Consider the following 57,436-nt stretch of genomic DNA (forward strand, 5'->3'; position numbering starts at 1 on the left):
CCTGGGGGTTGCTGATCTTCCTTGGTGTCCTGGTCGCGGCCGTGGTCCTGGTGTTCGTCCTGAGACGGCGGCGTCGCCGGCTGCTGGCGGAGATCGCTGGCGGCGACGGAGGTGTTCCGGACCCGGCGGGCGGAGACCCGACGCCGCTGGCCGCCGGACGACCGGCGTGAGCGGATAGATCGTTGCCGCCGGAGGCGGTCGACCGCCACGCGGGAGCTCCCCTGGCGCCGTCGCGCCGCAGTTGTCACCCAGGATTGAGAGAGACGTTGTGATGAGTAGGACCCGGATCTGCCGTCGCCCGGCGGCGGTCGCCTCGGTGGCCGGCGTGATGATCGCTCTCTGGGCGACGGGCGCCCGGGCCGCAGTCGATCGGCCGCCGAACGCGGCTGCGGCGACCGTGGTCGCGATGACGTCCACGTCACAGCCGGGTCCATCGTCGCAGGGTCAGGGAGGCGAGCAGGGAGGGAGCATGCAGATCACCGTCTCGATCGCCCCCAGGCCGACCCCCTCGGGCACGACCGGCCCGACCGCCTCGCCCACGGCGACGGGCGCCCCGTCGCCCACCCGGACGTCGCCCGGGGGCACCTTGCCGCGTACGGGTGTCGCGATCGGTGCCCTGGTGATCGCCGGAACGGCACTGGTCGGCGGCGGCGCCGTACTGCGGATGTCGGCGCGGCGGCGACGGGACCTCCGGTCTCGCTGAGCCAACCGGGCCGGGCGCGGGCGTTTCGTCCCGGGTGAGAGGTCTCGCGCGCCGCCTGGGCTCGGCGTACGCCGTTCGCCGTCGCCACGTTGGCTCGCGTACCCTCGTACCGTCATGAGTGAGCAGCAGAGCACCTTCCCCCGGCGGGACGCCGAGGGGCGCATCCGCACCCTGGGCGACCTGCTCGGGGTGAGTCTCGCCGGCCTGGTGATCGGAGTGCTGGCGCTGGTGCTCTTCGAGTGGGCGTTCGCCACGATGGGGGCCGGCGCTTTCGGGCGTACCAATGGCTGGCTGGCGGTGATCCTGCCGGTGTGGCTGTTCTGGGACGACTTCCGGGCCTGGGAGTTCGGCGCCGCCCGGGTGGTGGCGGCGCTGGCCGGCGTCGCGGTCGGGATCTTCGCGGGTCTGTTGGCGGCCGGCCTGGCCGCGGGGCTGCCGCCGCTGGTCTCCGGCGGGCTGGCCGCGGCGGTGTTCACCGTGGTCTACGCGGTGATCTGGTTTCCTGGTGTGCACTGGCTGGCCCGGCGTACGAGCTGAGCCCGCGCCAGCGGTGACGGAGAACGGAGTACGAGGGTGAGCGCGGCGGTCAAGTACACGCTGGGCCGGATCGGGCTGTTCGTCGGCGTGCTGGCGGCCCTCTGGTTCGTCGAGATGAGCATGTTCCTGCGGCTGATGCTGGCACTGATCTCCTCCGCCGCGCTCTCGTTCTTCCTGCTGCGCGGCTGGCGGGACGAGATGGCCGGGGAGATGGCCGAGGCGTCGGACCGGCGCCGCGCCGAGAAGGAGCGGCTGCGCTCCGCGCTCGCCGGGGACGACCAGCCCGAGCCGGCGGACCAGCGCCGCGAGGAGTAGTCCGGGCGGCCCGGCACCGACGGTCCGGGCCCTGGCCGCGCTCCGGGAAAGCCGGCGGCCAGGAGAGAGCCGGTCGCCACGAGAAAACGGGGCAGCGCGGGCGGCCGGGTGCCGCTAGGGTCGGCCGCCGTGAGTTTCCTGAACACGATCAACGGATGGCGGACGAAGGCGTTCGTCTGGATCGGTCTGCCGGTCATCGCCGTCGCCGGACTGATGGCGGGTGCCACCGATCTCGTTCCCGCCTGGCAGGCGAAGAGCGGTGGCGGCACGCTGGGCACCTTCACCGCCGTGCACGAGGAGTGCGGCCGGCGCAACTGTGAATGGCGCGGTACCTTCGTCGCCGACGAGGGCGACGCCCGGCGCGTCGACGTGATCCTCTACGACGCGCCCGACGGGGTGACCCCGGGCGCGACCGCCCCGGCCCGCGACACGGGCGCCCGCGCGGGTGTCTTCTCCACCGCCGGCGGGTCGACGTACCTGCTGGTGACCGGGCTCACCCTGGCCGGCGTGGCGGCCGTGGTGGCCTGGGTGGTGATCATCGTGCGGGCGATCCGGCGCCGCCGTGAGGTGGCCCGACCGGCGACCCCGCCCGCCTCGTTCGCCCCGTCGGCGTAACCGCCCGGGCCGGGGGACAAACCGCCCGGCCGGGGTGACCGCCTCGGTCGGCTTCGGCAGCGCGACGGCCGACCACCGGGCCGACAAACGGGCCCGGCACCGTCCCGAGAGGGGACCGTGCCGGGCCCGTTCCGTCACCAGTTGGTCGAGCCGGGCACGACCGGCCAGGCGTGGTTCGTCGGCTTGATCAGGTACGCGATGCCGCCCGAGCCGCCGGCCACCGTGCCGTTCGCCCGGTACCGCTTGGTCCGCAGCCAGATCTGCTCGAACTGCTCCCGCTTGTAGACGTTGCGCACGGCGGCGTCGGACGACGAGGCGGGGTCGTTGATGATCACGTCACCGTCGGCGGTGAAGCCGACCACCACGAACAGGTGGCCGGAGGTGCCGTAGTTCGCCCCGTCCAGCTCGCTGGCGAGGAAGGACTGCGAGGTGACGACCGGGATGCCGGCCTTGATGAAGCGCTCCACCTCGTCGAGCGAGTGCATCCGGGTGACCCGCGCGTCCAGGCCGGGGAAGGTGGCCGCGTACGCGGTGTTGAACGGCCAGTTGCCGGCGCCCTCGTACTCGTAGTCGTAGGTCATTCGGGCCGCGTGGTCGACGGTGGGGTCGGCGTAGCTCGGGTCGACCCAGGCGGTGTCCTCGGCCGACGGCTTGCGGCCCCAGTACTCGACCACCATCTCGGTGGAGGTCGGCGAGCACCACGCCTCGCCGCCGCCGTCGTACTCGGGGTACTCCCCGATGTGGATGTTCTGCGAGTAGCGCGGGACGGGCAGCTCGATGCCCCAGGCGATCCCGCCCCTGCTCGGCGTGACGGTGAAGCGGTCCGGCACGTTCGAACTCATCGCGCCCAGCATCCAGACCCGCGGCGCGGCGGCCTGTCCCGGCGCCCGGTAGAGGGTCAGCCGGAGCTGGTACGACCGCAGCAGCACGCCCTTCGCGGCGTTGTCGATGGAGAAGGTGTCGGTCCAGATGGTCGACCAGGGGTCGCCCTGGCCGTCCAGGGTGGCCCGCTTGATGTCCTGGTCCCCGGAGGCCCAGCGGCCCATCACGTACCAGGGGGTCTGCTGGCCGGTGTTGTACGTGCCGTGCAGCTCGACCTGGATCCAGGTGCCGGCCGGGGTCTCCGCGTTCCACGAGGCGACCAGTTCGGTGGCGTCGAAGCCGACGGCCCGCTCCGGGGAGGTCCAGCTGGCGTACTCCCAGGTGCGGGTGGTGCCGCCGTGCTTGTCGGTGAACTCGGTGGTGCCGACCGCCTGGTCGATGGTGATCCCGGTGCGGTGCCCTGGGATGGCCCGCGTCCCCTGGTGGGTGCCGGTACGCCAGTCGGGGTACTTCGACCACTCCTGGAAGGTGATCTGTTCGTCGTGCGGACCGGCGGGAAGGTTGTTGCCCGCGTGGGCGGGCGTGGTGGTGCCGAGGAGGGCGAGCGCGGTCACGCCGGCGAGGGCGACCGCGCGCAACGGTTTCGTGATCATGGCAGCTCCCACGAGAGAACGGCATCGTTGCCGTTCACTGTCGCGCCTGGCGGGAACTTTCGCCAGAGGTCGACGCATGGAAAATCTTTGCCGGCGAGAGGATCCGGTCGGGATGGCGGTACATAGTGACGGATGTTGATATGACCATGTGACTCCTGGTGAAGTGTGCGGACGCGGGATCTCCCCGTACCCCGAGGAGGTTGTCCATGGCCCTCCGCACCTCACCGCTCCGCCGCCGGCTGGCGCTCGCCGCCGCCGTCGGCCTGACCCTCGTCACCGCCCTGACCGGGCCGGCCTCCGCACGGCCGGCCCCGGACCGGTCCGCCGAGCCCGCCGCCGTCGGCTACCGGGTGCTCGGCCCGCGCACGCTCGCCGACCGGAACGCGGTCGCCCGCACCGGCGCGGCGATCGACTACTCCGAGCACGGTGTCCTGTACGTCACCGCCACCCGGACCGAAGCCGCCGCGATCAGCCGGCTCGGCTTCCGGCTGGAGGAAGACGTCACCCCGGCCCCCGCCGGCGACTTCGGCAGCTACGGCTTCCCGTCCGCCGACTCCGACTACCACGACTACGCCGAGCTGACCGCGGTGGTGAACAAGGTGGTCGCCGACCATCCGGCCATCGCCCGCAAGCTCAGCATCGGCACCTCGTACCAGGGGCGGGACCTGATGGCGATCAAGATCTCCGACAACGTCGGCACCGACGAGAACGAACCGGAGATCCTCTTCAACGCCCAGCAGCACGCCCGCGAGCACCTGACCGTCGAGATGGCGATCTACCTGCTGAACCTCTTCACCGACAACTACGGCACCGACTCCCGGATCACCAACATCGTCAACTCCCGGGAGATCTGGATCATCCCCACGGTCAACCCGGACGGCAGCGAGTACGACATCGCCACCGGCTCGTACCGCTCCTGGCGGAAGAACCGGCAGCCCAACAGCGGCTCGTCCAACGTGGGCACCGACCTGAACCGCAACTGGGGCTACCAGTGGGGCTGCTGCGGCGGCTCGTCCGGCTCCACCTCGTCGGAGACCTACCGTGGCCCGTCCGCGTTCTCCGCCCCCGAGACGCAGGCGCTGCGCAACTTCGTCAACAGCCGGGTCGTCGGCGGGGTGCAGCAGATCAAGGCCAACATCGACTTCCACACCTACTCCCAGCTGGTGCTCTGGCCGTTCGGATACACCACGGCGGACACCCCCAGCGGGATGAGCGCCGACCAGTACAACACCTTCGCCACCATCGGCCGGCAGATGGCAGCCACCAACGGCTACACCCCGGAGCAGTCCAGCGACCTCTACATCGCCGACGGCACCAGCATCGACTGGATGTGGGGCAGCCACCGCATCTGGGCGTACACCTTCGAGATGTACCCGGGGTCGGCGTCCGGTGGCGGCTTCTACCCGCCGGACGAGGTGATCCCCGCGCAGACCGCCCGCAACAAGGAGGCGGTCCTGCTGCTCTCCGAGTACGCCGACTGCCCGTACCGGGCGATCGGCAAGCAGAGCACGTACTGCTGACCGCACCGTCGTGATTCCCGGGTGGGGCCCCGATCCACCCCCGCGGGGCCCCACCCACCCCTCCCGTCCGGACGATCTCCGCTGGTCGTGCGCTACCGTGCTACCGACCAGCCCGCAGCGAAGCCGGTGCGAAACCGGTGCTGTCCCGCAACTGTGATGCCCCGAACCGGCGTCGGCCCACCGCCGCTGCCGATCGGGGACGAGCCAGGTCGCCTGCGGCACGGTCGCGACACGCGCTCTCGAGGAAGGGCGCCTCGCGGACGGGTACGCCAGGCGTTCCCTGTCGGCGAAGCACCACGCTCCTCGACCGACAGGAGGACTGATGTCCAGACGTACCCCCCGGCTCTTCGCCGCCGCCCTCGCGGTCGGCGCTCTCCTCCTCGGTGGCTGCGCCGAGAAGACCTCGACCGACAGCCCCGCCGCCGGCACCAGCTCCGCCGCGGCCTTCCCGGTCACCGTCGGCAAGCTGACCCTCGACAAGCGCCCGGAGAAGATCGTCTCGCTGTCGCCGACCGCGACCGAGATGCTCTTCGCGATCGGCGCCGGCAAGCAGGTCACCGCCGTCGACGACCAGTCGAACTACCCGCCGGAGGCGCCGAAGAGCGACCTCTCCGGTTTCCAGCCGAACGCCGAGGCGATCGCCGGCAAGAGCCCCGACCTGGTGGTGCTCGCCAACGACCTCAACAAGATCGTCGACCAGCTCACCACGCTGAAGATCCCGGTGCTGCTCGCCCCGGCCGCGGCCACGATCGACGACACGTACCAGCAGATCACCGACCTGGGCGCGCTGACCGGCCACCCGGGCGAGGCGGCCGACCTCACCAGGAAGATGAAGGACGACGTCGCCACGCTCACCGGCAGCCTGCCGAAGCGGGCGGAGAAGCTCACCTACTACCACGAGCTGGGCCCGGAGCTGTACACCGCGACCAGCAAGACGTTCATCGGCTCGATCTACGCCCTCGCCGGCCTGGAGAACATCGCCGACCCGTCGGACGCCGACGGCAAGAACGGCGGCTACCCGCAGCTCTCCCAGGAGGTCATCGTCAAGGCGAACCCGGACTTCGTCTTCCTCTCCGACACCAAGTGCTGCCAGCAGACGGCCGAGACGGTCAAGGCCCGCAGCGGGTGGGCCGGCGTCACCGCGGTGAAGAACAACCAGATCGTCGCCCTCGACGACGACATCGCCTCGCGTTGGGGCCCGCGCGTGGTCGACCTGCTCCGGACGATCGTCGACGCCACCGCCAAGGTCCCGGCGTGACCTGCCGGTGAGCGTGCGACCAGCGGAACCCGCCGGCCCGGCCGGGACGCCCCACGCGTCCCGGCCGGCCGGCCCGCCCGCGTCCCGATCCGCGAGCGGCCCCTCCCGGGCCACGGGCTCGGGGCCGGCCGGCGCCGGCCGCCCCGGAACGCCCCGGGCGGGACGCGTGGGCACCGGCGTCGGGCGGCGGGGTACGCCGGCCCGGCCGGCCGGGCTACGGAAGCGCTGGCTGATCGCCGGGATCGGTGCCGTGCTGGTCGCCCTGGTCGCCGGGGTGTCCCTCGGCCCGGTCAGCCTGCCGCCCGGCAGCGTCGCCGCCGAGCTGCTCAACCTGCTGCCCGGAGTGCACCTGGACAGCGGGCTGAGCGAGCGGGAGATCGCCATCGTCACCGAGCTGCGGCTGCCCCGGGTCGTGCTCGGCCTGCTCGTCGGCGGGCTGCTCGCCCTGGCCGGCGGCTGCTACCAGGGCGTCTTCCGCAACCCGCTGGCCGACCCGTACCTGCTGGGCGTGGCGGCCGGCGCGGGGCTCGCGGTGACCGCCGCGATCGCGCTCGGAGTCGGGACGGGCGGTGCGGTGAGCGGCATGCCGCTGACCATCCCGCTCGCCGCGTTCGGCGGATCCCTCGGCGCGGTCGCCCTGACGTACCTGCTCGGTGCGGCCGGCGGACGCGACCGGTCCCCCGCCACGCTGATCCTGGCCGGGGTGGCGGTCTCGGCGTTCCTCGCCGCCGGGCAGACGTACCTGATGCAACAGCACGCCGAAAGCCTCCAGCAGGTCTACTCCTGGCTGCTCGGCCGGCTGGCCACCGCCGGCTGGCACGACGTCCGGCTGGTCCTGCCGTACTTCCTGCTCACCGCGGTCGTGGTGCTGCTGCACCGGCGCGAGCTGGACGTGCTCAGCGTCGGCGACGACGAGGCCACCAGCCTCGGGCTGCACCCGCAGCGCTCCCGCTACCTGCTGATCGCCGCCGCCTCGCTGGGCACCGCCGCCGCGGTCTCCGCCTCGGGCCTGATCGGCTTCGTCGGCATCATCGTGCCGCACACCGTACGGATGCTCGCCGGGTCCAGCTACCGGGTGATCCTGCCGCTGTCGATGCTCTTCGGCGGGGCGTTCCTGGCGCTGACCGACGTGGTCGCCCGGACCGCGGCGGCCCCCGCCGAGATCCCGATCGGTGTGGTCACGGCGCTGCTCGGCGGCCCGTTCTTCGTCCTGGTCCTGCGCACCGCCCGCCGGGTTTTCACGTGAGCGCGAGGAGTGAGCCGGCGGTGGAGGTTCGGGGTCTGCGCGTCGAGCTGGGCGGCGCGTCGATCCTGGCCGGCGTGGACCTGACCGTCGCCGTCGGCGAGTGGGTCACCGTGATCGGCCCGAACGGCGCCGGCAAGTCGACGCTGCTGCGCGCCGTCGGCGGGCTGCTGGCCGCGCCGGGCGCGGTCTCCCTCTTCGGTACGCCGATCCAGGCGTTCCGCCGCCGCGACCGGGCCCGGGTCGTCGCCACCGTCGCCCAGTCCCCGGTGATACCGGCCGGCATGTCGGTGTTCGACTACGTGCTGCTCGGGCGTACCCCGTACGTCCCGGCGTTGGGCCGGGAGTCGGCCGCCGACCTGGCCGCCGTGCACGAGGTGCTGGACCGGCTCGACCTCGGCGCGTTCGGGCACCGGGAGCTGGCCACCCTCTCCGGTGGGGAGCGGCAGCGGGTGTTCCTGGCCCGTGCCCTGGCCCAGGGCGCCACCCTGCTGCTGCTCGACGAGCCGACCAGCGCGCTGGACATCGGCCACCAGCAGGAGGTGCTGGAACTGGTCGACCAGCTCCGCCGCGAGCACGACCTGACCGTGCTCGCCACCATGCACGACCTCTCCATCGCCGGCGAGTACGCCGACCGCCTGGTGCTGCTCGCCGACGGCCGGGTGGCCGCCGCCGGCCCCGCGCGCGAGGTGCTCACCGAGGACCTGCTCGCCACCCACTACCGCGCCCACGTCCGGGTCATCCACACCGACCACGGCCCCCTCATAGTCCCCGTCCGCCCCGGTGAAAGGTCCTGACGCCTCCCGTGGCGGGCCGACCCCCTGGCAACCGTGCGCTAGGCGGTGGCCCGGCGGACGGGGCGGGGGGCGAGGGTGGAGAAGAGGGCGCCCTGGGGATCGCGGAGGGCGGTGAGCCGGCCCTTCGGGGTGTCCCGGGGCGGGACCAGGACGGTGGCGCCCAGCTCGGCGGCGCGAGTCGCGGTGGCGTCCGCGTCCGCCACCGCGAACCACACCGTCCAGTACGCGGGCAGATCGGCCGGCAGCTCCGCCAGCGGCGGCGTCATCCCGCCGACGATCAGCGCGCCGCACCGCCATCCGGTGTACGGGCCCGGCTCACCCGGCTGCTCCTCCGCGTGCCAGCCGAAGACCAACGCGTAGAAGTCCCGGGCCCGCTCGGGGTCCGGGGTGACCAGCTCGTTCCAGCACATCGACCCGGGCGCGTTGAACAGCTCCGCGCCGCGCATCGCCATCGGCTGCCAGACGCTGAACACCGCCCCGGCCGGGTCGGAGAGGACCGCCATCCGGCCCTGGTCGAAGACCTCGAACGGGGGCACCACCACCTGACCGCCGGCCGCCTCGACCCGGGTGGCCACCAGGTCGGCGTCGTCGGTCGCCACGTACGTCGACCAGATCGGCACCTGGTCCGGGGCGGCCGGCGGGCCCACTCCGGCCACGGCCCTGCCGTCCTTCTGGAAGACGGTGTAGCCGCCGGCCGCGGGCTCCGGGGAGACCCGCCCGGTCCAGCCGAACAGTTCCGCGTAGAACCGTTTCGCGTCGTCCAGCCCCGGGGTCGCCAGGTCGGTCCAGCAGGGCGTACCGGGCTCCACGACGCTCACGGTGACCCCCTCTCGCCGGGGGCGGCCCCGCTGGCACGCCCTGCCGGCATCGTGGCACCGTCGGGTCCCCCACCGGGCCGGAATCGGGCAAGACGTCAGGTGAAGCGGCGTCCCTCGTCCCGCCGGTACGCCCACGCGGCGACCGCCGCCAGCACCACGACCCAGACGCCGAGCATGACCATGGAGACCGGGTCGGGCCGCCAGTCGGTGGTGGCCGCCCACACCACCTCCACCGCGCCCCGGGTGGGCAGGTAGGGGGCGATCGCCTTGATGAAGCCGGGCGCGTTGTCGGGGCCGCCGGAGAGCAGGCCACCGCCGAAGGCGAGCGGGAAGAAGACGAGCTGGGCGACCACGATCGCCGCCTTGCTCGGCAGCGAATAGCCGATGGCCAGCCCGAGCAGCGTGAACGGCACCGCGATCACCGCGATCGCGCCGGCGCCGAGCAGGAACTGCATCGGGGTCACCCGGGCGGCGGTGGCCACCGCGGCGATCACCACCACCGGGATCATGGACAGGTAGGTGAGCGCCAGGCCGGCCAGGATCCGGCCGGCGAGCCGGGGCGCCGGCCCCGCGGGCAGGGTCCGGGTGTACGGGTCCCAGGGCTTGTCGCGGTCCTCGGCGACGCCGATGCCGTACTGGAAGATGTTGGCGCTCATCACGGCGAAGGTGACCATGGCGGCGGTGGCGTAGGTGGCGCCGGCCGCGTCGTGCCCGGCGAAGGGCACCACGAAGAAGAGCATCGCGGCGGCCGGGAAGAACGCGCTGCCGAAGATCGCGACCGGGATCCGGACGGTCTCCAGCAGTTGGTAGCGGGCGTGGACCAGGGCGAGCGGCACGAGGTCTCCTAGACGGCGGCGGCGGTGGGCCGGTCGGGGGCGGTGATGGCGAGGAACGCCTCCTCCAGCGAGGTGGGCCGGACCTCCAGGTCCCGGAACGCCACCCCGGCGATGACCAGGTCGCGGACGAGCTGGTCGGCGTCCGTGGTGAGCAGGTGGGTACGCCCCTCGGCGTGCTCGGTGGCGACCACCCCGGGCAGCGGCGGCAGGTCGTCGGCGACCAGGCTGACCCGGCGTACGCCGACGATGCCCCGGATCGCCTCGACGGTGTCGTCGGCGAGCACCCGCCCGTGCCCCAGCACCACCACCCGCTGGGCGAGGGCCTCCACCTCCTCCAGGTAGTGGCTGCTCAGCAGCACGGTCCCGCCGTCGGCGTGGAAGCCGCGGATCGCCTCCCAGAGCGCGTGCCGCGCCTCGACGTCCAGCCCGGTGGTCGGCTCGTCGAGGACGACCAGCCGGGGCCGGCCGACGAAGGCGAGGGCCACCGCGAGCCGGCGGCGCTGCCCGCCGGAGAGGCCACCGGTCTGGCGTTTGACCTGGTCGCCGAGGCCGAACCGGTCGAGCAGCTCGCCCGCGGGGATCGGGTCGGGAAAGTGCCGGGAGACGAAATCGATCACCTCGCCGACCCGGAGCGTGGCGGGCAGGCCGGTCTCCTGCGGGGTGACCCCGAGCTGCCGCCGGCTGGCCGGGTCGCGCGGGTCGCCGCCGAACAGCTCCACCCGGCCGGCGGTGGGACGGCGTACCCCGACCAGCAGGTTGATCAGTGTGCTCTTGCCGGCGCCGTTGGGGCCGAGCAGGCCGACCAGTTCCCCGGTGCGCACGGTCAGGTCGACCCCGTCCAGGGCCAGCACCTCGCCGTAGCGGCGGCTGACCTGGTCGGCGCGGGCCAGGTTCATCGGGTCTCCTTCGCGGGTCGCGGTCCCGGGCGGGTCTGTCGTCACCCTGTCTATCGTGCCCGTGCCAATCCGCCGTCTCACCGACTGACACCCGCCGCCGCAGCGTGCGCGGTGGGGGAAAAGGGGCGGACTCAGCCGGCCAGGGGGCCGGGCAGCGGATCCCGGTGCAGCACCGAGAGCCGGGAGACCGCCCGGGTCAGGACCACGTAGAGGCGGTGCAGGCCGCGCGGCTCGGCGGCCACGATCGCGGCCGGCTCGACGACCACCACGTGGTCGTACTCCAGGCCCTTGACCAGGGTCGCCGGGACGACGGTGACGCGTGCCGCGGCCTCGACGTCGTCGGCGGTCGCGGTCTCGACGCCGGCGGCGTCGAGCGCCGCGCGGAGCCGGTCGACCGCGTCGTCGGCGGCGATCACGCCGACCGAGCCGTCGTGCGCGAGCGCCGCGCGCACCTCGGCCACCGTCGCCGCCGTCAACTCCTCGACGGTACGCACGTCCAGCGTCCCGTCGCGGCGCAGCGACTCGGCCGGGGGTACGTCGACGGCGAGTGCGGGCAGCAGCCGGTTGGCGAACGCGACCACCGCCGCGGGCACCCGGAAGCCGACGCTCAGCGGCACCACGGTCGCGCCCGGCTTGCCCAGGTGGGCCAGGGACTCCCGCCAGTCGGTGGCCGCCCACGGCGCGGTGCCCTGGGCCAGGTCGCCGAGCAGGGTGATCGAGCCGTGCTCGCTGCGGCGGGCGATGGCCCGGCACTGCATCGGGGAGAGGTCCTGCGCCTCGTCGACCACCACGTGCCCGAAGCCGCCGGGCCGCTCGATCAGCCCGGCCGCCTCGTCGATCAGCACGGCGTCCGCGGCGGTCCACCGCGTCGCCTTCGGGGTACGCCCCACCTTGCCCGAGCGCAGCAGCTCCTGCTCCTCGGTGGTGAGCAGCCCGTCGGCGGCGCCGGCGAGCGCGTCGGCGTCGGTGAGCAGCGTGTGCAGCAGCCCTTCCGGGGTGAGCGCCGGCCAGACCGCGTCGAGGAAGGCGGTGACCGGCTTGGCCTTGCCCATCCGGCGCAGCCAGGCGTCACTGGGCGACTCCGCCCGGCGGGCCTCGGACTGTCGTTGCAGCAGCCCCACCGCCCGGGCCCGGACGCGCTCCCGGCCGGTGGCGTACGGCAGCCCCTCGCGGCGGGTCTCGTCGACCACCCGGTGCAGCGGATCGAGGCCGATCCGCCAGCGGAACGAGCCGTCCGACACCATGATCGGCTCGGTGGGCGTACCGATGTGGGCGTCGACGGCGCGGCGCAGCACCTCGGCCATCCGGACGTCGTGCTTCAGGGCGGCGACGGCCGAGTCTTCGGCCGCGCGTACCGGCACCCGGGCGACCAGGTCCTCCACCGTGGCCTGCTCGACCTCGACCTCACCGAGCGCCGGCAGCACCGCGGCGATGTACGACAGGAACGCCCGGTTCGGTCCGACGATCAGCACCCCCGACCGGCGCAGCCGTTCCCGGTGCAGGTAGAGCAGGTACGCGGCGCGGTGCAGCCCGACCGCGGTCTTGCCGGTGCCTGGCGCGCCCTGCACGCAGATCGAGTCGGCCAGGTCGGCCCGGACCAGCTCGTCCTGTTCGGGCTGGATGGTGGCGACGATGTCCCGCATCGGGCCGACGCGGGGGCGCTCGATCTCGGCGGTGAGGATCCGGCTGGCCGTGCCCAGTTCCTCGCCCCGGTCCAGGTGCTCGTCCTCGAAGCTGGTCAGCAGGCCGGAGCTGAACCCGAACCGGCGCCGGACGGCGACCCCCTGCGGGTCGCGGGCGCTGGCCCGGTAGAACGACCGGGAGACCGGGGCCCGCCAGTCCAGCACCAGCGGCTCGCCGAGGTCGTCGGTGACGTGCCGGCGCCCGACGTGGTATTCGCGCCCGGCGTGATCCGGATCGGCCTCCCCGAAGTCGAGCCGGCCGAAGAAGAGCGGGGTGGTCGGGTCGTCGGCCAGTTCCTTGACCCGCCGGGCCATGTGCCGGCCCAGCTGTTCGGCGGTGTACGCGTCACCGGCGACCTTGTCGCCGGTGGCGAAGAGTGCCTCGGCGCGCTCGCGCATCCGGCGCAGCGCGGCACGGGAGGTGTCCAGGTGCGCGCGCTCGGCGGCGAGCGCGGCGTCCAGGGTCTGTTCTTGGGCGTGCAGGGTCATCCACGTACTCCTCGTCACGGGGAAAAACGCTGCCGCTCGCGTTTCCGACGTCGGTCGGCGCGGGGACGTCCTGTGCGGTGCTACTCACCACGGCCGTCGGGCGGGACAGAGCAGCCTACTCCGGCCGGTACGAAGAGCAACCGGTTTTCCCCGGGCCGGGTGGCCCTCGTCGCTGGTCCAGCCCGGTCGCGGGGCGGGATCATGGGGGCATGACCGAGGAGCGTCCCGAGCCGCGCCGGGTGACCATCAGCGACCCGCAGGTGATGCGGGCGCTGGCCCACCCGGCCCGACTAGCGATCATGGAACATCTCAGCGGGCTGGAGGGTGGCGCGACCGCCACCGAGTGCGCCGAGATCGCCGGCCTCTCGCCGAGCGCGACCAGCTACCACCTGCGGGCGCTGGCGAGGTACGGGCTGATCGAGGAGGCCCCGAGCCGGGGTGACGCCCGGGAGCGGGTCTGGCAGGCGTTCAGCCCGTCGTACTACGTCGAGTCGGGGCAGGACGCCGATTCCGACGCGCGGGCCGCCGAGTTGGCGCTGGTCGAGGCGCACCTGGCCCGGGACAACCAGCGCACCCGGGACTGGATCCGCAGGGCGCCGGAGCAGCCGGCCGAGTGGTATCACGCCGCCTGGTTCAGCGACACCATGCTGCTGCTCACCGCCGAGGAGTTGGCCGGCCTCAACGAGGCGATCCAGCAGTTGATGAGCCCCTACCTGCGCCGATACCGGAGGACCGATCCGCCGGAGGGCGCCCGGTCCGTCGCCGTGCAGTACCGGGCGATGCCCCTGGACTGAATTCGGGGTTGAGCGTACCAGGTGTGAAGGATTATTTTCGAAGTATGTCCTTCACACCTGGTACGTCGCGCTGGTCGGACGTCTGGCTCGCCACCGCCGCCCGGGGCGTCTCCAGCTGCGGGGACTTCCTCGCCGCGAGCGCCCTGACGCTGGCCCTGCAGTCCGCCGGGGCGGGCGGTCTCGCCGTCTCCGGGCTGCTGCTCGCCGCCACCCTGCCGCTGGTGGTGCTCGCCCCGCTGACCGGCCGGCTCGCCGACCGGGTGGACAGCCGGCTGCTGCTGGTGGTCGCCGGGTTCGCCCAGGCCGGGATCTGCCTCGCCCTCGCGTACGCCGGGCATCCGGCGCTGGTCATCGCCCTGGTGGCGCTGCTCGCGGCCGGGCTCGCGCTGACCCAGCCGGTGCTCTCCGCGCTGGTGCCGGTCATGGTCCGGGCCGAGGACCTGCCCCGGGCGGGCGCGCTCGTCCAGACCGCCGGCACCCTCGGCGCGCTCGCCGGCCCGGCGCTGGCCGGGCTGCTGGTCGGGGGATTCGGTGCCCGGGTGCCGCTGCTCGTCGACGCCGCCAGCTATCTCGCGCTGGTCGCGGCCGGGCTGCTCATCCGTACCCGCCGAGGTGGCCGGCGGTCCGGGCCGGCGGCCGGCGGCGCGGCCACCCCGCCGCCGACCTGGCGGCTGCGACGCGACCCGCTGCTGGTCGTCATGGTCGGCAGCCTCGCCGCGGTGATCGCCGCGGTCGGCGCGATCAACGTGATCGAGGTCTTCTTCATCCGGGAGACCCTGGGCAGCTCCACCACGGTGTACGGCCTGGTGACCGGCTCCTGGACGCTGGGCATCGTGATCGGCGGCTGGATCTTCGCCCGGATGGCCCGGCGCCTCGCCGACGACGGCGCGCTGCTCGGGGCCGGGCTGGCCCTGCTCGGCGGCTGCTGCCTGGCCGTCCTGGCCTCGGCGGCGGTGCCGGCCGCCTGGCTGCTCGTGCCGATCTGGCTGGCCGGCGGGGTGGGCAACGGCGGTGACAACGTCTTCAACAACCTGCTGCTGGCCCGGCGGGTCCCCGACGCGGCCCGGGGCCGGGCCTTCGCGGTCTTCGGGGCCGCGGTCCAGGGCGCCGGGATGGCCGGCTACCTGGCCGGTGGCCTGCTGCTGGAGGTGGCCGCGCCGCGACCGCTGGTCGCCGGCTGCGGGGTGGTCGGGGTGCTGGTGGTGATCGCGGTGGCACTGCCGGTCCGCCGGGCGGTACGCGCCGAGCGCGCGACGGCGGCTCTCCCCGTGCCGGCGGGCCCGGTGGGCGGGGGCGGCGGACCCGAGCCGGCCACCTCCGGTCGGGACCGGGTAGCCGCGGAGCGCGGTGCGGAGTTGGCCACTCAACTGCCCACCCGGTGAGCCGGCCCGGCGGCGCGGGGTTAACGTCGGGTCATGGCCGACCGTATCGCCCGCCCCCGGGTGGGGCACATCCAGTTCCTCAACTGCCTGCCGATCTACTGGGGGCTGATGCGGTCCGGCGCGCTGATCGACGTCGACCTGCACAAGGACTCGCCGGACCGGCTGAGCGCCGCGCTGGTCGCCGGTGACCTGGACATCGGCCCGATCTCGCACGTGGAGTACCTGCGGCACGCCGACGAGCTGCTGCTCCTGCCGGACCTGGCGGTCGGCAGCGACGGCCCGGTGCTCTCGGTCAACGTGGTCTCCACCAAGCCCCTCGCCGAGCTGGACGGGGGTCGGGTCGCGCTCGGCTCGACCTCGCGTACCGGGGTGCTCCTGGCCCGGATGCTGCTCGGCGAGCGGTACGGCGTGCGGCCGGAGTACTTCCGCTGCCCGCCGGAGCTGACCCAGATGCTGCTGGAGGCCGAGGCCGGCGTGCTGATCGGCGACGTGGCGCTGCGGGCGCTCTACGAGGCGCCCCGCAAGGGCCTCCAGGTGACCGACCTCGGGCAGGCCTGGCGGGACTGGACCGGGCTGCCGATGGTCTTCGCCGTCTGGGCGGTACGCCGGGACTTCGCCGCCGCCCACCCCGGCCTGGTCAAGGAGGTGCACGAGGCGTTCCTGCGTTCGCGCGACCTCTGCCTGGCCGAGCTGGACCAGGTGGCCGAGGCGGCGGCCCGCTGGGAGCCGTTCGACGCGGCGACGCTGGCGACGTACTTCCGTACCCTCGACTTCTCGCTCGGCGAGCGGCAGGTGGCCGGGCTGCGCGAGTTCGCGCGGCGGGCCGCCGCGATGGGCGAGGCGCCCGCGCTGCCCGCGAACGGGCCGGAGCTCTTCGCCAGCTGATTCGCCTCGACTCGGCCGCTTGGCTACTGCCGGGTTACCTGCCGCACGGTGGCAACGCTGCCGAAAAGCCGACAGGTTTCCCAGTTCTCCTGTTTGCGACCATTTGTCAACCCCGCCCGTAGCATGGCTGCGGCTAAGCTGAACCCAGCGAAGATCCCCGATGTGATGCTTGCTGAGATCTGAATGAGGGGTGACCACGGGGGATGTTGAAAGGTGCACATTTTCGGGTGCTTGGCGCCACACAGGTGGTTGGCCCGAATGGTGCGGCGAGAAGGCCACCCGGGGCGATGGTCCGTGAGCTGCTTCGCGCGCTCGTGATCAACGTGGGTCGGACGGTACCTCTGGACCATCTCATTGACCTGCTTTGGAGCGCGCCGCCAAGCTCCGCTAGGGCCAACTTGAGAAGTTACGCCACATCGCTGCGCAGGTTCGTTTCGTCAGTTGACAAAGGTCTGGCCGGAGGGCTGGTGAGCAGTCATCGCGGCGCTGCTGGCTATGGCCTGATGGCGCCGGTGGAAAAACTGGACTTGCTTTCCTTTAGGCGAGCGGCCCGGGAGGGGCGTGTTCAGTTGCGGCTTGGCGCAATTCAGCAGGCGGCAGCTGCCTTCTCTGGTGCTCTCGACCTCTGGCCCGGGTCCGCGACCCTGGAGCCGGGTCTACCTGGTGGTCGCCTCGTCGCCGCGTTAGCCGATCTTGAGGACCAGCGCGCGGCGGTCGTGGAAGACCTGGCTCGGGTACGGCTGGCACTCGGCGAAGCGGGATGCGTGGTGGTGGACATGGCGGAGCACACGCTGTGGCACCCGCTGCGGGAGCCTGGATGGGAAGTCCTCATGCAGGCGCGTTATCTCTGCAACGACACCCCGGGCGCGCTGGCTGCATTCGAGCGATTGCGGCGGATCCTTCGTGCCGAGTTGGGCATCGACCCTCATCCGTCGGTACAGCGGCTGCGCCTGGCGATCCTTCGCGGCGAGTCGATCTCGTCGTTTGTCACGTCCAGCTCGGGTTCGATCGCCCGGCCCCCTGACGTCGCTACCGAAGGTCGCGATATGCGGACCACATGCGGGCTCGATGGAGGCTGAAAGCCATGCTCGGTGGATGCGGCGGACGGGCCGCAGCCACCGGTCTCACCCGCTACGAAGGAGGGCATGTGAGAGCGACATCAATGGTACACAGAATTCTGCGCGTCTCGGCGGTGACCACGTTCGCCGCAGTGGTTGTCATCGGGCTGCATGTGCCGGCGCAGGCGGCCCATAGCGGTTCGGCTGCTGCGGCCCCGGACTCTCTCTCCGGCGAGGCCCTGGCAGAGCTGCGGGCCGCGCTCGACACCGAGCCGACACCGCCCCCACTGTCGGGCAAGGCTGCCGCAGATCTGGCCGCCAAGGACCGAGCGGCGCGTGCGAGCTGGAACGAGATGCAGCAGAAGCGCGACGGCGGGACCATGGGGACTCTGTGCATCCCTGAGCTCTGTGGTGTGCCGGCAAACGGAAGCGTGAGTAACGTCTTGCAATATCCGCAGGAGCGGGGCTACTGGTGTGGTCCGTCCGCATTGCGGACGGCCCTGCGGGTGCGAATCGCGTCCCCGGCCACCCAGACCACGCTTGCCAGCAAGTTGGGCACCACCACGGACGGTACCGCATGGTACGACGGAACATATCCGATGGAGAACGCGCTTGACTCCTACCTTGGGGCCTACGGGGCCAACTACGCCTCGGTCGCCCTGTCTGGCAGCCCGTCCACTACGGACAAGTCGAACTACAAGATTCGGATCTACAACAACACCAAGAACAACTGGGCCACGGTAGGCGATGCCTACGAGGTGACCGGCGGTCCTCATCTGGTTGGCCACCCGAACAGCAACATTTTCCACTGGTTCACGATTTACGGCTACAGCAACTACGGCGACGGCACCAACTATGCGGACCCCGCGTCCGGCTCGTCCTCGGTGAGCTGGGGCAGTCAGGTGCCGAAGTACTCCAACATGTCCTCGGATACGATTGTGGTGATCATGGGTGGGCGTGGTTACGTCTGGTAGACGTGCCGTCCTCATGAGCGCGCTCGCGCTGGCGAGCACCATCGGGTGCTCGCCAGCACGGCCCTCCGGCGATGGGCACACTTCTTCTGCCGCTGCGACCAGTGGCAAAGCACCGTCTACTGCCGACGCGGGGGAGAACGGGCAGTTAGCATCCCGGTTCTGCCCGGTCAAGCTGCCGGCGAACTGGCAGCAGGCCTTCGACCAGGGCCGGGTGGTCGGACGGCCGGGGGAGCAACTGCAGCTGGCGAGCGGCAGTGCGGACGGCCGACTGCTCTACGCCTTCGCCGTCGAGCCCAAGCGCCGGCGGGAACTGATTGAGCTGGCTGGCCCAGAGCGCCGCCGGACCGTCATCCAGAGCTTTCCGGCCGAGGGTGAAGCGCAGGTCGGTGAGTTCGCCGCCTTCGATGGTCGGTATCTCGCGTACGTCGTCACCTGGTCCTACCGCGACTTCAACAAGTGGAGCATCTACCTCTGGGACTCACAAACCCGACGAGCTCCCGTCAAGATTGGCCAATCCGTGAGCATGCCGGACGGCGCGAGCGCCCCCGGACCGTTCAATTACCTGGTCGCGCATCGCGGCAGGGTCGCCTGGGTGCAGGGGACCGGGCAGAAAGATGCGGCCCTCCACCTCTACTCGGCGGTTGAAAAACGGGACAGGGTCATCTCTCGAGGGCAGTACAGCTACCCCGTCCGTTTTGGCGATTTGCTGGTCTGGCCGGAATCGCTGACCGAGGGTGCGCCGACCCGGCTCCGTGCGGTCTCGTTCGATACGGGCAAGCCGGTCGACCTGCCCGCGCCGCTGCGCGACATCAGCGCGCCAGATGTGATGTACGGCGACGACGAGACGTTTGTATGGAGCAGTGAGAGCTGGACCCGACTCAAGGTGTGGCGTCGAGGTTGGGCCGCGCCGGTCGAGTTGCTTACCTCTCCCCAGGGCCTCGCACTCCAGCGGGCGCACGTCTCCGGTGACATCGTCAGCTGGGACAACTCTGAGGCGCAGTACGCGCTTGACCTGCGCACCGGCGGCTATGCCCAGATCACCCAGCAGTACGGCTCGAACAACACCTGGGGCAAGGTGCTCCAGGTCGGGCTGGCGCCAGCCGGGCGTGGACAGGGCTCGCCGCAGATCGTGGTCCGTGCCGACATGCTACCTCGGCTGCCGGGGTGCGCCCAGCCCTGACCGTCCTCCCTCTGCCGATGGTATGCGGGTGAGGCTGAGGCTGAGTACCAGCGTCTCTTCCGGAACATCTGTTGCTCGGCTAGGAGGCTGTAATGCTTTCCCGTCCTAATGGCAACGGTGGCAGCCCGATCTACGGGTTAGTTGTGTACTGATCGACGTCGGTTGCGGGGCTGGTGACCTTGTCCGGTGCCCGCGCCGGTCTTTAACCGATGGAGAAGGTGGCGATGGCAATGACCAACAACAGGATCCGGCGGCGCGTGGGTGGGTTTGCGCTGAGTACGCTGGTCGGGGCCGTCTCGGCGGCCGTCCTTCCGGCCGCTCCTGCGCTCGCTGCTACCTGTTATGGCGGTGCGGTGAGCTGGAGTGCCGGGCTAATGGGGCTGAATAGCGCGGCGACTCTCGGCCCCTACTACGCAAGCTCGCGATGTGCGGACATCAACATCAAGCAAACCAGCCAATCCACCGCTAACTCGGCCTGCGTCCGGTTTGGTTCGGCCACCAATCCGTGTAACTACCAGACTGTGGTGGCGGACGGTTCTTGGCATGTGATCGCAACGAACGTAAAGGACGGCACGAAGTTCTACGTCTCGCTTTTCAACGGAGACGGTGGCAGTCCGTCTGGACTACTGGCGTACTAAGAAGATCAAGCGCGAGGCGAATTTCGCGTCCTGACAGACATGGGAACAAGGAGGAGCGGCTCAATGAGGTTTTCCACGAAGGCGATTGCGGCCCTCGGTACGATGCTTGTCGGACTCGCGTCGTCCCTAGTCTTGGCGACTACCCCAGCGTCTGCCGCGACCTCATGTTACGACGGCGCTGTGTCGGTCTCCTACAACCAGGCTGATGCGGACGATTGGCGTGGGACGCGCGGGCCCTACACCACCTCGTCTCGCTGTGCCGACATCAACTTTAAGTTGACCGGCGTCCAGTACTCTCGCCAGTATTCGGTGGGCGTATGCGTCATGTTCAACTCGAGCTCTAATCCATGCAACTACTACACGTGGTTCTCCTCGACGGGTACGTGGAAGACCATCGCCACCAACGTTTATGACGGCACGAAGTTCTATATCTACATTCAAGGCCAAGCGGGGGGTCTGATCACCGGGCAACTCGCATATTGATGACCCTGCGCGGCGTCGCCGAGCCGGCAGCCGGTTCGGTGACGCCGCGTGGCACCACAGCAAGAGGCACCCCGAACTCAGGTCCCGTCCTCCGCGTCCTGGTCAGCTGGCCGGGCGCAGCAGCGCCTCGGTGATCCGCTCGCAGTTCTTCATGCCGTACTCCCACCCGATGTTGACCGGGTAGCGGACCATCACGCCCATCGTCCAGGTGTCGCCGATGGCCAGGCAGTTGATGTGCATCTCCCGCTCGCGGTCCCGGTTGATCCACCCGTTCTTGATGGCGATGGTCTTCTGCTCGGCGGCCGGGAACGCCTTGCGGATGCCGAAGTCGCCGGTGCCGCGGACCAGCCGCATCTCGTTGATCAGCCACTTGGTCCACTTCGGCCCGGCGGCGCGGCCGTCGTCGATGCAGAGGCCGAGCCGGGCGGTGTCCCGTGGGGACAGGTTGGTCCGGCTCCAGCCGCCGTCGCTGGCGACCTTGCTGTCGGTCAGCCCACACGTCTTGATCAGCCGCTTGATCGACTCGGCCCGGCCCACGCTGTTGTAGAACTGCTCGGCGAGGGTGTTGTCGCTGTCCCGGATGATCTTCGTGGCTTCGGCCAGCTTGACGTCGCTCGGGGTCTTCCCCGCCGCGGCGCTCAGGCGGAGGTAGTCGGCGACCACCCAGGCCTTGATCAGCGAGGCGGTGGTGCTGGTCTCGGCCATGTTCTTCGAGCCGATGACCTTCCCGGTGCGCTTGTCCAGCACGGCCCAGGAGTACCAGCCCTTGATGTCGAGGCTGTCGAGGTCCTGCGCGGTGAACGGCAGCGGCTCCAGCGACGGCGACGGGGAGGGCGTCGGCTGGGCGCGGGAGCTGCGGTCGGTGGGCGTACCCGTGGACCGGCCACTCGCGACGGCCTGGTGCGAGGTGGTGGTGGGGTGCAGCGGGGAGCCGGGCATCAGCCGGAGCGAGACGAGCACCAGCCCGACCAGGGTGATCGCGATGGCGCTGAACATCACCGGGCCGTGATGGCTGCCCGGCCGGCGTCGCTTGCCGCTCATCAGAGCTTCCCGATCGGCTGCTGCGGCACCTTGAGCGCGGCGCCGGGCTGCGGGGTCACCAACTGGGTGGCCACGCTGGCACAGACCTTCGCGCCGTACTCGAGGCCGCTGCCATCTGGGTAGCGCATCATCACCGCCAGGCTCCACTTGTCGGTGACGGCCAGGCAATTGACATGCCAGTTCCCGTCGTAGATGAGCGACGTCCACCCGTTCTTGATGCTCACCGGGCCCTGCGCCTTGATCTCGGCCGGCAGGCCGTCAATGATGCCCCACTTGCCGCCGCCGGACTTGCGCTGCTGAGTTTTGACGCTGCCGCGGACCTTGCTCATCTCGTCGAGGACCCACTTGGTCCACGTCGGGCCAGCGGCCTTTCCGTCGGCGATGCAGTCACCGAGTCGGACCGCGTCCTCGGGGGACATCTGGGTGAAGCTCCACCAACCCTCGTACCCGGGCACGTTGCCGCGCTTGGTGTCGGTGAGGCCGCAGATCTTGATGGCCCGCTGGATGACCGGGTCCGGCTTGCCGCCCGGCTGCACCTTGTAGGACCCTCCGGCCGCCGCGTAGACCTTGTTGGCGGCGTCGTCGTTGCTGTCTCGGATGGCGAGGCTCGCCGCCTGCTTCAGCGCCGTGGTCGGCTCTTTGTCGGGCCCGAGCTGGCGCAGATAGTCGGAGACGATCCAGGTCTTGAGCATCGACTCGGTAGAGCTGGTCTTGCCCATGTTCTTGGCGCCGCTGATCTCGCCGGTCTTCCGGTCCATCAGGGCCCAGGAGAAGAACTCTCCCTTGAAGTCGACCGAGACCGGGCCGGCGGCCAGGGTGGGCGGGGGCGGCGGCGTGGGCGCGGGGGCGGGCACCTTCTCCCCGCCGCCGATGCCGCCGATGCTGGCGAGGGTGTCGCCGCCGGAGAGGCGGGCGTACGCGGCGGGCACCAGCATGACGCCACCGAGGAGGACGGTCACGATGGCGAGCACCATGATCACGCGATGTCGCATGAGTGGGTGAACTCCAGATGTCTGGCCGGGGGGACCGGCTTTTCCGAATTGGTTCGGCCTGATCGCCGAGGCCGGGGGAGGCCTGGAGTCGGTGGCGATCGTCAGCAGCCGATCGGTGTGCCGGGGGAAGTCTACTTCCGGACAGGCCGGACACCAGAACTTGGCACCTGGCAACTCGCCGTGATGGCGGGGTAATCGACTGTTGTGCCGCCCTTGAGAGGATTCGCGGCCGATAAGTGGCCGACGTCACAGCGACGCGCTGGTCGTGGCTTATCACTGGAAGCGGTCATCAGGTGACGGAAGGTGGCATCGGAAACCTGTTACACCCTCTGGTGTCATTGGGCGGGAGCTGTAACACTGGCCTCATGTATGGCAACGACTTCGCCCCGCCGGAGGACGGTCCGGGCGGTGGCCTGCTCGGCGAGGTGGAGGCGGCGGAGGCGGCCCTGCGCGAGGCGGCCGCCCGCGCCCGGCACGGCGGGCCCGCCCCGGACGACGACCTCGACGCTTACTTCACGGACGTGATCGCCGCCGATCAGAAGATCGAACCGCGCGACTGGATGCCGGAGGCGTACCGGAAGACACTGATCCGGCAGATCGCCCAGCACGCGCACTCCGAGATCATCGGCATGCAGCCGGAGGGGAACTGGATCAGCCGGGCGCCCTCCCTCAAGCGCAAGGCGATCCTGTTGGCCAAGGTGCAGGACGAGGCCGGCCACGGCCTCTACCTCTACGCCGCGGCCGAGACGCTGGGCGTCAGCCGGGACGAGCTGGTGGAGCTGCTGCTGAACGGCCGGCAGAAGTACAGCTCGATCTTCAATTACCCGACCCTGACCTGGGCGGACGTGGGCGCGATCGGCTGGCTGGTCGACGGCGCGGCGATCGTCAACCAGGTGCCGCTGTGCCGCTGCTCCTACGGCCCCTACGCCCGGGCGATGATCCGGGTCTGCAAGGAGGAGTCGTTCCACCAGCGCCAGGGCTACGAGATCCTGCACACCCTGGCTCACGGCACCCCGGCGCAGAAGGCGATGGCCCAGGACGCGCTGGACCGCTGGTGGTACCCGTCGCTGGCGATGTTCGGCCCGCCGGACGGGGACTCGACCCACTCCACCCAGTCGATGGCCTGGAAGATCAAGCGGTTCTCCAACGACGAACTGCGCCAGCGCTTCGTCGACATGTGCGTGCAGCAGGCCGAGATCCTCGGGCTCACCCTGCCCGACCCCGACCTGCGCTGGAACGAAGAGCGGCAGGCGTACGACTACACCCAGCCGGACTACGACGAGCTGATGCGGGTGATCAAGGGCAACGGGCCGTGCAACCGGGAGCGGATGGCACACCGGCGCCGCGCCCACGACGAGGGCGCCTGGGTACGCGAGGCCGCCGCGGCGTACGCCGCGAAGCGGGCGGAGAAGCAGAAGGAGAAGGTGGCGGCGTGAGCGAACGTAGCGAGCGAACCGATCGGCTCAGCGCGAGCGATCCATCGCCACGGCTCAGCGCGGGCGATCCATCGCCTCGGATCGGCGCGGGCGATCCTTTGCCTCGGATCGGCGCGAGCGATCCTTCGCCTCTGTGGGAGGTCTTCGTGCGGGCCCGGCGCGGGTTGTCGCACACCCACGTCGGCAGCCTGCACGCCCCCGACGCCGAGCTGGCCCTGCGTAACGCCCGGGACCTCTACACCCGCCGCCAGGAGGGCGTCTCCATCTGGGTGGTGCCGACGAGCGCGATCACCGCGTCCAGCCCGGACGAGAAGGACGCCTTCTTCGACCCGGCCGCCGACAAGGTCTACCGCCACCCCACCTTCTACCCGGTGCCGGACGGGGTGGCCCACCTGTGACCAGCCTCTTCGACTACACCCTCGGCCTCGGCGACGACGCGCTGGTCGCGGCGCAGCGGCTCGGCGAGTGGACCTCACACGCGCCGGAGATGGAGGAGGACATCGCGCTGGCGAACATCGCCCTCGACCAGCTCGGCGCGGCCCGCCTCCTGCTCACGTACGCGGGCGAACTGGAGGGCGCCGGCCGGGACGAGGACGCGCTGGCGTACCTCCGCGACGACCGGGAGTTCCGCAACTGTCTCCTGGTCGAGCTGCCCAACGGCGACTTCGCGGTCACCATGGCGAAGCTGTTCTTCCTGGCCGCGTACCAGCTTCCGCTCTACACCGCGCTGGCCGGGTGCGGCGACGAGCGGCTCGCCGCGATCGGCGCGAAGGCCCGCAAGGAGTCCGCGTACCACCTGGACCACGCGTCGCTCTGGGTGAAGCGGCTCGGCGACGGCACCGAGGAGTCGCACCGCCGGATGCAGGCCGCGGTCGAGCAGGTGTGGCCGTACACCCATGAGCTGTTCGCGGCGGCCCCGGCGGCGCCGGTCGACCCGGCCACCCTGCGGGCCGACTTCGACACCTGCGTCGACGCCGTGCTGGCCGAGGCGACGCTGACCAGGCCGGCGGACGGCTGGACGCCGGGTGGCGGCCGGGACGGCGTGCACACCGAGCACCTCTCGTACCTGCTGGCCGAGATGCAGGTCCTGCACCGCGCCCACCCGGGAGCGCGCTGGTGAGCGCGAGGAGTGCAGCGAAGCGGAGCCCCGCAGTCGCGAACGAAAGGTGGCGCTGGTGAGCGCGAGGAGTGCAGCGAAGCGGAGCCCCGCAGTCGCGAACGAAAGGTGGCGCTGGTGAGTGACCCGAGGGAGGCCGTGGCGGCGGTGGTGGACCCGGAGATCCGGGTCATCACCATCGACGAGCTGGGCATCCTCCGCTCGGTCGACGAGGACCCGGCGACCGGCCGGGTGCTCGTCACCATCACCCCCACCTACACCGGCTGCCCGGCGATGGACGTGATCCGCGCCGACATCCGCCGGGCGCTGGCCGCCGCCGGTCACCCGGACGCCGAGATCCGTACGGTGCACGCCCCGGCCTGGAGCACGGACTGGATCTCGGAGCGCGGCCGGGCCAAGCTCGCCGCCGCCGGGATCGCCCCGCCCGCTCCGACCCGGGCGGGCAACGTCGTGTCGCTGACCCTCGCCGTCCGCTGCCCACGCTGTGGCTCCCCGGACACCGAACAGGTCAGCCGCTTCGGCTCCACCGCGTGCAAGGCGCTGTGGCGCTGCCGCTCCTGCTCCGAACCCTTCGACCACCTGAAGGCGCTGTGACTGTCACCATCACCCGACCGGTCCGTCGCCGGCCGGCCTTCCACCCGCTGCCCGTCGTCGCCGTCGACCGGCTCACCGACGACGCCGTGGCGATCACCTTCGGCGTACCGGAGGAACTGCGGGAGACCTTCGCGTTCTCCGCCGGCCAGCACCTCACGGTCCGGCGTCCCGCCGGAGGCGGGCTCACCGGCTCCGCCGGTCCCGGCGGGGAGGACGTGCGGCGGTCGTACTCGATCTGCTCGACCCCGGAGGAGCTGGCCCGGCACGGCCGGCTGCGGATCGGGGTGCGGGAGATCCCCGGGGGCGCCTTCTCCGCGTACGCCTGCGGTGCGCTGCGCGACGGCGACACCGTCGAGGTGCTGCCCCCGCTCGGGCACTTCACCACGGCGTTCGCGCCGGACCGGGTCCGGCACTACGGCGCGGTGGTCGCCGGCTCCGGGATCACCCCGGTGCTCTCGCTGGTCGCGACCGCGCTGGCCGTCGAGCCGGCCAGCACCTTCACCCTGGTGTACGGCAACCGCACCGCGAACTCGGTGATGTTCGCCGAGGAGCTGGCCGACCTGAAGGACCGGTATCCGACCCGGCTGCACCTGGTGCACGTGCTCTCCCGCGAGCAGGGCGAGTCGCCGCTGCTCTCCGGGCGGATCGACACCGAGCGGCTGACCCGGCTGCTGGACACCGTCGTCCCCGGCGACGCCATCGAGGAGTGGTTCCTCTGCGGCCCGTACGGGATGGTGGTGGACGCCAAGGCGCTGCTCACCGCCCGGGGCCTGCCGGATTCGGCGGTGCGCACCGAACTGTTCCACGTCGACGCCCCGCCGGAGCCGGTCCGTCGTCCGACCGCCGAGCCGGGCGCCGGCGCCGAGGTGACGATCGTGCTCGACGGGCGTTCGTCCAGCTTCACGATGGGGCGGGACGAGCGGGTGCTGGACGCGGCGCTGAAGGTCCGCGGCGAGCTGCCGTACGCCTGCAAGGGCGGGGTCTGCTCGACCTGCAAGGCGAAGGTGGTCTCCGGCGAGGTGACCATGGCCCGCAACTACGCCCTGGAGCCGGACGAGTTGGCCGCCGGATACGTCCTCACCTGCCAGTCGAGCCCGGTGACGGACACGCTCACCGTCGACTACGACGCGTGACTGCCGCGAGGATCAGCTCCGGGGAGCAGGACACCCGCGCGAACCGGGAGTTCGTGGGCCGGTTCGCCGGACCGAGCGGTCGGGCAGGGGGATCGCATTGTCTTGTCCGGAAGCTCCGGACAGGGGTAGCCTGCAATGGCCAGGGGCAGTAGCTCCATGGAAGTGGACCCGGCAGCCTTCCGGACGGTGGGTGAGCCGGGTCTCGCGCTGTCTCAGCCCATCAGACCTGCCGCGACTCACTGACCATGCGACGTATGGAATCCTTCCATCGCCCGCCTTTGGCCCAGCACCAGGCCAGCGCGTCGGGTATGGCCAGTAGGCACTCTTCGTGAGCGCGTAGCTGGTCGTAACGGAGTGTGCCGTCCGCCCCACACTTCCTGACCTGCTCGAAGAGTAGGCGCTGATCGGCCCGGAAGGTCGAGTCGTCGCGTTCCAGGACGAGACGAGACGCGCCAATCTTCGCTGCGTGCTCCACGAGCTCGATGAGGCATGCTTCGCGAGCTGCCCTGGCGTGTCGGTGATCTTTGGCGTCGAAGATGACGGCGTGGGCGGACAGGGCGAGAACGGCGTCGATGATCTGGCGGCGCCGGTCGTCCCTCTCCTTGTGAAAGTGGATGCGGCGTTGGCCGGGCAGGATTAGATCGCGAATCGATCGGCGCGCAGCGGTCAGGTCACCCGGGAGCACGACCACGGCGGCGATGAGAAGTCCCCGCTCTTTGGTCTCGTCCACGAAGACGTGCGCAGTCACGGAGCGGCGGACCTTACCTGTTGCGGCCGAGGGACTCGGGTCAGGCGTCGACGATTTCTTTGATTCGATCGAGCCTCTGCTGAGGGGTCAGTGCAGCCAGGTTTTTGGTGCCGATGACGTCGAGTTCCGCTCGGACGTCGCAGTCGTCGGGCTGGAGCACGGCGTCGATCACTCGTGCCCGGGAGCCGCCGTCCCGGGCGTAGATCCAGACCGTCTGCCACTGGCGTGGCTCGGTGTTCAGTTCGGCGTTGAGCCGGTGCGAAGGGAAGAAGCCGAGGCCGGTCGCCTTGAGTGTTTCGGCGATCTCCGCCAGGACCCAGCGGCCGAGCTTTCGGTAACCCAACTCGTCCCGTAACTCACCGAGGGTCGCTTCCGTTAGGCCGCCGTCGGCTCGGCACCGGGCGGCAATGCCCGGAGCGGTGTCCATCTCGCTCACGTCCCGCCTCCACTGGCATCGATGGATGTTCCAGCAAGATAGTGACGTCCGTTCGCACATCTTGTCAATCGGGCGCTAATTATTTATTTTGATCTTGCGGATATGTCCGAACGCGGCTGTGGGTCACATCGGTAGGCCCGGCACGGCGACGTGCGCCCTAGGCGACGTAGGCTCGGGGCGTGACGGTGAGCCGGGAGATCGACGACATCCTGCAGCGCGGCGCGGACGGCGGGCGGATCGCGCCCGAGGAGGCCCTGCTGCTCTACACCGAGGCGCCCTTCCACCCGCTGGGCGAGGCGGCGGACGCGGTGCGCCGACGGCGCTACCCGGACAACATCGTCACGTACCTGATCGACCGCAACATCAACTACACGAACGTCTGCGTGACGGCGTGCAAGTTCTGCGCCTTCTACCGCGCGCCCAAGCACAAGGAGGGCTGGACCCACCCCACCGAGGAGATCCTGCGCCGCTGCGGCGAGGCGGTGGAACTGGGCGCGACCCAGGTGATGCTCCAGGGCGGCCACCACCCGGACTACGGGGTGGAGTACTACGAGGAGCTGTTCTCGGCGGTCAAGAAGGCGTACCCGCAGCTCGCCATCCACTCGATCGGGCCGAGCGAGATCCTGCACATGGCCAAGGTCTCCGGGGTGAGCCTGGACGAGGCCATCGCCCGGATCAAGACCGCCGGGCTGGACTCGATCGCCGGCGCCGGCGCCGAGATGCTGCCGGACCGGCCGCGCCAGGCGATCGCCCCGCTGAAGGAGTCGGGCGCACGCTGGCTGGAGGTCATGGAGCTGGCGCACCGGCAGGGTCTCGAATCGACCGCGACCATGATGATGGGCACCGGCGAGACCAACGCCGAGCGGATCGAGCACCTGCGGATGATCCGTGACGTGCAGGAGCGCACCGGTGGCTTCCGGGCGTTCATCCCGTGGACGTACCAGCCGGAGAACAACCACCTCAAGGGCCGTACCCAGGCGACCACCATGGAATACCTGCGGCTGGTCGCGGTGGCCCGGCTGTTCTTCGAGACGGTGCCGCACCTCCAGGCGTCCTGGCTGACCACCGGTAAGGACGTCGGCCAGCTCGCGCTGCACATGGGCGTGGACGACCTCGGCTCGATCATGCTGGAGGAGAACGTCATCTCCTCGGCCGGCGCCCGGCACCGGTCCAACCTGCACGAGCTGATCGGCATGATCCGTTCCGCCGACCGGATCCCGGCGCAGCGGGACACCCTCTACAACCGGCTCGCGGTGCACCGGACGCCGGCCGACGACCCGACCGACGAGCGGGTGGTCTCGCACTTCTCCTCGATCGCCCTGCCCGGTGGCGGGGCCGGGAAGTCGCTGCCGCTCGTCGAGGTCAACTGAGTCGCTTCGTCGCTCCCCGCGACGCCCGCCGTACGTCTGGTGACCGGCCGGCTCGGCGATCCCGGTCGGCCGAACGGCCACTACGCGATCGTCGCGGGGCTGGTTTCCGGTGCCCGTTCACGGGAGCGTGGCCCGGTGCTCGCCACAACAAGAGGCATCAATTCGGGCAATCCCCGGGTGGTGCTCAGCCGCGCAGGTGGTGAAGCGCCGGCGCGTGGGGTGGCGTGGGTGATCGTGGGCCGCTAACGTGCCCGCTCGTCCCCGTTTCGTTCCTCGTACGGGGTGAACCGCCACCATGATCTTGCGGGACCGGCGGGTCCGCCGGTCGTCCTCCATCGGCTCGTGAGGGCCGTTCACATAACGCACGGCAGTCGAGGGCGGGATGGGTCACCATCCCGCCCTCGCTGTCTCCGCTCCGTTGAGGACGGACGAAATGCGGCGACGCGGTTCTGGCGTGGCGTTACGTCGCTCCGGTAGCGTCCCTTCGTACCGCAACCGTCGTACCTCCCTATCCCGGGGGATCCATGACCTTCTACCACCGCCCGGCGCTGGCGCGCGCCGGCGCCGCGGCGCTGCTCGCGGTCGGCGGACTGACCGCGGTCGGCACGCCGGCCCAGGCGGCCGACCTGCCCGACCTCGTCCTCGTCCCGATCAGCACCAGCCTCGCCAGGGGCGTCGAGGCGGCCCAGGCCAAGCCGTTCAAGTTCACCGTCACCAACGTCGGCACGGCCACGGCGAAGGATGTCAGCGTCCGGGTGAAGGTCGACCAGCTCAAGCCGAAGCGCGTCGGCTTCCTGGTGCCGGACGGCTGCCGGGTCGTGTCCAGCCAGTTCTACGACTGCCGCCTGGGCGACCTCCCCGCCGGCACCAGCGAGGACTTCGGCGTCCCGTTGTTCAGCATGGGCGGCAGGGGCGACGGCGGCGTGCTGACCGTCGGCGTCGGCACCGTCACCCCCCAGCCGAACACCGCCGACGAGATCGTCGACGTGCCGATCCAGGTGACCCGGCCCGGCTACGACCTCACCGCCTGGGTGCAGGACATCCAGGACAACGTGGTGGTCGACGGCGCCCGGCAGGACGAGCCCGACCTGAAGCCGGTCCGGCGCGGCGTGACGGTGCCACTGGACTGGGCGGTCTACAACGCCGGCAGCCGCCCGGCCACCGGCGTCTTCTACGGGCTCACCCTGCCGGCCGGGGTCAGCTTCGTGGACCTGCCGGAGAGTTGCGTGCGGCAGGAGATCCTCGGCAAGGCGCAGGCGCTCTGCGAGGACGACGGCGTGGTGCTCCAGCCGGGCCAGTACTACACCGCCGACGTCAAGGTCCGGGTCGGCACCGAGGTCACCGAGCCGGTGCTGCACGAGGGCGACCTCTTCGCGTACGGGTTGGACCGCGTCGTGGGCCAGCCGGAGGTGGAGCCCCGGGTGGCCGGCAAGGCGCAACGGAAGGCCTTCGCGGAGGTCGACGAGCTGGACAACCACACCACCTTCGAGGCTTCGTCGACCTGTCGGCCGAGCCCAGCCCGGACCCGAGCGGCACGCCGACGCCCACGCCGACCCCGACCGGTACGGCGCAGCCGAGCCCGAGCGGCCAGCCGAGCGTGACCCCGACCCCGGGCACCGGGGGCGGCGACGGTGGCTCCGGCGGTGGCCTGCCGGTGACCGGTGTGCAGGTCGGGCTGATCGCCGGGATCGGCGCGGCCGTGCTGCTGGCCGGCGGGGCGCTGCTGTTCCTGTCGCGCCGACGCCGGGTGGTGCTGGTGCCGCCGGCCGACGCGACGTCCGAGGACTGATCGTGGGACGGACGAGGAGCGGGGTGGGCGACCGGCCCGCCCTCGCCGTACCCGAGGGCCGTCGGTCGGCGAGCGGCTGGCAGAGTGGAGGGGTGAGCCGTACCCCGCAGGGCCAGCGCGCCAGCCTGGACAAGCAGCCGCACGAGGTCGCCGCGATGTTCGACGGCGTGGCCGCCCGTTACGACCTGACCAACACCGTTCTCTCTTTCGGGCAGGACCGGTTCTGGCGGCGGGCCACCCGCGAGGCGCTCGGGCTGCGACCCGGCGAGCGGGTGCTGGACGTGGGCGCGGGCACCGGCGTCTCGACCGAGGAACTGGCCCACTCCGGGGCGTACGCGGTGGGCGCCGACCTGTCGCTGGGCATGCTGCACGCCGGCAAGCGCACCCGGCCGGAGGTGCCGCTGCTGGCCGGTGACGCCCTGCGGCTGCCCTTCGCCGACGCCAGCTTCGACGCGGTCACCATCTCCTTCGCCCTGCGCAACGTGAACGACACCGACGCGGCGCTGCGCGAGCTGGCCCGGGTGACGAGGCCGGGCGGCCGGCTGGTGGTGTGCGAGTTCAGCACTCCGGTCAACCCCGCGTTCCGCACGGTCTACCTGTCGTACCTGATGCGCTCGCTGCCGGCGGTGGCGCGGGCGGTCTCCAGCAACCCGGACGCGTACGTCTACCTGGCCGAGTCGATCCGGGCCTGGCCGGACCAGGCGGCCCTCGCCGCGCGGATCGGCGCGGCGGGGTGGGCCCGGGCGGGCTGGCGCAACCTCACCGGGGGCGTTGTCGCGCTGCACCGGGCGGTCCGGGACTGACGACCGGGACGGGCGCGGGGATCACCGGTCCAAACCACCCGTTTTCGTGAATATCCGTTTTTGTTCCATTTAGTCCCGTAGGCTCGCCCGCATGACGGGACCACAGCAGGCGGCCACGGACGACGATGCCGCGGAACTCATCGCGCAGCTCAAGGAGCTGGCCGGCGCGGATCCCGCAGACGTCCGTCAGGTGGTCGCCGAGGTGCTCGCCGCGCTCGATCGGGCGGCCGGTGGCGCGCTGCGCGAGCACCTGCCCGAGACCATCCGCCTCGACGCCGGCCTCGGACCAGCCGCGTCGGCCCGTCCGTGACGCTGAAGTGGACTCCTACCGGCATGTTTCCGCGAGGTTAGGTACCCCTCACCGGTTACCGGTGTAACCCCGGTCATAGACTCCAACCCGATCGGCTTGTGAAGCATTTCACGAGCATGCGGGAGGAGGCGCAGATGACCGCGGTGGAGAACGACGCCGACGTGATCGTCGTGGGCGCCGGTCCCGGAGGATCGGCAACCGCGTACCACCTGGCGCGGCACGGCGTACGCGTGCTGCTGCTGGAGAAGACCGAGTTCCCCCGGGAGAAGGTCTGCGGCGACGGGCTCACCCCCCGCGCCGTGCGGCAGCTCGTGCGGATGGGCGTGGACACCTCGCCCGAGGCGGGCTGGCTGCACAACAAGGGCCTCCGGGTGATCGGCGGCGGGGTGCGCCTGGAACTGGACTGGCCCGACCTGGCCAGCTTCCCCAACTACGGCCTGGTCCGGACCCGGCTCGACTTCGACGACCTGCTCGCCCGGCAGGCCGTCGCCGCCGGAGCGAAGCTGCAGACCAGCGTGAACGTGATCGGGCCGGTGCTCGACGCCGACGACCGGGTGATCGGCGTGCAGGCCGAGGTGGGGCCGGACAAGGAGCCGGCCGCCTTCCACGCCCCGCTGGTGGTCGCCGCGGACGGCGTCTCCGGCCGCTTCCCGCTCGCCCTCGGCCTGGCCAAGCGGGAGGATCGGCCGATCGGCGTCGCGGTCCGCCGCTACTACCGCTCGCCCGCCAAGCACGACGACGACTACCTCGAGTCGTGGCTGGAGCTGCGGGCCAAGGGCAACGACGCGCTGCTCCCCGGCTACGGCTGGATCTTCGGCCTCGGCGACGGCCGGGTGAACGTCGGCCTGGGCGTGCTCAACTCCTCCGCCGCCTTCGGCAAGACCAACTACCGGCGGCTGCTCACCGACTGGCTGGCCAACACCCCCGAGGAGTGGGGGATGACCGACGAGACCAACGCGGAGGGGCCGATCCTCGGCGCCGCGCTGCCGATGGGTTTCAACCGGGTGCCGCACTACACGCGCGGAGTGCTGCTGGTCGGCGACTCCGGCGGCATGGTCAACCCGTTCAACGGCGAGGGCATCGCGTACGCGATGGAGTCCGGCGAGCTGGCCGCCGAGGTGGCGGTGCAGGCGCTCGCCCGGTCCACCGGCGCCGAGCGGGAGCGGGCGCTGCAGGCGTACCCGCAGGAGTTGAAGGCCCGCTTCGGCGGCTACTACCGGCTCGGCGGGATCTTCGTGAAGCTGATCGGCCGTCCGGAGATCATGCGGCTCGCCACCAAGCACGGCATGCCGCACCCGATGCTGATGCGCTTCGTGCTCAAGCTGCTGGCCAACCTGACCGACCCCCGGGGCGGGGACGCGATGGACCGGGTCATCAACGCGATGACGAAGGTGGCACCAGCCGTGTAGACCCCCGTTCCACGGGGCGCCGTCGCCCCGCGGAACGGACAAAGATCGACCCCGCCGACCGAGGTCACGAGGGACGTGAATAGTGTGATTTTCGCCAACGACCGAGGTCAGGGAAGGACGAGCAGGAGACAACGATGACGCTCTCGCCTTACGCACCCATCATCGGGCTGTTCGCCCTCGCCGCGGGATTCGCGCTGTTCTCCGTGGCCTCCGCCCGACTCGCCGGCCCCCGGCGGCTGAACAAGGCCAAGCTCGAGGCGTACGAGTGCGGCATCGAGCCGAGCCCGCAGCCGGTCGGCGGCGGCCGGTTCCCGATCAAGTTCTACCTGACGGCGATGCTCTTCATCGTCTTCGACATCGAGATCATCTTCCTCTACCCCTGGGCGGTCTCCTTCGACGCCCTGCCGATCTTCGGCTTCGTGGAGATGGTCCTGTTCATCGTCGCGGTCTTCGTCGCCTACGCCTACGTCTGGCGGCGCGGCGGCCTGGACTGGGACTGAGGGAGGTACGCAGATGGGCATCGAGGAGAAGCTTCCCTCCGGCGTCCTGCTCACCACCGTCGAGAAGCTGGTCAACTGGTCGCGGAAGTCGTCCGTCTGGGGCGCCACCTTCGGCCTGGCCTGCTGCGCCATCGAGATGATGGCGGCCGGTGGCCCGCACTACGACATGGGCCGCTGGGGCATGGAGGTCTTCCGGGCCTCGCCCCGGCAGGCGGACCTGATGATCGTGGCCGGCCGGGTGAGCCAGAAGATGGCCCCGGTCCTGCGCCAGATCTACGACCAGATGGCCGAGCCCCGCTGGGTGCTCTCGATGGGTGTCTGCGCCAGCAGCGGCGGCATGTTCAACAACTACGCCATCGTGCAGGGCGTCGACCACGTCGTCCCGGTCGACATGTACCTCCCGGGCTGCCCGCCCCGGCCCGAGATGCTCATCGACGCGGTCCTCAAGCTCCGCGAGAAGATCATGTACGAGCCGCTGGGCCCGAACGGCCGCAAGATGCTGGAGGCCCGCAAGGAGCGCGGTGACGTGCCTGTGGTGCCGTACGGCTCGATGCCGTCGTCGTACCGCAACGACAAGGCCCGGCGCGCCGAGTGGACCAGGGCGGTCCGCGAGGGGCGCGAGGAGCAGTTGCGGATCGAGAACTGGATGAAGGCCCAGAACCACCTCCACCCGCACGGGGGCCCGAAGTGAGCGCGACTGACGACAGGACCAACAACGGGGGCGTGCCGGTTCCGGTCACCCCGGCCGGGGCCACCGGCGGCGCGCCCGCCGAGCACCCGCCGGCCAGCCCCGCCGGCCGCGGCATGTTCGGCGTGCAGGGCAGCGGCGACGTCTCCGGCTACGGCGGACTGGTCCGCCCGCGCAAGCCGATCGAGGAGAGCCCCCGGCCGTACGGCGGCTACTTCGACGAGGTCCGGGACGCGCTGGAGGAGGCGTACCCCGAGTTCGGCGACGCGATCGAGAAGGTCGTGATCGACCGGGGTGAGCTGACCCTGCACGTCCGTCCGGAGCGGATCGCCGAGGTCTGCCAGGTGATGCGTGACGACCTGGCGCTCCGCTTCGAGCTCTGCTCCTCGGTGTCCGGCGTGGACTACCTGGGCGCGGAGGAGCGCCGGCTGCACGTCGTCTACCAGCTCACCTCGATGACCTACCGGCGTCGGGTCCGGCTGGAGGCCGCGGTCTCCGCCGAGGACCCGCACCTGCCGAGCGTCACCGGCGTCTACCCGACCGCCGACTGGCAGGAGCGGGAGACGTACGACATGTTCGGCATCGTCTTCGACGGCCACCCCAACCTGACCCGGATCCTCATGCCGGACGACTGGGAGGGGCACCCGCAGCGCAAGGACTACCCCCTGGGTGGCGTCCCGGTCGAGTACAAGGGCGCCGAAATTCCGCCGCCGGACCGGAGGAGGTCCTACCAGTGACGACGTCGAACTACGCGACCGAGCGCGAGACCACCGAGGGCAAGGTCTTCACCGTCACCGGTGGGGACTGGGACCAGGTCGTCTCCGGTACGGACCCGATCAACGACGAGCGGATCGTCGTCAACATGGGTCCGCAGCACCCGTCGACGCACGGCGTGCTCCGGCTGATCCTGGAGCTGGAGGGCGAGACGGTCCGCGAGGCCCGCTCGGTCATCGGTTACCTGCACACCGGCATCGAGAAGAACCTCGAATACCGCAACTGGGTCCAGGGCTCGACCTTCGTGACCCGGATGGACTACCTCGCCCCGCTGTTCAACGAGACGGCGTACGCGCTGGCGGTCGAGAAGCTGCTCGGCATCACCGACGACATCACCGAGCGGGCCAACACCATCCGGGTACTGATGATGGAGCTCAACCGGATCTCCTCGCACCTGGTCTGGCTGGCCACGACCGGCATGGAGCTGGGCGCGATCTCCATCATGCTGTACGGCTTCCGCGAGCGGGAGTACATCCTCGACATCTTCGAGACCATCACCGGCCTGCGCATGAACCACGCGTACGTGCGGCCGGGCGGGGTGGCGCAGGACGTGCCGGACGACGCGATCGTCAAGATCCGGAACTTCCTCAAGATGATGCCGAAGAAGCTCAAGGAGTACGAGGACCTCCTCTCCGGGCAGCCGATCTGGACCGAGCGCACCAAGAACGTGGCGGTGCTCGACGTGACCGCCTGTGTCGCGCTCGGCGTCACCGGCCCGGTGCTCCGCTCCGCCGGTCTCGCCTGGGACCTGCGCAAGACCATGCCGTACTGCGGCTACGAAACGTACGAGTTCGACGTCCCGACCCACACCGACGGCGACGTCTGGGGCCGCTACCAGGTCCGGCTCGCCGAGATCCGTGAGTCGCTGAAGCTGGTCGAGCAGGCGGTGGACCGGCTCGCCAAGCGCGGCCCGGTGATGGTCTCCGACAAGAAGATCGCCTGGCCGGCGCAGCTCGCCATCGGCGTCGACGGCATGGGCAACTCGCTGGAGCACGTCGCCAAGATCATGGGTCAGTCGATGGAGTCGCTGATCCACCACTTCAAGCTCGTCACCGAGGGCTTCCGGGTCCCGCCGGGCCAGGTGTACGTCGGCATCGAGTCGCCCCGCGGCGAACTGGGCGTGCACGCGGTCTCCGACGGCGGCACCCGGCCGTACCGGGTGCACTACCGGGAGCCGAGCTTCGTCAACCTCCAGGCGCTCCCGGCGATGGCCGAGGGCGGTCTGATCGCCGACGTGATCGCCGGTGGCGCCTCGCTGGACCCCGTGATGGGTGGTTGTGACCGGTGAGCGCGAGGAGTGAGCTTGCGAGCCCCGCAGTCGCGAACGGAAGGCGGCTCTGATGAGTGTCTTTACGGAAGAAACCCGGGCCCGGGCGCGGGAGATCATCGCCCGGTACCCGGCGGACCGGTCCCGCTCGGCGCTGCTGCCGCTGCTGCACCTGGTCCAGTCCGAGGAGGGGTACGTCTCCCCGGCCGGGGTCGAGTTCTGCGCCGAGGTGCTCGGCCTGAACAAGGCCCAGGTCGGCGCGGTCGCCACCTTCTACACCATGTACAAGCGCAAGCCGACCGGTGACTACCTGGTCAGCGTCTGCACCAACACGATGTGCAACGTGCTGGGCGGGCAGGAGGTCTACGACACCCTGGCCGAGCACCTGGGCGTCGGGCACGACGAGACCACCGGGGACGGGAAGATCACCCTGGAGCACGCCGAGTGCCTGGCGGCGTGCGACTACGGCCCGGTGATGACGGTCAACTACGACTTCTTCGACAACGTCGACCCGCAGGGCGCGCTCGGCGTGGTCGAGGAGCTGCGCGCCGGTGGCCGGCCGATGCCGACCCGGGGCGCGCGGCTCTGCACCCTGAAGGAGATGGCCGTCCAGCTCGCCGGCTTCGCCGACGAGCGGGAGGGCGCCGTCGCCGACGGCGGGCCGGGCGAGCCGACCCTGCGCGGCGTGCGGCTGGCCGAGCAGCACGGCATCTCGGTGCCGGGGTTCGACCCGAACACCCCGATCCGCAGCAAGGAAGCGGAGGCTCAGAAGTGACGACGCCTCGGCCGGAGACGCTGGCCAAGCTCACGCCGGTGCTGACCAAGCGCTGGCTGTCGCCGGACGCCTGGCGCGTCGGCACCTACGAGAAGCTGGACGGCTACGCCGCCCTGCGCAAGGCGCTCAAGGCGCACCCGGACGACCTGATCCAGCTGATCAAGGACTCCGGGCTGCGCGGGCGCGGCGGCGCGGGCTTCCCGACCGGTCTCAAGTGGGGGTTCATCCCGCAGGGCGACGGCAAGCCGCATTACCTGGTGGTGAACGCCGACGAGGGCGAGCCGGGCACCTGCAAGGACCTGCCGCTGATGGCCCACGACCCGCACTCGCTGGTCGAGGGCGTGATCATCGCGTCGTACGCGATCCGGGCCAACCGCGCGTACATCTACATCCGCGGTGAGGCGGTGCACGCCGCCCGTCGGCTGCGCAACGCCGTGCAGGAGGCGCACGCCAAGGGCTACCTGGGCCGGAACATCCTCGGCAGCGGGTTCGACCTGGAGCTGGTGGTGCACTCCGGCGCCGGCGCGTACATCTGCGGCGAGGAGACCGCGCTGCTGGACTCGCTGGAGGGCTTCCGGGGCCAGCCCCGGCTGCGCCCGCCGTTCCCGGCGACCCACGGCCTGTACGCCAGCCCGACCGTGGTCAACAACGTCGGCACCATCGCCAGCGTGCCGTACATCGTGCTGGGCGGCGCGGACTGGTGGAAGACCATGGGTACGGAGAAGTCCTCCGGCCCGATGATCTACTCGCTCTCCGGCCGGATCGCCAACCCGGGCCAGTACGAGTGCTCGATGGGGATCACCCTGCGCGAGCTGATCGAGCTGGCCGGCGGGATGCGGCCCGGGCACAACCTGAAGTTCTGGACCCCGGGCGGCTCGTCCACCCCGCTGCTCACCGCCGAGCACCTCGACGTCCCGCTGGACTTCGAGGGGGTGGCGGCGGCCGGCTCGATCCTGGGCACCACGGCCACGCAGATCTTCTCCGACCAGGACTGCCCGGTGTACGCGACCTACCGGTGGCTGGAGTTCTACCACCACGAGTCGTGCGGCAAGTGCACCCCGTGCCGCGAGGGCAACTACTGGATGGTCCGGGTCTACCGGCGGATCCTCGCCGGCCAGGGCACCCACGAGGACCTGGACACCCTGCTCGACACCTGCGACAACATCCTCGGCCGCTCGTTCTGCGGTCTGGGTGACGGTGCGACCAGCTCGGTGACCTCGTCGCTGACGTACTTCAAGCAGGACTACCTCGACTACATCGAGGGACGTACCGCGCCGAAGCTCTCCGACAAGCAGTTGGTGGGAGCCCACTGATGACCGACGTAGCCAAGCAGACTGAGACCGTCACCCTCACCATCGACGGCGTCCAGGTCACCGCGCCCAAGGGGGAGCTGCTGATCCGGGTCGCCGAGCGGATGGGCACCGAGATCCCGCGGTTCTGCGACCACCCGCTGCTGGCCCCGGCCGGTGCCTGCCGGCAGTGCCTGGTGGAGGTGGAGGGGCAGCGCAAGCCGGTCGCCTCCTGCACCCAGACCGTGGCCGAGGGCATGGTGGTCCGCACCCAGCTCACCTCGCCGGTCGCCAAGAAGGCCCAGGAGGGGGTGATGGAGCTGCTGCTCCTCAACCACCCACTGGACTGCCCCATGTGTGACAAGGGCGGTGAGTGCCCGCTGCAGAACCAGGCGATGTCCACCGGCCGCACGGACTCCCGCTTCCACGAGCACAAGCGGGAGTACCCGAAGCCGCTGCCGATCAGCAGCCAGGTGCTGCTCGACCGCGAGCGCTGCGTGCTCTGCCAGCGCTGCACCCGGTTCTCCGAGGAGATCGCCGGCGACAAGTTCATCGACCTGATGAACCGGTCGTCCGCCGAGGAGATCAACATCTACCGGGACGACGCGTACGGGGCGGTCGACGCGGGCAGTGCCGATGGCGCCGGCGCAGGCGCCGGCGATGTCCCGTTCAACTCGTACTTCTCCGGGAACACGGTGCAGATCTGTCCGGTGGGCGCGCTGACCGGCGCGCAGTACCGGTTCCGGGCCCGCCCGTTCGACCTGGTCTCCACCCCGAGCGTCTGCGAGCACTGCTCGGCCGGTTGCGCCCAGCGCACGGACTGGCGGCGCGGCAAGGTGCTGCGCCGGCTGGCCGGCGACGACCCGGCGGTGAACGAGGAGTGGAACTGCGACAAGGGCCGCTGGGGCTTCCAGTACACCCGCGCGTTCGACCGGCTCACCACCCCGCTGGTCCGCGACGAGCGGAGCGGTGAGCTGCGCGAGGCGTCCTGGAGCGAGGCGCTGACCCGGGCCGCCGAGGGGCTGCGCGCCGCCCGGGACGGCGGGTCGGGCACGGCGGTGCTGACCGGTGGCCGGCTGACCGTCGAGGACGCCTACTCGTACGCGAAGTTCGCCCGGGTCGCGCTGCACACCAACGACATCGACTTCCGGGCCCGCCCGGTCTCCCGTGAGGAGGCCGACTTCCTGGCCAGCCGGGTCGCCGGCATCACCGATGTGACCTACGCGGACGTGGAGAACGCGCCCGCGGTGGTGCTGGTCGGCCTGGAGCCGGAGGAGGAGTGCCCGGTCCTCTTCCTGCGGCTGCGCAAGGCGTACCTGAAGAACAAGCTCACCGTGTACGCGATCGCGCCGTTCGCCACCCCGGGCCTGGAGAAGCTCGGGGCCAAGCTGGCCCGGGTGGTGCCGGGCGAGGAGGCCAGCGTGCTGGCCGAGCACGCCACGGTGGCCGAGGCGCTGAGCCGGCCGGGGGCGATCCTGATCGTCGGCGAGCGGCTGGGCGCGGTGCCGGGCGGGCTCTCCGCCGCGGCGGACGTCGCCCGGCGTACCGGTGCGAAGCTGGCCTGGGTGCCGCGGCGCGCGGGTGACCGCGGCGCGGTCGACGCGGGCTGCCTGCCCAACCTGCTTCCCGGTGGCCGCCCGGTCACCGAGCCGGCCGCCCGCGCCGAGCTGGGTGAGGCGTGGGACATCGCGGCCGGGGTGATCCCGAGCCAGGCCGGCCGGGACACCGACGGCATCCTCACCGCGGCGGCCAACGGCCAGCTCGGCGCCCTCGTGGTGGCCGGCGTGGACCCGGCCGACCTGGCCGACCCGCGCCTGGCCGAGCGGGCCCTGGACGCGGTGCCGTTCCTGGTCAGCCTGGAACTGCGGATGAGCGCCGTGGCCCGCCGGGCGGACGTGGTCTTCCCGGTCGCCCCGGTGGTCGAGAAGGCCGGCAGCTTCCTGGACTGGGAGGGCCGGCTGCGGACCTTCGAGAAGGTGCTGGACACCGCGGCGATGAGCGACGGCCGGGTGCTCGACGCGCTGGCCGCGCAGCTCGACGTCCGCCTCGGCACCGGTGACGTGGCCGGCGTGCGCCGGGAACTGGGCGCCCTGCCGCCGACCCGGGTGGACCGTCCGGCCGCGCCGATGGTCGAGCCGGCCACCGTGCCGCAGCCGGGCGCGGGCCAGGCCGTCCTGGCCACCTGGCACCAGCTGATCGACCTGGGCGCCCTCACCGACGGCGACGAGCACCTGGCCGGCACCGCCCGCCCGCCGGTGGTCCGGCTGGGCAAGGGCACCGCCGAGGCGATCGGCGTGGCCGACGGCGACCCGGTGACCGTGGGCACCGACCGCGGGGCGGTCACCCTGCCGGCGGCGATCACCGAGATGCCGGACGGTGTGGTCTGGCTGCCGACCAACTCGCCCGGCTCGACCGTCCGGCGCAGCCTCGGCGCGGCGGCCGGCGAGGTCGTAGAGGTCTCCGCCGGTGCGGTCGTCCCGGCCGGGCGTGTCGCCGCGGACGCGGCCGGTAACCCGGGTCCGCTCCTCAACGCAGGGGGTGTTCAATGAGCCCGGTCATCCTGGCCGCCCAGGACCCGACGCTTGCCGACTTCGGTCACGACCCGTGGTGGCTGGTCCTGATCAAGATCGTCTTCGCGTTCGTCTTCGGCCTGCTGGCCACGCTGCTCGGCGTCTGGTTCGAGCGGCGGGTCGTCGGCTACATGCAGGTCCGGCCCGGACCCAACCAGGTCGGCCCGTTCGGCCTGCTGCAGACGCTCGCCGACGGTCTCAAGATGGCCTTCAAGGAGGACATCCTCCCGCGGGCCGCCGACAAGGTCGTCTACTTCTTCGCCCCGACCATCTCGGTGATCTGCGCGGTCACCGCGCTGTCGGTGGTGCCGTTCGGTCCGCAGGTCAGCATCTTCGGCCACTGGACGCCGCTCCAGGTCACCGACGTGCCGGTGGCGGTGCTGGTGCTGCTGGCCTGCTCGTCGATGGGCATCTACGGCATCGTGCTCGGCGGTTGGGCCTCCGGCTCGACCTACCCGCTGCTCGGCGGTCTCCGGTCCACCGCCCAGATGATCTCGTACGAGGTCGCGATGGGGCTGAGCATCGTGGCGGTGTTCATGACCGCCGGCACGATGTCCACCAGCGGGATCGTCGCCAAGCAGGCGCACGGCACGCACCTGAGCCTCTTCGGCGCCGACCTCCAGGCCCCCGGCTGGTACGCGATCCTGCTGCTGCCGAGCTTCATCATCTTCTTCATCGCCACCGTGGGTGAGACCAACCGGGCGCCGTTCGACCTGCCCGAGGCGGAGTCGGAGCTGGTCGCGGGCTTCATGACCGAGTACAGCTCGCTGAAGTTCGCGCTCTTCATGCTCTCCGAGTACGTCTCGATGGTGACCATGTCCGCGGTCACCACCACGCTGTTCCTCGGCGGCTGGCGGGCACCCTGGCCGATCACCATGTGGGCGGGCGCCAACTCGGGTTGGTGGCCGATGCTCTGGTTCTTCGGCAAGGTGATCCTCCTGGTCTTCGTCTTCGTCTGGCTGCGGGGCACCCTGCCCCGTCTCCGGTACGACCAGTTCATGCGCTTCGGCTGGAAGGTCCTGCTGCCGATCAACCTGGTCTGGATCCTGGTCCTGAGCGGGCTGCGCTCGATCGAGGACTGGCAGACCAAGGACCGGCTGCTCGCCACCGGCATCGGCGCGGGCGTGCTGCTGCTGGCCACGCTCTTCTGGCCGAGCAAGAAGAAGGAGCCGAAGCCGACGCTCCAGGAGCAGGTCAACAGCCGTCCGCACGGCAGCTTCCCGCTGCCTCCGATGGATCTTCAGGTACCGCCGAGCCCGCGCACCGTGCGCGTGGTCGCCGAGCGGGAGCCGGCCAACGTCGTCGCCGGCTCGGACCCCAGCAGGGAGGTGTGACGTGGGCACGATCACCGGAACGTTCAAGGGCTTCGGGGTCACCTTCTCGCACATGTTCAGGAAGGTCGTCACCACCGACTACCCGTTCAAGCCGCCGGTCGCGGCGCCGCGCTACCACGGGCGGCACATCCTCAACCGGCACCCGGACGGCCTGGAGAAGTGCATCGGCTGCGAGCTGTGTGCCTGGGCCTGCCCGGCGGACGCGATCTACGTCGAGGGTGGCGACAACACCGAGGAGCAGCGCTTCTCCCCGGGCGAGCGGTACGCCAGCGTCTACCAGATCAACTACGCCCGGTGCATCTTCTGCGGTCTCTGCATCGAGGCCTGCCCGACCCGTTCGCTCACCATGAGCAACGAGTACGAGCTGGCCCGGGACAACCGGCAGGATCTGATCTTCACGAAGGAGCAGCTGCTCGCGCCGCTGCTGCCGGGCATGGAGCAGCCGCCGCACCCGATGCGGCTGGGCGAGAGCGAGAAGGACTACTACGTCGGCGGGCTGACCAACCCGGGCACTTCGGCCGGCGCCGAGCGTTCGCCGATGAGCCCGGCCGCGGCTGGCAAGGGAGACACGGCATGACCACGCAGACTGTGCTCGCCGAGGCGGCCAAGGTCTCCGGCGGCGAGGCGGTGACCTTCTGGATCCTCGCCCCGCTGGCGCTGCTCGGCGCGATCGGCATGGTGTGGGCGCGTAACGCGGTGCACTCGGCGCTCTGGCTGGTGCTGACCATGCTCTGCCTGGGCGTGTTCTACGTCCTGCAGGCCGGGCCGTTCATCGGCATGGTGCAGATCATCGTCTACACCGGCGCGATCATGATGCTCTTCCTGTTCGTGCTGATGCTGGTCGGCCGGGATTCCACGGACTCGCTGATCGAGACGCTGCGCGGCCAGCGGGTCGCCGCGGTGGTGCTCGGTCTGGGCTTCGCGGGCCTGGTCGGCAGCGGCCTCTACCGGGCCATGGAGGGCGTCCAGGCCGTCGGCCTGGACAAGGCGAACGCGGAGGGCAACGTGGAGGGCATCGCCCGGCTGCTCTTCACCAAGTACGTCTTCGCCTTCGAGCTGACCTCCGCGCTGCTGATCACGGCGGCCGTCGGCGCGATGGTGCTGGCGCACGTGGAGCGGCGTAAGGAGGACCGGATGGACCAGGTCGCCACGATGAAGGCCCGGTTCCGCCCCGGCAACTACCCCGGCCCGAAGCCCGGCCCGGGTGTCTTCGCCACGTCCTCCTCGGTGGCCACCCCGGCCCGCCTGCCCGACGGCCGGCTGTCCGACCGCAGCATTCCGGAGATCCTGCCGGTCCGGGAGCTGACGGCCGAGGAGACCTCTCTGAAGGGGACTGAGCGGTGAGCGCGAGGAGTGCAGCGAAGCGGAGCCCCGCAGTCGCGAACGAAAGGCTGGCTCAGCAGTGACCCCGGACTACTACCTGATCCTCGCGGCGGTGCTGTTCACCATCGGCGCCGTCGGCGTGCTGATCCGGCGTAACGCGATCGTGCTGTTCATGTGCGTCGAGCTGATGCTCAACGCGGCCAACCTGACGCTGGTCACCTTCAGCCGGATCAACGGTGACCTGAACGGCCAGATCATGGCGTTCTTCGTGATGGTGGTGGCGGCGGCCGAGGTCGTGGTCGGGCTCGCGATCATCATGTCGATCTTCCGGACTCGGCGCTCGGCGAGCGTCGACGACGCCAACCTGCTGAAGTACTGAGGGGTCCACCGGTGGATGAGATTCTGATGGCCGCCCCGGAGGGTGCAGTCACCTTCGCTCAGGCGGGCGGGCTGCTCGGCAGCGTCTGGCTGCTGGTGGCCGTACCGCTGGTCAGCGCGGCGATCCTGCTGCTGCTCGGCAGGCGGGCGGACCGCTGGGGCCACTGGCTGGGGGTGGGCGCGATCGGCGCCGCCTTCGTGCTCGGCCTGACCTACTTCCTCCAGCTCCGCGGCCTGGAGAACAAGCAGGTCCAGCTGAGCCTCTGGCAGTTCATCACGGTCGGCGACCTCAAGGTGGACTTCGGGCTGCTCTTCGACCCGCTGGCCGCGGTCTTCGTTCTGCTGATCACCGGGGTGGGCTTCCTGATCCACCTCTACGCGGTCGAGTACATGGCGCACGACGAGGGCCGGCGACGGTTCTTCGGGTACTTCAACCTCTTCGTCGCCGCGATGCTGCTGCTGGTGCTCGGCAACAACTACGTGATGCTCTACTTCGGCTGGGAGGGCGTCGGTCTGGCGTCGTACCTGCTGATCTCCTTCTGGTACGGCCGGCCGAGCGCGGCCACCGCCGGCAAGAAGGCGTTCCTGATGAACCGGGTCGGCGACGCCGGCCTGGCCATCGGCATCTTCGTCCTGTTCGCCCAGCTCGGCAGCACGCAGTACGACGACGTGTTCAACGGGGTCGGCGCGCTGAGCCAGACCACGGTGCTGGTGCTCGGCCTGCTGCTGCTGCTCGGCGCGACCGGCAAGTCCGGCCAGTTCCCGCTCCAGGCGTGGCTGCCGGACGCGATGGAGGGCCCGACCCCGGTCTCCGCGCTCATCCACGCGGCCACCATGGTCACCGCGGGCGTCTACCTGATCGCCCGCTCCAACCCGATCTTCTCGGCGAACGAGACGCTCCAGCTCGTGGTGGTCAGCGTCGGCGCGGTCACCCTGCTGATGGGCTGCCTCATCGGCGCGGCCAAGGACGACATCAAGCGGGTGCTGGCCTGGTCCACGGTGAGCCAGATCGGCTACATGTTCGTCGGCGTCGGCCTGGGCGGCGCGGCGTACGCGCTGGCCATCGTGCACCTGCTGGCGCACGGCTTCTTCAAGGCCAACATGTTCCTCGGCGCCGGCTCGGTCATGCACGGCATGCACGACCAGGTGGACATCCGCCGCTTCGGCGCGCTGGCGAAGCACATGAAGGTCACCTGGCTGACCTTCATGATGGGCTGGCTGGCCATCATCGGCATCCCGCCGCTCTCCGGCTACTTCTCGAAGGAGCCGATCATCGCGGCGGCGTTCGAGCGGGGGGACTGGACGTCCTGGCTGTTCGGTGGCGCCGCGCTGCTCGGCGCCGGGCTCACCGCCTTCTACATGACCCGGCTCTTCGTGCTCACCTTCCACGGCCCGGCCCGCTGGACCGAGGACATCGAGCACCCGCACGAGTCGCCGAGGCTGATGACGGTCCCGCTGATCCTGCTGGCGATCGGCTCGATCGCGGCCGGCGCGCTGATGGCCACCACCGTGCCGGACTGGCTCACCGCCACCGCCGGCCTCGGCGGCGAGCACGCGGAGCACGAACCGGTCCTCGCGCACTGGCTGATCACCGTGCTGTCGATCCTGATCACCGTGCTCGGCGCCGGACTGGCCTGGATGCTGTTCCGCAACGGCACGGCCACCGAGCCGCAGCCGGCCGGCGTGCTGGTCACCGCCGCCCGCAAGAACCTCTACACGGACGCCGTCAACGAGGCGGTCTTCGAGAAGCCGGGCATCTTCCTCACCCGGGCGCTGGTCTTCCTCGACAACCGGGGCGTCGACGGGCTGGTCAACGGCCTGGCCGCCGCGGTCGGCGGGGGCTCGGGCCGGCTCCGGCGGCTGCAGACCGGTTTCGTGCGGTCGTACGCGACCTCGATCCTGACCGGTGCGCTGCTCGTGGTGGCGGCGTTCCTGGCCGTGCAGGCGGGGTGGCTGGCGTGATCGACCTCAACGCGGCCGCCCCCGCCGGCGGGCCACGCAGTCACGACGGAGGTAAGGCCGAATAATGTCCAACTTCCCGTTCCTCTCGGTGCTGACCGTGGCACCGCTGGTCGGCGCCCTGGTCGTGGCACTGTTGCCACGCCGCCGGCCGGACCTGGCCAAACTGGTGGCGTTCGGCTGGTCGCTGCTGGTCCTGGTGCTGTCGGTGGTCATGTGGATCGCCTTCCAGGCCGACGGTGACCGGTTCCAGTTCCGCGAGTCGTACGCGTGGATCCCGAACTGGGGGGTCAACTTCACCTTCGCGGCCGACGGCATCGCGCTGGTCATGCTGATGCTGATCGCGATCCTGGTGCCGCTGGTGATCCTGGCCTCCTGGCACGACGCCGAGTCGTCGAAGCGTTCGGTGCCGGTCTACTTCGCGCTGCTGCTCATCCTCGAATGCACGATGATCGGCGTCTTCGCCGCCGCCGACGTCTTCCTGTTCTACGTGTTCTTCGAGGTCATGCTGGTGCCGATGTACTTCCTCATCGGCAGCTACGGCGGCCACCAGCGGCAGTACGCGGCGGTCAAGTTCTTCCTCTACTCCCTGGTCGGCGGCCTGTTCATGCTGGCCGCGGTGATCGGCCTCTGGGTGGTCGGTGGGAAGACCTTCGACTGGCAGGCGCTGAGCCAGGCCGAGATCGCCACCAACACGGCCCGCTGGCTGTTCCTCGGCTTCTTCCTCGCGTTCGCGATCAAGGCGCCGTTCTTCCCGTTCCACACCTGGCTGCCGGACGCCGGTGGCGCGGCCCCGGCCGGCGCGGCGGCGCTGCTGGTCGGCGTGCTGGACAAGGTCGGCACCTTCGGGATCCTGCGGTACTGCCTGCCGCTCTTCCCCGAGGCGTCGAGGTGGTTCGCCCCGTGGGCGCTGGCGCTGGGCCTGATCGGCATCATCTACGCCGCGCTGCTGGCGGTCGGGCAGAACGACCTCAAGCGGCTGGTGTCGTACACCTCGATCGCGCACTTCGGCTTCATCGGGGTCGGCATCTTCGCCTTCACCACCCAGGCCGGCACCGGCGCGGTGCTCTACATGCTCAACCACGGTCTGGCCACCGGCCTGCTCTTCCTGGTGGTGGGCATGCTGATCGCCCGCCGCGGCTCGGCGCTGATCAGCGACTTCGGCGGCGCGGGCAAGCTGGTGCCGGTGCTGGCCGGGGTGCTCTTCTTCGCCGGTCTCGCGTCGCTGGCGCTGCCCGGCACCGCGCCGTTCATCTCCGAGTTCCTGGTGCTGATCGGCACGTTCACCACCAACAAGCCGGTCGCGGTGATCGCCACGCTCGGCATCATCCTGGCCGCGGCGTACGTGCTGTGGATGGTGCAGCGCACCACCCAGGGCACCCTCAACCCGGCCCTGACCGAGGTGGAGGGCATGCGCCGTGACCTCAGCCTGCGCGAGAAGATCGTGGTCGCCCCGCTGATCGCGCTGATCGTGCTGCTCGGCTTCTATCCCAAGCCGGTCACCGATGTCATCAACCCTGCCGTCAAGGCGACCATGCAGGACGTCGGTCGGACCGACCCCGCCCCGACGGTCGGCAGCGTCCAGGAGGCCGCGAAATGACCGAGTTGAAGTTGCCGTCGATCGACTATGCGGCGCTCGCTCCGATCCTGATCATGCTGGGTGCGGCGCTGTTCGGCGTCCTGGTCGAGGCGTTCGTGCCGCGGCGCCTGCGCAACCCGGTGCAGCTGCTGCTCGCCCTGGCGGCCGTGTTCGCCGCGCTGACCATGGTGATCCTCAACGCCGACGACCGGCTGCTCACCGCCGGTCAGGCCATCGCGGTGGACGGGCCGACGCTCTTCCTCCAGGGTGCGATCCTCATCCTGGCCGCGATGGCGCTGTTGCTGATCGGTGAGCGGGCGGTGGAGCGGGGCGGGGCCTTCGTGGCCCACGCCGCGGTCACCGCCGACTCGGTCGACGACCGGCGGCAGGCCGAGCGGGCCGGCGGCACCACAGAGGTGTACCCGCTGACCACGTTCGCGATCGGCGGCATGCTGATCTTCGTGGCGGCGAACGACCTGCTGACCATGTTCATCGCGCTCGAGGTCTTCTCGCTGCCGCTCTACCTGCTCTGCGCGCTGGCCCGTCGCCGGCGGCTGCTGAGCCAGGAGGCCGCGCTGAAGTACTTCATGCTCGGCGCGTACGCCTCGGCGTTCTTCCTGTTCGGCGTGGCGCTGATCTACGGCTTCACCTCGGGCGTGCCGGGCCGGTCGGCCGGCGTCGACTTCGCCACCGTGCACGTCGCGGTCACCGAGTCCTCGTCCAGCCAGGTGCTGCTCTTCGCCGGCATGGCGCTGCTCGCGATCGGCCTGCTCTTCAAGGCCGCCGCCGCACCGTTCCACGTCTGGACGCCGGACGTCTACCAGGGCGCTCCGACCCCGGTGACCGGCTTCATGGCCGCCTGCACCAAGGTCGCCGCCTTCGGCGCCCTGCTGCGGGTCTTCCACGTCGCCTTCGCCGGGGCCGCCTGGGACTTCACCCCGGTGCTCGGCGCGCTGGCGGTGCTGACCATGCTGGTCGGCGCGGTCCTGGCGGTCACCCAGACCGACATCAAGCGGCTGCTGGCGTACTCGTCGATCGCGAACGCCGGCTACCTGCTGGTGGGCGTGCTCGCGCCGAGCAAGGACGGGCTCTCCGGCACGATGTTCTACCTGGTCGCGTACGGCTTCTCGGTGCTCGCCGCGTTCGCCGTGGTGACCCTGGTCCGGGACGCCGACGGGGAGGCCACCCACCTGTCCCGCTGGGCCGGGCTGGGCCGCCGGTCGCCGTTCTTCGCCGCGATCTTCACCTTCATCCTGCTGGCCTTCGCCGGTATCCCGCTCACCAGCGGGTTCACCAGCAAGTTCGCGATCTTCGCGCCGGCGTTGGACGCGAACCAGACCTGGCTGGTGATCGCCGGTGTGCTGACCAGCATGGTGCTGGCCTTCCCGTACCTGCGGGTCGTGGTGATGATGTGGCTCTCCGAGCCGGGCGAGTCGACCCCGACCGTCGCCATTCCGGGCGCGCTCACCTCGGCGGCCCTGGTCATCGGGGTACTGGCCACCCTGGTCCTGGGGGTCGCCCCGGCACCGCTGCTCGACCTGGCCAACGGTGCCGCCGAATTCGTGCGATGACAGTCGTTCTCCCTCCGGGGGCCGGTACGCCGTGGCGTGCCGGCCCCCGGTTCGTATCCCCTTTCCGGGCTGGTCGAACGGGTGTGGCATGGTGGAAGGCGTGGTGATTCCGGCTGGCGAGCGTTCAGGTGTCACCGGCTCCGGCGGTCGTCGGAGGCCGGACGGCACGGGTCAGTTCGGCGCGCTCGGCCTGGACCTCGCCGACCCGCGCGTCGAGGCGTCCGTGCTGGGGCTGCTTGACCAGGTCGAGAGCGAGTTGCGGGCCAGCGTGGCCAGCGCCGACCCGCTCGTCACCGAGGCGGCCCGGCACCTGCTCGAGGCCGGGGGGAAGCGGTTCCGGCCGCTGCTGGTGGCGCTGGGCGCCCAGTTCGGTGACCCGACCTGCGCGCAGGTCGTACCGGCCGCCGTGGTGATGGAGCTCACTCACCTGGCGACGCTCTACCACGACGACGTGATGGACGAGGCGGCCGTGCGGCGGGGCGCCCCGAGCGCCAACTCCCGTTGGACCAACTCGGTCGCGATCCTGGTCGGCGACTACCTCTTCGCCCGGGCCGCGGACATCGCGGCCGACCTCGGCCCCGAGGCCGTACGCCTCCAGGCCCGCACCTTCGCCCGGCTGGTGCACGGGCAGATCGCCGAGACGGTCGGCCCGCGCGACGCCGACCCGGTCGCGCACTACCTCCAGGTCATCGCCGAGAAGACCGGGTCGCTGATCGCCACCTCGGCCCGCTTCGGCGGCATGTTCGGCGGTGCCTCCGCCGAGCACATCGAGGCCCTGGCCGGGTACGGCGAGATCATCGGGGTGGCCTTCCAGCTCTCCGACGACCTGCTCGACATCGCTTCCGAGTCGATGCAGTCCGGCAAGACGCCGGGCACCGACCTGCGGGAGGGCGTACCGACCCTGCCGGTGCTCTACGCGCTCGCCTCGGACGACTCCGACGCCGCCTCGGTGCGGCTGCGGGAGATCCTGGCCACCGGTCCGCTGGTCGACGAGGCGCTGCACGCCGAGGCGCTCGGCCTGCTCCGCGAGTCCCCCGCGCTCAAGCGTGCCCGGGAGACGGTCCGCGGCTACGCCGAGGACGCCCGCGCCCGGCTCGCCCCGCTGCCCGACGGCCCGGCCCGCAGCGCACTCGAATCCCTCTGCGACTACATCGCCGACCGCACCAGCTGACCGACCCGCTAGCGGCGGGACAGGAGGCGGCTGGCGGCGAGCATGAGGACGGCGGCCACCAGCATGGCGACCGCGGCCGTCGCCCACATGCTGGGGTAGCCGAGCTGACCGGCCACGGCGCCGAGGCCCAGCGGGCCGAGGCAGCCGCCCGCGTACACCCCGGTCTGGGTGATCGAGGTGGCGGCGGCCGGGGCCTGCGGGTGGAGCTTGACCACCGCGAAGTTCATCAGCCCGGGCCAGGCCCAGCCGAGCCCGAAGCCGAGCACCACGCCGGCCACCAGCGGCACGGCGCCGGCCAGGGCCAGCAGGGCCAGCCCGACCGCGCCGACCACCAGCATCCCGGCGATCAGCGCGACGTGCCCGGTGGCCCGGCGGTCGGCGAGCCAGCCGGCACCGACCCGAGCCACCACGCAGACCGCGCTGCCCAGGGTCAGGGTGAGGCCGGCCAGGGCCGGTGACAGCCCGCGTCCGGCCGACGAGTCCACCACGAAGGTGCCCAGCGCGTTCGCGGCGCCCGCCGCCAGGGTGGCGGCCAGGCCGACCACCACCAGGGCCCCGCTGGCCCCACCAGCCGGCCGGGCGGCCGAGCGCCGCCCCCGGTCGCCCTCCGCCCGGGGTACGGCCGGCAGCGCGGCCAGCGCGGCCCCGGCGGCGGCCACGAACGCCCAACGCCAGCCGGCGGTCAGTGCGACGGTGGGCACCGCCGCGCCGGCCAGCAGGGTGGAGACCGGGATGGCCGCCTGCTTCACGCCGAAGGAGAGCCCCTGCCGGTGGGCGGGCACATGCCGGGCCAGCGCGACGTTGCTGGCGAGCTGCCCGAGCGCGTTCGCGGCGGCGCTGAGCCCGAGCAGGCCGACCAGCACCGGGTACGACCGGGCCAGCCCCGCCACGGCCAGCAGCGAGCCGGCGGAGAGCAGGATGCCGGCGCGGGCCACCACGGCCGCGCCGTACCGCTCGACGAGCACACCGGAGGGGACCGACGCCAGCGCGCTGATCCCGAAGTACACCGACACGGCCAGGCCCAGCCCGGCGGGGGAGAAGCGGAGATCGTGACCCATCTGCACGGCGAGGCCGCCGAGCAGGAAGACCGGCAGGACGCAGGCGATCGTGGTGGCGACGGCACCCGCGCTGACGCGGATGGTGGACCGGGACGAGGGGGGTGCGGGGCGTAGCGCGGTGTCGGTCATGGTGAGCCAAACCTACGCCGGTCGTGTTTCGGTGGCGGCCGTCATGTTTTAGCAGCTGATCGTGTCTGTCGGTGCACGGGCTGTGCCCGGTGATCTGGCATCCTCGACCCGAACAGGCATTTCGCACTCGGCCTGTTTTTCATATGGTGTAAGTCCCCGGCGGCGGAGGTGGTTGTGCGCGACCCCTTGGCGGAACCTTCGGACCTGATCCGAAGTGTCTCCCGCGCGCTTCGAGTGCTCGAGTCGGTCGGCCGTGCGCCGAGGGGACTCACCGTCAAGCAGATCGCCCGTCGGTGCGAGCTGACCGTCGCCACCACGTACCACCTGGTGCGCACCCTGGCGTACGAGGGCTACGTGATCCGGCGGGAGGACGGGACGTACATCGTCGGGTTGGAGGTGGCCGACCGGTACCGGGAGCTGGTGACCGCGTTCCGGGGGCCGCCCGCGGTCGGCGAGTCGCTGCGGCGGGCGGCGGGGGACACCGGCTGGAGCCACTACCTGGGGCGCTTCGTGGGCGGCCAGGTGGCCGTCACGGCGGTCGCCGAGGGGCCGCGCTCGCCGTACCTGGAGGACCTGGTGCCGGGCTTCGACGAGGGGGCGCACGCCACGGCCCTCGGCAAGAGCCTGCTCGCCACGCTCACCGCCGACCAGCGCGTCCGCTACCTGCGCGAGTACGGCATGCGCCCGTTCACCAGCGCCACCCTGACCACCCCCGAGGCGTTCGAGGCCGACCTGGCCGCCGGTGACCGGCGCGGCATGCAGTTGGAGCTGGGGCAGTTCCGCCAGGGGGTGGCCTGCGCGGCCGTGCTGGTCACCCCGGACAAGGACATCGAGCGCCGGGTGGTGCTGGCCTGCGCGCTACCGGCCAGCGAGATGATGACCTCCGCCCGGGTGGTCCGGGCCAAGCTGCTCAGCGCGGCTCGCGCGATCGCCGACGGCCTCGCCACCGAGCACTGACCCGAGCCGATCGAACCCCGGTCACGCCGAAGGGCCCCCTCCCGGCGGGGAAGGGGGCCCTTCGGGGGCGGTCCAGCGCCGAACCGCCCGGAGGAGAGGTCAGCTGCCGATCGGGCCGCCGTCGAGGCGCCAGGTGACCACCACGGCGGGCTTGGCGAAGTCGCCGTCCGGCCAGGTGGAGGCCGGGTTCTCCACCGTCGCACCGGTGATCTCGCCCGGGTGCTGCACCGCCACGAAGACCGAGCGGTTGTCCTTCGTGATGAACGGGCCGCAGGTCTCCGCGCCGTACGGCACGGTGAGGAACTGCTTCAGGTGGCCCCGCTCGGGCCCCTCCAGCGCGGTGGCGAAGAGGCCGTCGTTGCTGCCCAGGGCGTTGCCGTCGGTGGCGATCCAGAGGTTGCCGGTGGTGTCGAAGGCGACGTTGTCCGGGCAGGAGATCGGCGAGACCTTGCTCTTGTCGTACCCGGCGAAGTGGGTGGACGGGTCGGTCGGGTCGCCGCAGACGATCGGCAGCGACCAGGCGAAGGACTCGGCGGTGTTGTCGCCCCGGTCCTCGACCAGCTCCAGGATCTGCCCGTGCTTGTTGAGGTTGCGCGGGTTCGCCTCGTCGGCGGGCGCCTTGCCGGCCTTGCCCCGGTCGGTGTTGTTGGTCAGCGCCACGTACACCTTGCCGGTGAGCTCGCTCGGCTCGACGTCCTCCGGGCGGTCCATCTTGGTCGCGCCGACCTTGTCCGCGGCGAGACGGGTGAAGGTGAGCACGTCGGCCGCGGTCATCCCGTCGACGTACGAGCGGTTGCCGCTGACCAGCTTGATCCACCGGCCCCGGCCGTCGAATGCGCCGTCGGTGGGGAGCGTGCCGGTGCCGTCGATCTCGGCGGCGCTGTTCCCCTCCAGGGCGGCCACGTAGAGCGTGCCGGACTCCAGCAGGGTCAGGTTGTGCCGGCGGGCGACCGTGGAACTGCCCGACATGAACTTCTTGTCCGAGACGAACTTGTAGAGGTAGTCGAACCGCTCGTCGTCGCCCATGTACGCGACCACGCGGCCGTCCTTCGCCACGATCACGTTGGCGCCCTCGTGCTTGAACCGGCCCAGCGCGGTGTGCTTGCGCGGCTTGCTGTCCGGGTCGAACGGGTCGATCTCGACGATCCAGCCGAACCGGTGCGCCTCGTTGGGGTGCTTCGCCAGGTCGACGCGCTCGTCGGCGCGGTCCCACTTGCGGCTGCCGCTCGGGTAGCGCACGTCGGTCGGGATGCCGTACCGGGCCAGCTTCGGCTTCAGCGCCTCCGGCGCAGCGTCGCCGCCGACGAAGTACTGGTTGAAGTTCTCCTCGCCGGAGAGCACGGTGCCCCACGGGGTGACCCCGCCGGCGCAGTTGTTCAACGTGCCGATCACCGTACGACCCTTCGGGTCGGCGGCGGTGCACAGCCAGGCCGAGCCGGCGGCCGGACCGGTCAGCTCGAACTTCGTGGCCAGCGCGGTCACCCGCCGGTTGTACCTGCGGCCGTTGCGTACCGGCCGCCACTGCCCGGTGCTCTCCACCCGCTCCAACTCGACCACGGACATGCCGTGCGCGGCCATCGCCACCCGCAGCTGCTCCACCGAGAGCGCGTCCAGGCCGGTGAAGCCGGGGAACATCAGGTCCTCGTTGGTGTACTCGTGGTTGACCACGAGCAGCGCCCGCTTCCGGTCGATCGGCAGCACGCCGACGAAGTCGTTGTTGTAGCCGAACTGCTTGGCCTGGGCGGCGGCGGTCTGGCCGTGCACCCGGAACTCGGGCGCGTCCGGGACGACCGGGTCACCCCACTTGATCACGACCGCGTGGTCGTACCCGTTCGGAACGACCAGGGTGTCGAGCCGGTTCGGCGGGATCGGCTTGAAGGTCAGCGCGCCGCTGCCCACCCCGCCCGTCGGCGTGCCGGCCCCGGCGGCGCCGGGAACGGCCGGGGCGGCGGGCGCGGCGGCGGCCGGGGCCGCGCCGGCCAGAGCACCCGCGACGGTGCCGCCGAAGCCGAGGACCAGGGCGCCGACCGCGCCGGCCCGGACCACCCCTCGGCGGGAGACCTCGGCCTCGACCAGGTCGCCGAAGTACGGGTTGTCCGACGGGTTCGGCACCGGGTGGTCGCACGCGTTGCCGCAGCGGTACAGGCAGGTCATGGCGTCGCGGCTGCCGTGGCGGGTGGCACCCAGCAACGGGAGCAGCCGGGGACGGTCGCTCATGGAGGGCCTCCTGATAGGACGTCGGTGGCAGGCCGCGGAGCGCCCGCCGGCGTACGGGGCGGAGGCTGCCAGGGCACGGTGAGCTGCGGCCGGCACGGACGTGAACCGGATGTGAACACCCGCGCGGCGAGCCGGGCTGAACCGAACGGCTCCGTCGCGCGTATCCCTCGGCGAAGGCACGCTGGACTCGCCGTACGGGAGCGAGGAGACCGTCATCAGCGACCACGACGCCCAACTGCTGCGCGCGCTGCACGACGAACACGCCGACGCGCTCTACGCGCACGCCCTGCGGCTGGTCAACGGCGACCGGTCGCGCGCCGAGGACCTGGTGCAGGAGACGCTGCTCCGGGCCTGGCGGCACCCCGAGGCGCTGGATCCGCGCCGGGGCTCGATCCGGGCCTGGCTGTTCACCACCGCGCGGAACCTGGCCATCGACGCCTGGCGGCGCCGCTCCACCCGGATCGGTGAGGTCTACACCGACGAGCTGCCGGAGCCCGCCGAGACGGTCGACGAGGCGGAGCGCGCGGTGGAGGCGTGGACCGTCGCCGAGGCGCTGAACCGGCTCAGCCCGACCCACCGCGAGGTGCTGATCGAGTGCTTCTACCAGGGGCGGTCGGTGGCGGAGGCCGCGGCCCGGCTGGGCGTGCCGCCGGGCACGGTGAAGTCGCGCACCCACTACGCGCTGCGCTCACTACGGCTGGTGCTGGCCGAGATGGGGGTGACCGGATGACCCGCTGCGAGTTCGCGTACGACGACGGCGCGTACGTGCTGGGCGCCCTCGCCCCCGCCGAACGGGCCGCCTACGAGCGGCATCTGGCCGGCTGCGCCGACTGCCGCGAGGCGGTGGCCGAGATCGCCGTGCTGCCCGGCCTGCTGGGGCGGCTCGACCCGGCCGGGCTGGAACAGTTCCTGCCGTCGGCGGCGGAGACCTCCCGGGTGCCCGCGCTGCTCGACGCCGCGCGGAGGCAACGGCGTCGCGAGCGGTCCCGGTCCCGGCGAAGGTACGCGCTGACCGCGCTCGCCGCGGCCGTCCTCGCCGTGCTGGTCGGGGTCGGCGGGGTGGCCCTGCTCCGTCCGTCGGCCCCGTCGGCCCCGCCGGTGCCCCTGGCCGCGATGCGCCCGGTCGCCGGCCCGGTCCCGGTGCACGCCGAGATCGGGCTGACCGCCGCCGACTGGGGCACCGAGGTCACCATGCGCTGCGGGTACGACCGGCAGGCGGGGCACCGCGAGGCGTACACCTTCCGGCTGGTGGCGCACGGCCCGGACGGCGCGACGGAGCAGATCGGCTCCTGGCTGGCCGCGCCCGGCGACGACCTGCGGTTCACCGGCGCCACCCGGTTCACCCGGGGTGAGCTGGTCCGTCTCGAACTGCTACGCGCCGACGGGACCCCCGTCCTCGCCTACGACGTCCGCTGATCAGTGGGTCGGGGCGGGGACCGGGGTGGTGGCGGACCGCGCGGCGGCGCGGGTGCGGCGGGCGTTGCGCAGGGCGTCCGCGGTGAACACCACCAGGGCGAGCCAGACCAGGGCGAAGCCGGCCAGCCGGGCCGGCGGCATCGGCTCGTGGTAGATCAGCACCCCGCAGCCGAGCTGGAGGATCGGGCCGACGTACTGCAACATGCCGAGGGTGGACAGCGGCAGGCGGTTCGCCGCCCCGGCGAAGAGCAGCAGCGGGATCGCGGTGACCGCGCCGGCCAGCACCAGCAGCACGGTGTGCCCGGCGGAGACCTGCCCGAACGTCGCCGCGCCGTCGCGGGTCAGCCAGCCCAGGTACGCCAGCGCCGGCAGCGCCAGCACCGCCGACTCGACGAAGAGCCCCTCGGCGGCGGGCAGCGCCAGCCGCTTCTTGACCAGGCCGTACCCGGCGAAGCTGAAGGCCAGCACGAGCGCCAGGTAGGGCGGCCGGCCGTAGTCGACGGTCAGCACCGCCACGGCGAGGCCGCCCACGCCGAGCGCCGCCCACTGCGCCGGGCGCAGCCGCTCGCGTAGCAGGAAGACCCCGATCAGCACGATGACCAGCGGGTTGATGAAGTAGCCGAGGGCGGTTTCCACCACCCGGTCGGAGTTCACCCCGTAGATGTAGGTGCCCCAGTTCACGGCGATCAACGCGGCGGCCGCGCCGACGGCGGCGAGCGCCCGGG

52 protein-coding genes, 3 pseudogenes and 1 riboswitch (2 of these 56 only partly in view) are annotated in these 57,436 nt (G+C 71.2%); of the genes and pseudogenes, 43 read left to right on the forward strand and 12 right to left on the reverse strand.

Translation table 11 applies throughout. The annotated features are described in order from the left end of the window. The 4 genes from GA0070621_RS25030 to GA0070621_RS25050 form a co-directional block, all read left to right on the forward strand. Window positions 1-170, forward strand: partial view of a WxL protein peptidoglycan domain-containing protein gene (locus tag GA0070621_RS25030; RefSeq protein WP_157740046.1) — the 3' end only. The gene continues 1,027 nt to the left of window position 1, outside the view; the window shows 170 of its 1,197 coding nt (coding positions 1,028-1,197); the start codon falls outside the window, past its left edge; its stop codon occupies window positions 168-170. Window positions 171-817: 647 nt separating this feature from the next. Beyond that, window positions 818-1,240, forward strand: coding sequence for a hypothetical protein (locus GA0070621_RS25040; protein ID WP_091200336.1), 423 nt, complete (start codon window positions 818-820; stop codon window positions 1,238-1,240). A 36-nt stretch (window positions 1,241-1,276) separates the two neighbouring features. After that, on the forward strand, window positions 1,277-1,555 hold the full coding sequence (locus tag GA0070621_RS25045) for a DUF4229 domain-containing protein (RefSeq protein WP_091200338.1): 279 nt from the start codon (window positions 1,277-1,279) through the stop codon (window positions 1,553-1,555). A gap of 129 nt (window positions 1,556-1,684) precedes the next feature. Further along, on the forward strand, window positions 1,685-2,170 hold the full coding sequence (locus GA0070621_RS25050) for a hypothetical protein (RefSeq protein WP_091200340.1): 486 nt from the start codon (window positions 1,685-1,687) through the stop codon (window positions 2,168-2,170). A gap of 134 nt (window positions 2,171-2,304) precedes the next feature. Here the strand turns inward: GA0070621_RS25050 and GA0070621_RS25055 are convergent, their stop codons facing one another. Beyond that, window positions 2,305-3,645, reverse strand: coding sequence for a C39 family peptidase (locus GA0070621_RS25055; protein ID WP_091200342.1), 1,341 nt, complete (start codon window positions 3,643-3,645; stop codon window positions 2,305-2,307). A gap of 206 nt (window positions 3,646-3,851) precedes the next feature. On the opposite strand from GA0070621_RS25055, the pseudogene GA0070621_RS25060 reads away from it, so the two are divergent. From GA0070621_RS25060 to GA0070621_RS25075, 4 genes and pseudogenes are all read left to right on the forward strand, one after another. After that, window positions 3,852-5,162, forward strand: a pseudogene (locus GA0070621_RS25060) (M14 family metallopeptidase); the annotation flags it as partial. Window positions 5,163-5,287: 125 nt separating this feature from the next. After that, a riboswitch (cobalamin riboswitch) is annotated at window positions 5,288-5,374 on the forward strand. 113 nt (window positions 5,375-5,487) lie between these two features. Further along, entirely contained in the window at window positions 5,488-6,423 is a 936-nt protein-coding gene (locus tag GA0070621_RS25065; RefSeq protein ID WP_091200346.1) for an ABC transporter substrate-binding protein, read from the forward strand. A 166-nt stretch (window positions 6,424-6,589) separates the two neighbouring features. Continuing rightward, window positions 6,590-7,669, forward strand: coding sequence for a FecCD family ABC transporter permease (locus GA0070621_RS25070; RefSeq protein ID WP_091200348.1), 1,080 nt, complete (start codon window positions 6,590-6,592; stop codon window positions 7,667-7,669). Further along, window positions 7,666-8,463 (forward strand): ABC transporter ATP-binding protein, encoded by a 798-nt coding sequence (locus GA0070621_RS25075; RefSeq protein WP_091200350.1) that lies wholly within the window; start codon window positions 7,666-7,668, stop codon window positions 8,461-8,463. Before GA0070621_RS25070 ends, GA0070621_RS25075 begins: the two co-directional genes overlap by 4 nt. Window positions 8,464-8,501: 38 nt before the next feature. On the opposite strand, the gene GA0070621_RS25080 is transcribed toward GA0070621_RS25075, so the two are convergent. The 4 genes from GA0070621_RS25080 to GA0070621_RS25095 form a co-directional block, all read right to left on the reverse strand. Continuing rightward, window positions 8,502-9,281: a VOC family protein gene (locus GA0070621_RS25080; RefSeq protein WP_091200352.1), complete on the reverse strand. Its 780-nt coding sequence runs from the start codon at window positions 9,279-9,281 to the stop codon at window positions 8,502-8,504. Between the two features lie 95 nt (window positions 9,282-9,376). After that, entirely contained in the window at window positions 9,377-10,117 is a 741-nt protein-coding gene (locus GA0070621_RS25085; protein WP_091200354.1) for an ABC transporter permease, read from the reverse strand. 8 nt (window positions 10,118-10,125) lie between these two features. Continuing rightward, window positions 10,126-11,013 carry an ABC transporter ATP-binding protein gene (locus tag GA0070621_RS25090; protein WP_091200356.1) on the reverse strand — a complete coding sequence of 296 codons (888 nt, stop codon included), beginning with the start codon at window positions 11,011-11,013 and terminating at the stop codon, window positions 10,126-10,128. Between the two features lie 131 nt (window positions 11,014-11,144). Continuing rightward, on the reverse strand, window positions 11,145-13,184 hold the full coding sequence (locus GA0070621_RS25095) for a HelD family protein (protein WP_091200359.1): 2,040 nt from the start codon (window positions 13,182-13,184) through the stop codon (window positions 11,145-11,147). A 209-nt stretch (window positions 13,185-13,393) separates the two neighbouring features. Here GA0070621_RS25095 and GA0070621_RS25100 point away from each other — a divergent pair, with 209 nt between their 5' ends. The 7 genes from GA0070621_RS25100 (at window position 13,394) to GA0070621_RS29645 (ending at window position 20,095) form a co-directional block, all read left to right on the forward strand. Continuing rightward, window positions 13,394-13,978 (forward strand): ArsR/SmtB family transcription factor, encoded by a 585-nt coding sequence (locus tag GA0070621_RS25100; protein WP_091200361.1) that lies wholly within the window; start codon window positions 13,394-13,396, stop codon window positions 13,976-13,978. Between the two features lie 44 nt (window positions 13,979-14,022). Then, on the forward strand, window positions 14,023-15,360 hold the full coding sequence (locus GA0070621_RS25105) for an MFS transporter (RefSeq protein WP_091200363.1): 1,338 nt from the start codon (window positions 14,023-14,025) through the stop codon (window positions 15,358-15,360). 33 nt (window positions 15,361-15,393) lie between these two features. Beyond that, complete coding sequence (locus GA0070621_RS25110; protein ID WP_091200366.1) at window positions 15,394-16,245, forward strand: menaquinone biosynthetic enzyme MqnA/MqnD family protein; 852 nt, start codon at window positions 15,394-15,396, stop codon at window positions 16,243-16,245. Window positions 16,246-16,712: 467 nt separating this feature from the next. Continuing rightward, entirely contained in the window at window positions 16,713-17,324 is a 612-nt protein-coding gene (locus tag GA0070621_RS25115; protein ID WP_167667332.1) for an AfsR/SARP family transcriptional regulator, read from the forward strand. A 113-nt stretch (window positions 17,325-17,437) separates the two neighbouring features. Beyond that, a complete protein-coding gene (locus GA0070621_RS25120) occupies window positions 17,438-18,277 on the forward strand; it encodes a cysteine peptidase family C39 domain-containing protein (protein ID WP_157740047.1) in 840 nt (279 codons plus the stop codon). Window positions 18,278-18,290: 13 nt separating this feature from the next. Continuing rightward, window positions 18,291-19,457: a hypothetical protein gene (locus GA0070621_RS25125; protein ID WP_157740048.1), complete on the forward strand. Its 1,167-nt coding sequence runs from the start codon at window positions 18,291-18,293 to the stop codon at window positions 19,455-19,457. Between the two features lie 224 nt (window positions 19,458-19,681). After that, window positions 19,682-20,095 carry a hypothetical protein gene (locus GA0070621_RS29645; protein ID WP_157740049.1) on the forward strand — a complete coding sequence of 138 codons (414 nt, stop codon included), beginning with the start codon at window positions 19,682-19,684 and terminating at the stop codon, window positions 20,093-20,095. Window positions 20,096-20,680: 585 nt separating this feature from the next. Here GA0070621_RS29645 and GA0070621_RS25135 read toward each other — a convergent pair. Both GA0070621_RS25135 and GA0070621_RS25140 read right to left on the reverse strand, forming a co-directional pair. After that, window positions 20,681-21,619: a serine hydrolase gene (locus GA0070621_RS25135; RefSeq protein WP_091200376.1), complete on the reverse strand. Its 939-nt coding sequence runs from the start codon at window positions 21,617-21,619 to the stop codon at window positions 20,681-20,683. Beyond that, complete coding sequence (locus GA0070621_RS25140; RefSeq protein ID WP_091200378.1) at window positions 21,619-22,611, reverse strand: hypothetical protein; 993 nt, start codon at window positions 22,609-22,611, stop codon at window positions 21,619-21,621. Before GA0070621_RS25140 ends, GA0070621_RS25135 begins: the two co-directional genes overlap by 1 nt. Window positions 22,612-22,976: 365 nt before the next feature. On the opposite strand from GA0070621_RS25140, the gene paaA reads away from it, so the two are divergent. From paaA to paaE, 5 genes are all read left to right on the forward strand, one after another. Next, on the forward strand, window positions 22,977-24,047 hold the full coding sequence (gene paaA, locus GA0070621_RS25145; protein WP_091200379.1) for a 1,2-phenylacetyl-CoA epoxidase subunit PaaA: 1,071 nt from the start codon (window positions 22,977-22,979) through the stop codon (window positions 24,045-24,047). Window positions 24,048-24,127: 80 nt separating this feature from the next. Further along, window positions 24,128-24,445, forward strand: coding sequence for a 1,2-phenylacetyl-CoA epoxidase subunit PaaB (gene paaB / locus GA0070621_RS25150; RefSeq protein WP_091202829.1), 318 nt, complete (start codon window positions 24,128-24,130; stop codon window positions 24,443-24,445). Beyond that, window positions 24,442-25,167 (forward strand): 1,2-phenylacetyl-CoA epoxidase subunit PaaC, encoded by a 726-nt coding sequence (gene paaC / locus GA0070621_RS25155; RefSeq protein ID WP_091200381.1) that lies wholly within the window; start codon window positions 24,442-24,444, stop codon window positions 25,165-25,167. The genes paaB and paaC overlap by 4 nt, the downstream gene beginning before the upstream one ends. A 114-nt stretch (window positions 25,168-25,281) precedes the next feature. Continuing rightward, window positions 25,282-25,758, forward strand: a complete 477-nt coding sequence (paaD, locus tag GA0070621_RS25160) for a 1,2-phenylacetyl-CoA epoxidase subunit PaaD (RefSeq protein WP_091202830.1) — start codon at window positions 25,282-25,284, stop codon at window positions 25,756-25,758. Continuing rightward, a complete protein-coding gene (gene paaE, locus GA0070621_RS25165; protein WP_091200383.1) occupies window positions 25,755-26,891 on the forward strand; it encodes a 1,2-phenylacetyl-CoA epoxidase subunit PaaE in 1,137 nt (378 codons plus the stop codon). Before paaD ends, paaE begins: the two co-directional genes overlap by 4 nt. A gap of 220 nt (window positions 26,892-27,111) precedes the next feature. On the opposite strand, the gene GA0070621_RS25170 is transcribed toward paaE, so the two are convergent. Together GA0070621_RS25170 and GA0070621_RS25175 are read right to left on the reverse strand one after the other, a co-directional pair. Then, window positions 27,112-27,639, reverse strand: a complete 528-nt coding sequence (locus tag GA0070621_RS25170) for a hypothetical protein (protein ID WP_091200386.1) — start codon at window positions 27,637-27,639, stop codon at window positions 27,112-27,114. Between the two features lie 40 nt (window positions 27,640-27,679). Beyond that, on the reverse strand, window positions 27,680-28,075 hold the full coding sequence (locus GA0070621_RS25175) for a hypothetical protein (RefSeq protein ID WP_167667337.1): 396 nt from the start codon (window positions 28,073-28,075) through the stop codon (window positions 27,680-27,682). Between the two features lie 179 nt (window positions 28,076-28,254). On the opposite strand from GA0070621_RS25175, the gene mqnC reads away from it, so the two are divergent. The 20 genes and pseudogenes from mqnC (at window position 28,255) to GA0070621_RS25275 (ending at window position 50,934) form a co-directional block, all read left to right on the forward strand. Next, entirely contained in the window at window positions 28,255-29,445 is a 1,191-nt protein-coding gene (mqnC, locus tag GA0070621_RS25180) for a cyclic dehypoxanthinyl futalosine synthase (RefSeq protein ID WP_091200388.1), read from the forward strand. A gap of 524 nt (window positions 29,446-29,969) precedes the next feature. Further along, window positions 29,970-31,234 (forward strand): annotated as a pseudogene (locus tag GA0070621_RS25185) (LPXTG cell wall anchor domain-containing protein). Between the two features lie 92 nt (window positions 31,235-31,326). Continuing rightward, window positions 31,327-32,037 carry a demethylmenaquinone methyltransferase gene (locus GA0070621_RS25190; RefSeq protein ID WP_091202834.1) on the forward strand — a complete coding sequence of 237 codons (711 nt, stop codon included), beginning with the start codon at window positions 31,327-31,329 and terminating at the stop codon, window positions 32,035-32,037. 91 nt (window positions 32,038-32,128) lie between these two features. Continuing rightward, window positions 32,129-32,347 carry a hypothetical protein gene (locus GA0070621_RS25195; RefSeq protein ID WP_091200390.1) on the forward strand — a complete coding sequence of 73 codons (219 nt, stop codon included), beginning with the start codon at window positions 32,129-32,131 and terminating at the stop codon, window positions 32,345-32,347. 134 nt (window positions 32,348-32,481) lie between these two features. Beyond that, entirely contained in the window at window positions 32,482-33,756 is a 1,275-nt protein-coding gene (locus GA0070621_RS25200) for a geranylgeranyl reductase family protein (protein WP_091202836.1), read from the forward strand. A 134-nt stretch (window positions 33,757-33,890) separates the two neighbouring features. Then, window positions 33,891-34,256 (forward strand): NADH-quinone oxidoreductase subunit A, encoded by a 366-nt coding sequence (locus GA0070621_RS25205; protein ID WP_091200392.1) that lies wholly within the window; start codon window positions 33,891-33,893, stop codon window positions 34,254-34,256. A gap of 13 nt (window positions 34,257-34,269) precedes the next feature. Then, a complete protein-coding gene (locus GA0070621_RS30570) occupies window positions 34,270-34,947 on the forward strand; it encodes a NuoB/complex I 20 kDa subunit family protein (RefSeq protein WP_089004430.1) in 678 nt (225 codons plus the stop codon). Beyond that, the gene (locus tag GA0070621_RS25215; protein WP_091200395.1) at window positions 34,944-35,681 is read left to right on the forward strand and encodes an NADH-quinone oxidoreductase subunit C; all 738 of its coding nucleotides are present in this window, start codon (window positions 34,944-34,946) and stop codon (window positions 35,679-35,681) included. The genes GA0070621_RS30570 and GA0070621_RS25215 overlap by 4 nt, the downstream gene beginning before the upstream one ends. Further along, the gene (locus GA0070621_RS25220; RefSeq protein ID WP_091200397.1) at window positions 35,678-37,006 is read left to right on the forward strand and encodes an NADH-quinone oxidoreductase subunit D; all 1,329 of its coding nucleotides are present in this window, start codon (window positions 35,678-35,680) and stop codon (window positions 37,004-37,006) included. The genes GA0070621_RS25215 and GA0070621_RS25220 overlap by 4 nt, the downstream gene beginning before the upstream one ends. A 52-nt stretch (window positions 37,007-37,058) precedes the next feature. Further along, window positions 37,059-37,757 (forward strand): annotated as a pseudogene (nuoE, locus tag GA0070621_RS25225) (NADH-quinone oxidoreductase subunit NuoE); the annotation flags it as partial. Next, on the forward strand, window positions 37,757-39,073 hold the full coding sequence (nuoF, locus tag GA0070621_RS25230) for an NADH-quinone oxidoreductase subunit NuoF (RefSeq protein ID WP_091200399.1): 1,317 nt from the start codon (window positions 37,757-37,759) through the stop codon (window positions 39,071-39,073). The pseudogene nuoE and the gene nuoF, both read left to right, overlap by 1 nt. Continuing rightward, the gene (locus GA0070621_RS25235; RefSeq protein ID WP_091200402.1) at window positions 39,073-41,598 is read left to right on the forward strand and encodes an NADH-quinone oxidoreductase subunit G; all 2,526 of its coding nucleotides are present in this window, start codon (window positions 39,073-39,075) and stop codon (window positions 41,596-41,598) included. Before nuoF ends, GA0070621_RS25235 begins: the two co-directional genes overlap by 1 nt. Continuing rightward, window positions 41,595-42,953 (forward strand): NADH-quinone oxidoreductase subunit NuoH, encoded by a 1,359-nt coding sequence (gene nuoH / locus GA0070621_RS25240; RefSeq protein WP_091200404.1) that lies wholly within the window; start codon window positions 41,595-41,597, stop codon window positions 42,951-42,953. Before GA0070621_RS25235 ends, nuoH begins: the two co-directional genes overlap by 4 nt. Window position 42,954: 1 nt before the next feature. Beyond that, window positions 42,955-43,530, forward strand: a complete 576-nt coding sequence (gene nuoI, locus GA0070621_RS25245; protein WP_091200406.1) for an NADH-quinone oxidoreductase subunit NuoI — start codon at window positions 42,955-42,957, stop codon at window positions 43,528-43,530. Beyond that, window positions 43,527-44,297: an NADH-quinone oxidoreductase subunit J gene (locus tag GA0070621_RS25250; RefSeq protein ID WP_091200409.1), complete on the forward strand. Its 771-nt coding sequence runs from the start codon at window positions 43,527-43,529 to the stop codon at window positions 44,295-44,297. The genes nuoI and GA0070621_RS25250 overlap by 4 nt, the downstream gene beginning before the upstream one ends. A 58-nt stretch (window positions 44,298-44,355) precedes the next feature. Continuing rightward, window positions 44,356-44,655, forward strand: a complete 300-nt coding sequence (gene nuoK / locus GA0070621_RS25255; RefSeq protein WP_073834091.1) for an NADH-quinone oxidoreductase subunit NuoK — start codon at window positions 44,356-44,358, stop codon at window positions 44,653-44,655. A gap of 26 nt (window positions 44,656-44,681) precedes the next feature. Then, complete coding sequence (gene nuoL / locus GA0070621_RS25260; RefSeq protein ID WP_091202838.1) at window positions 44,682-46,616, forward strand: NADH-quinone oxidoreductase subunit L; 1,935 nt, start codon at window positions 44,682-44,684, stop codon at window positions 46,614-46,616. A gap of 64 nt (window positions 46,617-46,680) precedes the next feature. Further along, window positions 46,681-48,213 carry an NADH-quinone oxidoreductase subunit M gene (locus GA0070621_RS25265; protein ID WP_091200411.1) on the forward strand — a complete coding sequence of 511 codons (1,533 nt, stop codon included), beginning with the start codon at window positions 46,681-46,683 and terminating at the stop codon, window positions 48,211-48,213. Next, window positions 48,210-49,763, forward strand: coding sequence for an NADH-quinone oxidoreductase subunit NuoN (gene nuoN / locus GA0070621_RS25270; RefSeq protein ID WP_091200413.1), 1,554 nt, complete (start codon window positions 48,210-48,212; stop codon window positions 49,761-49,763). The genes GA0070621_RS25265 and nuoN overlap by 4 nt, the downstream gene beginning before the upstream one ends. Window positions 49,764-49,851: 88 nt before the next feature. Further along, entirely contained in the window at window positions 49,852-50,934 is a 1,083-nt protein-coding gene (locus GA0070621_RS25275) for a polyprenyl synthetase family protein (protein WP_091200415.1), read from the forward strand. An 8-nt stretch (window positions 50,935-50,942) separates the two neighbouring features. On the opposite strand, the gene GA0070621_RS25280 is transcribed toward GA0070621_RS25275, so the two are convergent. After that, entirely contained in the window at window positions 50,943-52,121 is a 1,179-nt protein-coding gene (locus GA0070621_RS25280; protein ID WP_091200418.1) for an MFS transporter, read from the reverse strand. Window positions 52,122-52,295: 174 nt separating this feature from the next. On the opposite strand from GA0070621_RS25280, the gene GA0070621_RS25285 reads away from it, so the two are divergent. Beyond that, the gene (locus GA0070621_RS25285; RefSeq protein ID WP_091200420.1) at window positions 52,296-53,078 is read left to right on the forward strand and encodes an IclR family transcriptional regulator; all 783 of its coding nucleotides are present in this window, start codon (window positions 52,296-52,298) and stop codon (window positions 53,076-53,078) included. 99 nt (window positions 53,079-53,177) lie between these two features. On the opposite strand, the gene GA0070621_RS25290 is transcribed toward GA0070621_RS25285, so the two are convergent. Next, complete coding sequence (locus GA0070621_RS25290) at window positions 53,178-55,295, reverse strand: PhoX family protein (RefSeq protein WP_091200422.1); 2,118 nt, start codon at window positions 55,293-55,295, stop codon at window positions 53,178-53,180. A gap of 235 nt (window positions 55,296-55,530) precedes the next feature. On the opposite strand from GA0070621_RS25290, the gene GA0070621_RS25295 reads away from it, so the two are divergent. Continuing rightward, a complete protein-coding gene (locus GA0070621_RS25295; RefSeq protein ID WP_231921100.1) occupies window positions 55,531-56,025 on the forward strand; it encodes a sigma-70 family RNA polymerase sigma factor in 495 nt (164 codons plus the stop codon). Next, window positions 56,022-56,711 (forward strand): anti-sigma factor family protein, encoded by a 690-nt coding sequence (locus tag GA0070621_RS25300; RefSeq protein ID WP_091200427.1) that lies wholly within the window; start codon window positions 56,022-56,024, stop codon window positions 56,709-56,711. Before GA0070621_RS25295 ends, GA0070621_RS25300 begins: the two co-directional genes overlap by 4 nt. Here GA0070621_RS25300 and rarD read toward each other — a convergent pair whose 3' ends face one another. Continuing rightward, a protein-coding gene (gene rarD, locus GA0070621_RS25305) for an EamA family transporter RarD (RefSeq protein WP_091200429.1) crosses the window boundary here: on the reverse strand, window positions 56,712-57,436 show its 3' portion. The gene runs 202 nt beyond the window's last position; the window shows 725 of its 927 coding nt (coding positions 203-927); its start codon lies beyond the right edge, outside the window — the gene reads right to left on this strand; it ends in the stop codon at window positions 56,712-56,714.

The sequence above is a fragment of the Micromonospora narathiwatensis genome (genome assembly GCF_900089605.1).
Lineage (GTDB): Bacteria > Actinomycetota > Actinomycetes > Mycobacteriales > Micromonosporaceae > Micromonospora > Micromonospora narathiwatensis.

Coding starts and splice junctions, on each gene's coding strand:
- GA0070621_RS25065 (WP_091200346.1), top strand. CDS start 5,488: ATGTCCAGACGTACCCCCCGGCTCTTCGCCGCCGCCCTCGCGGTCGGC.
- GA0070621_RS25290 (WP_091200422.1), bottom strand. CDS start 55,295: ATGAGCGACCGTCCCCGGCTGCTCCCGTTGCTGGGTGCCACCCGCCAC.
- GA0070621_RS25205 (WP_091200392.1), top strand. CDS start 33,891: ATGACGCTCTCGCCTTACGCACCCATCATCGGGCTGTTCGCCCTCGCC.
- GA0070621_RS25095 (WP_091200359.1), bottom strand. CDS start 13,184: ATGACCCTGCACGCCCAAGAACAGACCCTGGACGCCGCGCTCGCCGCC.
- GA0070621_RS25125 (WP_157740048.1), top strand. CDS start 18,291: ATGAGCGCGCTCGCGCTGGCGAGCACCATCGGGTGCTCGCCAGCACGG.
- GA0070621_RS25265 (WP_091200411.1), top strand. CDS start 46,681: ATGTCCAACTTCCCGTTCCTCTCGGTGCTGACCGTGGCACCGCTGGTC.
- GA0070621_RS25110 (WP_091200366.1), top strand. CDS start 15,394: ATGGCCGACCGTATCGCCCGCCCCCGGGTGGGGCACATCCAGTTCCTC.
- GA0070621_RS25140 (WP_091200378.1), bottom strand. CDS start 22,611: ATGCGACATCGCGTGATCATGGTGCTCGCCATCGTGACCGTCCTCCTC.
- nuoN (WP_091200413.1), top strand. CDS start 48,210: ATGACCGAGTTGAAGTTGCCGTCGATCGACTATGCGGCGCTCGCTCCG.
- GA0070621_RS25195 (WP_091200390.1), top strand. CDS start 32,129: ATGACGGGACCACAGCAGGCGGCCACGGACGACGATGCCGCGGAACTC.
- GA0070621_RS25275 (WP_091200415.1), top strand. CDS start 49,852: ATGGTGGAAGGCGTGGTGATTCCGGCTGGCGAGCGTTCAGGTGTCACC.
- GA0070621_RS25135 (WP_091200376.1), bottom strand. CDS start 21,619: ATGAGCGGCAAGCGACGCCGGCCGGGCAGCCATCACGGCCCGGTGATG.
- paaA (WP_091200379.1), top strand. CDS start 22,977: ATGTATGGCAACGACTTCGCCCCGCCGGAGGACGGTCCGGGCGGTGGC.
- GA0070621_RS25090 (WP_091200356.1), bottom strand. CDS start 11,013: ATGAACCTGGCCCGCGCCGACCAGGTCAGCCGCCGCTACGGCGAGGTG.
- GA0070621_RS25200 (WP_091202836.1), top strand. CDS start 32,482: ATGACCGCGGTGGAGAACGACGCCGACGTGATCGTCGTGGGCGCCGGT.
- GA0070621_RS25235 (WP_091200402.1), top strand. CDS start 39,073: ATGACCGACGTAGCCAAGCAGACTGAGACCGTCACCCTCACCATCGAC.
- nuoL (WP_091202838.1), top strand. CDS start 44,682: ATGGCCGCCCCGGAGGGTGCAGTCACCTTCGCTCAGGCGGGCGGGCTG.
- GA0070621_RS25250 (WP_091200409.1), top strand. CDS start 43,527: ATGACCACGCAGACTGTGCTCGCCGAGGCGGCCAAGGTCTCCGGCGGC.
- GA0070621_RS30570 (WP_089004430.1), top strand. CDS start 34,270: ATGGGCATCGAGGAGAAGCTTCCCTCCGGCGTCCTGCTCACCACCGTC.
- GA0070621_RS25055 (WP_091200342.1), bottom strand. CDS start 3,645: ATGATCACGAAACCGTTGCGCGCGGTCGCCCTCGCCGGCGTGACCGCG.
- GA0070621_RS29645 (WP_157740049.1), top strand. CDS start 19,682: ATGGCAATGACCAACAACAGGATCCGGCGGCGCGTGGGTGGGTTTGCG.
- nuoH (WP_091200404.1), top strand. CDS start 41,595: ATGAGCCCGGTCATCCTGGCCGCCCAGGACCCGACGCTTGCCGACTTC.
- GA0070621_RS25300 (WP_091200427.1), top strand. CDS start 56,022: ATGACCCGCTGCGAGTTCGCGTACGACGACGGCGCGTACGTGCTGGGC.
- GA0070621_RS25100 (WP_091200361.1), top strand. CDS start 13,394: ATGACCGAGGAGCGTCCCGAGCCGCGCCGGGTGACCATCAGCGACCCG.
- GA0070621_RS25280 (WP_091200418.1), bottom strand. CDS start 52,121: ATGACCGACACCGCGCTACGCCCCGCACCCCCCTCGTCCCGGTCCACC.
- GA0070621_RS25105 (WP_091200363.1), top strand. CDS start 14,023: ATGTCCTTCACACCTGGTACGTCGCGCTGGTCGGACGTCTGGCTCGCC.
- GA0070621_RS25040 (WP_091200336.1), top strand. CDS start 818: ATGAGTGAGCAGCAGAGCACCTTCCCCCGGCGGGACGCCGAGGGGCGC.